The organism is Streptomyces sp. cmx-18-6 (genome assembly GCF_046548915.1).
GTDB lineage: Bacteria > Actinomycetota > Actinomycetes > Streptomycetales > Streptomycetaceae > Streptomyces.
The window spans coordinates 286,192-340,647 of record NZ_JAEBEP010000001.1 but is presented as its reverse complement, the minus strand read 5'-3'; the positions used below and the strand labels follow the sequence as shown (position 1 = coordinate 340,647).

General features: G+C 73.5%; 53 protein-coding genes, 1 other RNA gene and 2 pseudogenes (2 of these 56 cut by a window edge). 29 read left to right on the top strand and 27 right to left on the bottom strand.

Annotated elements, in window-relative coordinates; translation table 11 throughout:
- Window positions 1–103, bottom strand: partial view of an MFS transporter gene (locus ACLJPL_RS01510; protein WP_411078798.1) — the beginning only. It extends 1,466 nt beyond the left edge of the window; only the first 103 of its 1,569 coding nucleotides appear in the window; its start codon is at window positions 101–103; its stop codon lies off the left edge, out of view.
- A 440-nt stretch (window positions 104–543) separates the two neighbouring features.
- On the opposite strand from ACLJPL_RS01510, the gene ACLJPL_RS01505 reads away from it, so the two are divergent.
- The 7 genes from ACLJPL_RS01505 to ACLJPL_RS01475 all read left to right on the top strand — a co-directional run bounded on the left by ACLJPL_RS01505 (window position 544) and on the right by ACLJPL_RS01475 (window position 9,761).
- On the top strand, window positions 544–1,176 hold the full coding sequence (locus tag ACLJPL_RS01505; RefSeq protein ID WP_411079436.1) for a hypothetical protein: 633 nt from the start codon (window positions 544–546) through the stop codon (window positions 1,174–1,176).
- A gap of 133 nt (window positions 1,177–1,309) precedes the next feature.
- A complete protein-coding gene (locus ACLJPL_RS01500; protein ID WP_411078797.1) occupies window positions 1,310–3,574 on the top strand; it encodes an acyl-CoA dehydrogenase in 2,265 nt (754 codons plus the stop codon).
- A 32-nt stretch (window positions 3,575–3,606) separates the two neighbouring features.
- Entirely contained in the window at window positions 3,607–4,797 is a 1,191-nt protein-coding gene (locus ACLJPL_RS01495) for a lipid-transfer protein (protein ID WP_411078796.1), read from the top strand.
- 258 nt (window positions 4,798–5,055) lie between these two features.
- Window positions 5,056–6,594 carry an MFS transporter gene (locus ACLJPL_RS01490; protein ID WP_411078795.1) on the top strand — a complete coding sequence of 513 codons (1,539 nt, stop codon included), beginning with the start codon at window positions 5,056–5,058 and terminating at the stop codon, window positions 6,592–6,594.
- Between the two features lie 182 nt (window positions 6,595–6,776).
- Window positions 6,777–7,634, top strand: coding sequence for a MaoC/PaaZ C-terminal domain-containing protein (locus tag ACLJPL_RS01485; RefSeq protein WP_411078794.1), 858 nt, complete (start codon window positions 6,777–6,779; stop codon window positions 7,632–7,634).
- A 68-nt stretch (window positions 7,635–7,702) separates the two neighbouring features.
- Window positions 7,703–8,779, top strand: a complete 1,077-nt coding sequence (locus ACLJPL_RS01480) for a Zn-dependent alcohol dehydrogenase (protein ID WP_411078793.1) — start codon at window positions 7,703–7,705, stop codon at window positions 8,777–8,779.
- A gap of 34 nt (window positions 8,780–8,813) precedes the next feature.
- Window positions 8,814–9,761: a 3-oxoacyl-ACP reductase gene (locus ACLJPL_RS01475; protein ID WP_411078792.1), complete on the top strand. Its 948-nt coding sequence runs from the start codon at window positions 8,814–8,816 to the stop codon at window positions 9,759–9,761.
- Between the two features lie 129 nt (window positions 9,762–9,890).
- On the opposite strand, the gene ACLJPL_RS01470 is transcribed toward ACLJPL_RS01475, so the two are convergent.
- Window positions 9,891–10,064 (bottom strand): hypothetical protein, encoded by a 174-nt coding sequence (locus ACLJPL_RS01470; protein WP_411078791.1) that lies wholly within the window; start codon window positions 10,062–10,064, stop codon window positions 9,891–9,893.
- Between the two features lie 236 nt (window positions 10,065–10,300).
- The gene (locus tag ACLJPL_RS01465) at window positions 10,301–11,704 is read right to left on the bottom strand and encodes a hypothetical protein (RefSeq protein ID WP_411078790.1); all 1,404 of its coding nucleotides are present in this window, start codon (window positions 11,702–11,704) and stop codon (window positions 10,301–10,303) included.
- Window positions 11,705–11,892: 188 nt separating this feature from the next.
- Between ACLJPL_RS01465 and ACLJPL_RS01460 the strand changes: the two genes are divergently transcribed.
- Genes ACLJPL_RS01460 through ACLJPL_RS01445 form a run of 4 tightly spaced genes read left to right on the top strand, consistent with a single transcriptional unit; the run spans window position 11,893 to window position 15,582 of the window.
- Entirely contained in the window at window positions 11,893–12,729 is an 837-nt protein-coding gene (locus ACLJPL_RS01460; RefSeq protein WP_411078789.1) for a Nif3-like dinuclear metal center hexameric protein, read from the top strand.
- A complete protein-coding gene (locus ACLJPL_RS01455; RefSeq protein WP_411079435.1) occupies window positions 12,726–13,469 on the top strand; it encodes a zinc ribbon domain-containing protein in 744 nt (247 codons plus the stop codon). Before ACLJPL_RS01460 ends, ACLJPL_RS01455 begins: the two co-directional genes overlap by 4 nt.
- A complete protein-coding gene (locus tag ACLJPL_RS01450; RefSeq protein WP_411078788.1) occupies window positions 13,469–14,776 on the top strand; it encodes a bifunctional RNase H/acid phosphatase in 1,308 nt (435 codons plus the stop codon). The genes ACLJPL_RS01455 and ACLJPL_RS01450 overlap by 1 nt, the downstream gene beginning before the upstream one ends.
- 17 nt (window positions 14,777–14,793) lie before the next feature.
- On the top strand, window positions 14,794–15,582 hold the full coding sequence (locus ACLJPL_RS01445) for a sulfite exporter TauE/SafE family protein (protein WP_411078787.1): 789 nt from the start codon (window positions 14,794–14,796) through the stop codon (window positions 15,580–15,582).
- Window positions 15,583–15,592: 10 nt separating this feature from the next.
- On the opposite strand, the gene eda is transcribed toward ACLJPL_RS01445, so the two are convergent.
- Together eda and yaaA are read right to left on the bottom strand one after the other, a co-directional pair.
- On the bottom strand, window positions 15,593–16,246 hold the full coding sequence (eda, locus tag ACLJPL_RS01440) for a bifunctional 4-hydroxy-2-oxoglutarate aldolase/2-dehydro-3-deoxy-phosphogluconate aldolase (protein ID WP_411078786.1): 654 nt from the start codon (window positions 16,244–16,246) through the stop codon (window positions 15,593–15,595).
- Window positions 16,247–16,308: 62 nt separating this feature from the next.
- Window positions 16,309–17,109: a peroxide stress protein YaaA gene (gene yaaA, locus ACLJPL_RS01435; protein ID WP_411078785.1), complete on the bottom strand. Its 801-nt coding sequence runs from the start codon at window positions 17,107–17,109 to the stop codon at window positions 16,309–16,311.
- Between the two features lie 506 nt (window positions 17,110–17,615).
- Here yaaA and ACLJPL_RS01430 point away from each other — a divergent pair.
- Together ACLJPL_RS01430 and ACLJPL_RS01425 are read left to right on the top strand one after the other, a co-directional pair.
- Window positions 17,616–18,044, top strand: a complete 429-nt coding sequence (locus ACLJPL_RS01430) for a hypothetical protein (RefSeq protein ID WP_411078784.1) — start codon at window positions 17,616–17,618, stop codon at window positions 18,042–18,044.
- A 52-nt stretch (window positions 18,045–18,096) separates the two neighbouring features.
- Window positions 18,097–18,456, top strand: coding sequence for a hypothetical protein (locus ACLJPL_RS01425; RefSeq protein WP_411078783.1), 360 nt, complete (start codon window positions 18,097–18,099; stop codon window positions 18,454–18,456).
- Window positions 18,457–18,637: 181 nt separating this feature from the next.
- Here the strand turns inward: ACLJPL_RS01425 and ACLJPL_RS01420 are convergent, their stop codons facing one another.
- Together ACLJPL_RS01420 and ACLJPL_RS01415 are read right to left on the bottom strand one after the other, a co-directional pair.
- Window positions 18,638–19,516: a hypothetical protein gene (locus tag ACLJPL_RS01420; RefSeq protein ID WP_411078782.1), complete on the bottom strand. Its 879-nt coding sequence runs from the start codon at window positions 19,514–19,516 to the stop codon at window positions 18,638–18,640.
- On the bottom strand, window positions 19,513–20,265 hold the full coding sequence (locus tag ACLJPL_RS01415; protein ID WP_411078781.1) for a MerR family transcriptional regulator: 753 nt from the start codon (window positions 20,263–20,265) through the stop codon (window positions 19,513–19,515). The genes ACLJPL_RS01420 and ACLJPL_RS01415 overlap by 4 nt, the downstream gene beginning before the upstream one ends.
- 80 nt (window positions 20,266–20,345) lie before the next feature.
- Here ACLJPL_RS01415 and ACLJPL_RS01410 point away from each other — a divergent pair.
- The 3 genes and pseudogenes from ACLJPL_RS01410 to ACLJPL_RS01400 form a co-directional block, all read left to right on the top strand.
- Window positions 20,346–20,621, top strand: a pseudogene (locus ACLJPL_RS01410) (Uma2 family endonuclease); the annotation flags it as partial.
- Between the two features lie 68 nt (window positions 20,622–20,689).
- Window positions 20,690–21,099: RNase P RNA component class A (gene rnpB, locus ACLJPL_RS01405), an RNA gene on the top strand.
- A 128-nt stretch (window positions 21,100–21,227) separates the two neighbouring features.
- Window positions 21,228–21,452, top strand: coding sequence for a hypothetical protein (locus ACLJPL_RS01400; protein ID WP_411078780.1), 225 nt, complete (start codon window positions 21,228–21,230; stop codon window positions 21,450–21,452).
- Here the strand turns inward: ACLJPL_RS01400 and ACLJPL_RS01395 are convergent.
- From ACLJPL_RS01395 to ACLJPL_RS01385, 3 genes are read right to left on the bottom strand one after another with little or no spacing between them, the layout of a single operon-like run.
- Complete coding sequence (locus tag ACLJPL_RS01395) at window positions 21,439–24,069, bottom strand: FtsX-like permease family protein (protein ID WP_411078779.1); 2,631 nt, start codon at window positions 24,067–24,069, stop codon at window positions 21,439–21,441. The genes ACLJPL_RS01400 and ACLJPL_RS01395 overlap by 14 nt on opposite strands.
- A 41-nt stretch (window positions 24,070–24,110) precedes the next feature.
- Window positions 24,111–24,266 carry a hypothetical protein gene (locus ACLJPL_RS01390; protein ID WP_411078778.1) on the bottom strand — a complete coding sequence of 52 codons (156 nt, stop codon included), beginning with the start codon at window positions 24,264–24,266 and terminating at the stop codon, window positions 24,111–24,113.
- Window positions 24,267–24,316: 50 nt separating this feature from the next.
- Entirely contained in the window at window positions 24,317–25,039 is a 723-nt protein-coding gene (locus tag ACLJPL_RS01385) for an ABC transporter ATP-binding protein (protein WP_411079434.1), read from the bottom strand.
- Window positions 25,040–25,383: 344 nt separating this feature from the next.
- Here ACLJPL_RS01385 and ACLJPL_RS01380 point away from each other — a divergent pair, with 344 nt between their 5' ends.
- Complete coding sequence (locus tag ACLJPL_RS01380; RefSeq protein ID WP_411079433.1) at window positions 25,384–26,628, top strand: histidine kinase; 1,245 nt, start codon at window positions 25,384–25,386, stop codon at window positions 26,626–26,628.
- A complete protein-coding gene (locus ACLJPL_RS01375) occupies window positions 26,616–27,290 on the top strand; it encodes a response regulator (protein WP_411078777.1) in 675 nt (224 codons plus the stop codon). The genes ACLJPL_RS01380 and ACLJPL_RS01375 overlap by 13 nt, the downstream gene beginning before the upstream one ends.
- Before the next feature lie 84 nt (window positions 27,291–27,374).
- Here the strand turns inward: ACLJPL_RS01375 and ACLJPL_RS01370 are convergent, their stop codons facing one another.
- The 3 genes from ACLJPL_RS01370 to ACLJPL_RS01360 form a co-directional block, all read right to left on the bottom strand.
- Window positions 27,375–27,806, bottom strand: a complete 432-nt coding sequence (locus ACLJPL_RS01370) for a hypothetical protein (RefSeq protein WP_411078776.1) — start codon at window positions 27,804–27,806, stop codon at window positions 27,375–27,377.
- 65 nt (window positions 27,807–27,871) lie between these two features.
- The gene (locus ACLJPL_RS01365; RefSeq protein WP_411078775.1) at window positions 27,872–28,081 is read right to left on the bottom strand and encodes a hypothetical protein; all 210 of its coding nucleotides are present in this window, start codon (window positions 28,079–28,081) and stop codon (window positions 27,872–27,874) included.
- Window positions 28,082–28,221: 140 nt separating this feature from the next.
- The gene (locus ACLJPL_RS01360) at window positions 28,222–28,650 is read right to left on the bottom strand and encodes a hypothetical protein (RefSeq protein ID WP_411078774.1); all 429 of its coding nucleotides are present in this window, start codon (window positions 28,648–28,650) and stop codon (window positions 28,222–28,224) included.
- A gap of 295 nt (window positions 28,651–28,945) precedes the next feature.
- Here ACLJPL_RS01360 and ACLJPL_RS01355 point away from each other — a divergent pair, with 295 nt between their 5' ends.
- Entirely contained in the window at window positions 28,946–29,317 is a 372-nt protein-coding gene (locus tag ACLJPL_RS01355) for a hypothetical protein (RefSeq protein ID WP_411079432.1), read from the top strand.
- Window positions 29,318–29,352: 35 nt separating this feature from the next.
- Here the strand turns inward: ACLJPL_RS01355 and ACLJPL_RS01350 are convergent, their stop codons facing one another.
- The 3 genes from ACLJPL_RS01350 to ACLJPL_RS01340 form a co-directional block, all read right to left on the bottom strand.
- Window positions 29,353–30,255, bottom strand: coding sequence for a glycosyltransferase family 2 protein (locus ACLJPL_RS01350; protein ID WP_411078773.1), 903 nt, complete (start codon window positions 30,253–30,255; stop codon window positions 29,353–29,355).
- A gap of 75 nt (window positions 30,256–30,330) precedes the next feature.
- On the bottom strand, window positions 30,331–30,996 hold the full coding sequence (locus ACLJPL_RS01345; RefSeq protein ID WP_411078772.1) for a GNAT family N-acetyltransferase: 666 nt from the start codon (window positions 30,994–30,996) through the stop codon (window positions 30,331–30,333).
- Between the two features lie 93 nt (window positions 30,997–31,089).
- A complete protein-coding gene (locus ACLJPL_RS01340) occupies window positions 31,090–32,478 on the bottom strand; it encodes an MFS transporter (RefSeq protein WP_411078771.1) in 1,389 nt (462 codons plus the stop codon).
- Window positions 32,479–32,674: 196 nt separating this feature from the next.
- Here ACLJPL_RS01340 and ACLJPL_RS01335 point away from each other — a divergent pair, with 196 nt between their 5' ends.
- Together ACLJPL_RS01335 and ACLJPL_RS01330 are read left to right on the top strand one after the other, a co-directional pair.
- Entirely contained in the window at window positions 32,675–33,319 is a 645-nt protein-coding gene (locus ACLJPL_RS01335; RefSeq protein WP_411078770.1) for a TetR/AcrR family transcriptional regulator, read from the top strand.
- 91 nt (window positions 33,320–33,410) lie between these two features.
- Window positions 33,411–34,433 (top strand): hypothetical protein, encoded by a 1,023-nt coding sequence (locus tag ACLJPL_RS01330; RefSeq protein WP_411078769.1) that lies wholly within the window; start codon window positions 33,411–33,413, stop codon window positions 34,431–34,433.
- Between the two features lie 21 nt (window positions 34,434–34,454).
- Here ACLJPL_RS01330 and ACLJPL_RS01325 read toward each other — a convergent pair whose 3' ends face one another.
- The 3 genes from ACLJPL_RS01325 to ACLJPL_RS01315 form a co-directional block, all read right to left on the bottom strand.
- Window positions 34,455–35,309, bottom strand: a complete 855-nt coding sequence (locus ACLJPL_RS01325; protein ID WP_411078768.1) for a PhzF family phenazine biosynthesis protein — start codon at window positions 35,307–35,309, stop codon at window positions 34,455–34,457.
- Window positions 35,310–35,431: 122 nt separating this feature from the next.
- Complete coding sequence (locus ACLJPL_RS01320; RefSeq protein WP_411078767.1) at window positions 35,432–35,911, bottom strand: lamin tail domain-containing protein; 480 nt, start codon at window positions 35,909–35,911, stop codon at window positions 35,432–35,434.
- A 172-nt stretch (window positions 35,912–36,083) separates the two neighbouring features.
- Window positions 36,084–36,839: an SDR family oxidoreductase gene (locus ACLJPL_RS01315; RefSeq protein ID WP_411078766.1), complete on the bottom strand. Its 756-nt coding sequence runs from the start codon at window positions 36,837–36,839 to the stop codon at window positions 36,084–36,086.
- A 153-nt stretch (window positions 36,840–36,992) separates the two neighbouring features.
- Between ACLJPL_RS01315 and ACLJPL_RS01310 the strand changes: the two genes are divergently transcribed.
- Complete coding sequence (locus ACLJPL_RS01310; protein ID WP_411078765.1) at window positions 36,993–38,669, top strand: alkaline phosphatase D family protein; 1,677 nt, start codon at window positions 36,993–36,995, stop codon at window positions 38,667–38,669.
- 6 nt (window positions 38,670–38,675) lie between these two features.
- On the opposite strand, the gene ACLJPL_RS01305 is transcribed toward ACLJPL_RS01310, so the two are convergent.
- A complete protein-coding gene (locus ACLJPL_RS01305) occupies window positions 38,676–39,674 on the bottom strand; it encodes a Gfo/Idh/MocA family protein (RefSeq protein WP_411078764.1) in 999 nt (332 codons plus the stop codon).
- 89 nt (window positions 39,675–39,763) lie between these two features.
- Here ACLJPL_RS01305 and ACLJPL_RS01300 point away from each other — a divergent pair, with 89 nt between their 5' ends.
- Window positions 39,764–41,194, top strand: a complete 1,431-nt coding sequence (locus tag ACLJPL_RS01300; RefSeq protein WP_411078763.1) for a Bcr/CflA family multidrug efflux MFS transporter — start codon at window positions 39,764–39,766, stop codon at window positions 41,192–41,194.
- Between the two features lie 50 nt (window positions 41,195–41,244).
- On the opposite strand, the gene ACLJPL_RS01295 is transcribed toward ACLJPL_RS01300, so the two are convergent.
- A complete protein-coding gene (locus tag ACLJPL_RS01295; RefSeq protein ID WP_411079472.1) occupies window positions 41,245–41,700 on the bottom strand; it encodes a hypothetical protein in 456 nt (151 codons plus the stop codon).
- A gap of 175 nt (window positions 41,701–41,875) precedes the next feature.
- Between ACLJPL_RS01295 and ACLJPL_RS01290 the strand changes: the two genes are divergently transcribed.
- A complete protein-coding gene (locus ACLJPL_RS01290; protein WP_411078762.1) occupies window positions 41,876–42,871 on the top strand; it encodes a small ribosomal subunit Rsm22 family protein in 996 nt (331 codons plus the stop codon).
- Between the two features lie 4 nt (window positions 42,872–42,875).
- Here ACLJPL_RS01290 and ddaH read toward each other — a convergent pair.
- A pseudogene (ddaH, locus tag ACLJPL_RS01285) lies at window positions 42,876–43,712 on the bottom strand (dimethylargininase); the annotation flags it as partial.
- A gap of 300 nt (window positions 43,713–44,012) precedes the next feature.
- Here ddaH and ACLJPL_RS01280 point away from each other — a divergent pair.
- Together ACLJPL_RS01280 and ACLJPL_RS01275 are read left to right on the top strand one after the other, a co-directional pair.
- Window positions 44,013–44,642, top strand: a complete 630-nt coding sequence (locus ACLJPL_RS01280; RefSeq protein WP_411078761.1) for a TetR/AcrR family transcriptional regulator — start codon at window positions 44,013–44,015, stop codon at window positions 44,640–44,642.
- 152 nt (window positions 44,643–44,794) lie between these two features.
- Complete coding sequence (locus tag ACLJPL_RS01275) at window positions 44,795–45,541, top strand: bifunctional DNA primase/polymerase (protein ID WP_411078760.1); 747 nt, start codon at window positions 44,795–44,797, stop codon at window positions 45,539–45,541.
- A gap of 118 nt (window positions 45,542–45,659) precedes the next feature.
- Here ACLJPL_RS01275 and ACLJPL_RS01270 read toward each other — a convergent pair whose 3' ends face one another.
- The 4 genes from ACLJPL_RS01270 to ACLJPL_RS01255 form a co-directional block, all read right to left on the bottom strand.
- Complete coding sequence (locus ACLJPL_RS01270) at window positions 45,660–46,673, bottom strand: hypothetical protein (RefSeq protein ID WP_411078759.1); 1,014 nt, start codon at window positions 46,671–46,673, stop codon at window positions 45,660–45,662.
- Window positions 46,674–46,983: 310 nt separating this feature from the next.
- The gene (locus ACLJPL_RS01265; RefSeq protein ID WP_411078758.1) at window positions 46,984–47,832 is read right to left on the bottom strand and encodes a heme ABC transporter ATP-binding protein; all 849 of its coding nucleotides are present in this window, start codon (window positions 47,830–47,832) and stop codon (window positions 46,984–46,986) included.
- The gene (locus tag ACLJPL_RS01260) at window positions 47,829–48,950 is read right to left on the bottom strand and encodes a FecCD family ABC transporter permease (RefSeq protein WP_411078757.1); all 1,122 of its coding nucleotides are present in this window, start codon (window positions 48,948–48,950) and stop codon (window positions 47,829–47,831) included. The genes ACLJPL_RS01265 and ACLJPL_RS01260 overlap by 4 nt, the downstream gene beginning before the upstream one ends.
- Window positions 48,947–50,032, bottom strand: coding sequence for a hemin ABC transporter substrate-binding protein (locus ACLJPL_RS01255; protein ID WP_411078756.1), 1,086 nt, complete (start codon window positions 50,030–50,032; stop codon window positions 48,947–48,949). The genes ACLJPL_RS01260 and ACLJPL_RS01255 overlap by 4 nt, the downstream gene beginning before the upstream one ends.
- A gap of 217 nt (window positions 50,033–50,249) precedes the next feature.
- Between ACLJPL_RS01255 and ACLJPL_RS01250 the strand changes: the two genes are divergently transcribed.
- The 3 genes from ACLJPL_RS01250 (at window position 50,250) to ACLJPL_RS01240 (ending at window position 54,425) form a co-directional block, all read left to right on the top strand.
- A complete protein-coding gene (locus ACLJPL_RS01250; RefSeq protein ID WP_411078755.1) occupies window positions 50,250–51,734 on the top strand; it encodes an HtaA domain-containing protein in 1,485 nt (494 codons plus the stop codon).
- 82 nt (window positions 51,735–51,816) lie between these two features.
- On the top strand, window positions 51,817–53,589 hold the full coding sequence (locus ACLJPL_RS01245; protein ID WP_411078754.1) for an HtaA domain-containing protein: 1,773 nt from the start codon (window positions 51,817–51,819) through the stop codon (window positions 53,587–53,589).
- A gap of 113 nt (window positions 53,590–53,702) precedes the next feature.
- Window positions 53,703–54,425: a PhzF family phenazine biosynthesis protein gene (locus ACLJPL_RS01240; RefSeq protein WP_411078753.1), complete on the top strand. Its 723-nt coding sequence runs from the start codon at window positions 53,703–53,705 to the stop codon at window positions 54,423–54,425.
- Here ACLJPL_RS01240 and ACLJPL_RS01235 read toward each other — a convergent pair.
- On the bottom strand, window positions 54,415–54,456 hold the 3' portion of the coding sequence (locus ACLJPL_RS01235) for a heme oxygenase (biliverdin-producing) (protein WP_411078752.1). It continues 624 nt past the right edge of the window; 42 of the gene's 666 nt are visible here — the last part of the coding sequence; the start codon falls outside the window, past its right edge; its stop codon occupies window positions 54,415–54,417. The genes ACLJPL_RS01240 and ACLJPL_RS01235 overlap by 11 nt on opposite strands.

The following is a 54,456-nucleotide window of genomic DNA, read 5'->3' as shown; positions in this document are numbered from 1 at the left end:
GGACGGGGACGAGGTGGCCGGTCCGCGTCCGCCGCCTCGGCTGTTTCGGGAGTTCCCCGGCGGGCCGAAGCCCGTTCGTCCGTGTCCTTTTCGTCCGTCGCATACGTGGGGCCTCCGGGCAGCGTCGATCACCCGGGCTCCCCCCAAGTGCGTGCATGGTGAACGCTTCGCGGGCGTGCGGTATTTCCGCCGAACGACGGCAGTGACATCGCGGACAACGCCCGCCGGGTGCGGGCCACCGGGGCGCGGGTGCTGGTCTTCACCGGCGAGCACCGCCCGCGCTCGTGCGCCGCGTGCTCGTGCGCCCCGCGCTCGACGCCGGAGCGCCGGCGTCGGCCCGGCAGGCCGAGGGCGTGGCCGAGATCCGCCGGGCGGGCGAGGTGTCGTTCCGGGCGTGGGCGAGCCGGTTCGCCGACACCGTGGCCGCCGCCTCGCTCGGGACGATGGCGGGACGCCTGGAAGGCGCTCAGCTCCTGGGCGGGTATGGGGGATACGGGCGGGAGTCAGGGGCGGGGATGCGGAACACTGCACCGGGTGATCGTGATGCAGCCCGTCCTGGAGATGTGCACGCCCGGCGATTTCGCCCTCTGGCCCGTCGTCGAGGTCGAGTCGGCCGGCTTCCTGCCCCTCGGCGGAGAGCTCTCCCCCACTGAGGTCGGGACGGCGGTGGCGCGGATCGCCGGCTGCAACGACATCGACCCCGAGGGCGACCGCCCGCCCCGTCCGGCCGACCCGCTGGGCTCGTTCCTCCATGGACTGCTGACCTTCGACGACCTCTTCGCCGCCGGTGGCCTGCGCGTCACCGACACCTCCACAGGCGTCACCTTCCTGCCCGGCTGCTGCGACGGACTGGAGGACTGGCGCGACTGGCACCGGTTCATCGACGCCGGCGGCCGGCTCGGCTTCGGCCACGACCCCGTGTCACCGATGGCGGAGCGCTTCGGCCACACCGTCCGGCTCACTGTCAACGCCGAACGGAGCGACAGTCCGGTGATCGAACTGTCCGTGTCCGAGCTGCGCGACCTGCTCGCCGGCGTCGAGCGCGACCTCGGTGGCTTCCTGGCGTCGGCGGCCGACTGGGCCTCCCGGCACCTGCCCGGCCACTGTGCTGCCGTCACAGCGGCTCTCGCCCGCGTGCTCCGCCTTCCCGCACCGGCCGTACGGCCGGAGGCGTAGGGGGGCGGGCGGCCCGGGTTTCGGTAGTCGATTCGGTCAATGGCCCTATGAGACACGTCGTCTGACCTTCCGTCAGATTGAAACGTGTTCTACTCTTGCGCCGTTCCAACGGCTGCGACCCACGAGGATCCGCATGGGCATCGGCATGGACATCGGCACGGGCAAGGGCGTCGGCGACCGGAGTGCCGGCATCGGGATCACCGAGGAGCACCGCGCGCTGGCGCACTCCGTACGGGGGTGGCTGGCGCGGGCCGTTCCGGCCGGTGAGGCGCGGGAGCTCCTCGACGCGGACGAACCGGCCGCCGCCTCCGGGGTGCGCCCCGCGCACTGGAAGGCGCTCGCCGGGCAGGGGCTGACCGGGATCCATCTGCCCGAGGAGTACGGGGGCGGGGGCGGCGGTCTCCTGGATCTCGCCGTGGTCCTGGAGGAGGCCGCGTACGCCTCGCTGCCCGGTCCCTACCTCGCCACCGCGCTGGTGGGCGCGGTGCTGCGGCGGGCGTCGCCCATCCCCGGGAGCGGCGACCTCCTGCGGGGCATCGCCGCCGGGGACCGTACCGCCGCCGTCGCCCTCGGGCCCGGCACCCTCACCGCCACCCCCGCCGAGGGCGGCCACCGACTCGACGGCGCCGCGCCGCCCGTCCTCTCCGCCGGGGCGGCCGATCTGCTGCTCCTGCCCGCCGCCACGTCCGCCGGGATCCGCTGGTTCCTCGTGGACGCCGGGGCCCAGGGGCTCGCCGTGCGCCCGCACCGCAGCGTCGACCCGACCCGGCCGACCGCCGAGGTGCGGGCCGGGGCCGTCCACGTACCGGCGCACCGGGCCCTGCCCCTCGACCCGGCGCTCGTCGGCGACCTGGCCGCCGTGCTGTTCGCCGCCGACGCCTGCGGGACCGCCGCCCGGAGCCTGGACACGGCCGCCGAACACGCCTCCGTACGCGAACAGTTCGGGCGGCCCATCGGCGCGTTCCAGGCGGTCAAGCACCTCTGCGCCGACATGCTCGTCCGCCTCGAACAGGCCCGCGCCCTGACCTGGGACGCGGCCCGCGCCGCCGACGAGGAGGCCGGGGCGGCGGGCCGGGGGCGCGAAGTGCGCGGGTTCACCGCCGCTCTGGCCGCCGCCACCGCGCCGGAGGCCGCGTACACCTGCGCCAAGGACGCCATCCAGGTGCTCGGCGGCATCGGCTTCACCTGGGAGCACGACGCCCACCTCCGGTTGCGCCGGGCCGTCCTCGCCCGCCAGCTCCTCGGGGCCGCCGGCGTCCACCGGCTCCGCGCCGTCCGCCTCGCCGAGGGCGGGGCCCGCCGCGAACTCGCCCTGGAACTCCCCGCCGAGGCAGCCCGCCACCGCGCCGAGGCCCGCCCCCACCTCGCCGCCGCCCGGGGCCTTTCGCCCCGCGAGGCCCGGCGCGCCCTCGCCGCCGGCGGCTACGCGGCGCCGCACCTGCCCGCCCCGTACGGGCTGGGCGCAAGCCCCGTACAACAGCTCGCGATCCAGCAGGAGTTGAGGGAACAGGGCATCGCGCTCAGCGACCTTTCCATCGCCACCTGGGTGGTGCCGTCCCTCATCGCGTACGGGACCGACGAGCAGCGGCAGCGCTACCTCCCGCCCACCCTGCGCGGCGACCTCCAGTGGTGCCAGCTCTTCTCCGAACCCGACGCCGGATCCGACCTGGCCGCCCTGCGCACCCGTGCCGTACGGACCGAGGAGGGCTGGCGGATCACCGGGCAGAAGGTCTGGACGAGCGCCGCCCGCACCGCCGACCACGGCATCCTGCTGGCCCGCACCGACCCGGACGCGCCCAAGCACCGGGGGCTCACCTACTTCCTGGTCGACATGAAGAGGGCGCGGGGCATCGACATCCGCCCGCTGAAGGAGATCACCGGCGAATCCCTGTTCAACGAGGTGTACTTCGACGACGTCCTCCTTCCCGCCGACGCCGTCGTCGGGGAGGTCGGCGGCGGCTGGCGGGTCGCCCGCAACACTCTGGGCAACGAACGCGTCCACATGGCCGACCGGATGACCTTCGACAGCGGCCTCGAAGCCCTGATCGCCCGCTCGGCCGGGCTCGACGGCATGACCAGGGCGCGGATCGGCGCGCTCGCCGCGGAGGCCCACGCGCTCGCCTGCATCGGGCTGCGCACCACGCTCCAACAGGTCTCCGGTCTCGAACCGGGAGCCGGGGCCTCGGTGCGCAAGCTCGTCCAGACCGACCACCAGCAGAAGGTCGCCGAACTCACCCTCGAACTCCTCGGCCCGGCAGGCGCGGTCGACGAGCCGGCGGCCGGCGGGCGGGCCCTGCACGGCTTCCTGATGTCCCGCTGTCTGACCATCGCGGGCGGCACCACCCAGATCCAGCTCAACGTCGTCGCCGAACGGATCCTCGGCCTGCCCCGGGACTGAGCACATGACAACGAAACGCGAGGAGTCGGAAGATGAAGGCTTACATCGTCGGCGTCGGCATGACGAAGTTCGAGAAGCCCGAGACCCGCGACTGGCAGTACTGGGACATGGTCCGCGAGGCGGGCACCGCCGCGCTCGAGGACGCGGGGGTGCGTTACGACCAGGTCGAGCAGGTCCCCATCGGCTACTGCTTCCAGGCGTCCACCGCCGGACAGCGGGCCGTCTACGAGCTGGGGCTCACCGGCGTCCCCGTCTACAACGTCAACAACAACTGCGCCACCGGCTCCACCGCCCTGATGCTGGCCCGGCAGTTCGTCCAGGGCGGCGGCAGCGACTGCGTCCTCGCCCTCGGCTTCGAGAAGATGGCGCGCGGGTCGCTCGGGGGCGGCACGGACGGCGGCGGCGACTTCGCGGCCTCGCCCGTCGCCCGGCACTACGGGATCATGGCGGCCGCCCACGGTTTCGAGATGTCCCCGCCCACCGCGCAGATCTTCGGCAACGCGGCCCGCGAGCACATGGAGCGGTACGGGACCACGCCCGCGCAGCTCGCGGCGGTCGGGGCCAAGAACCACCGGCACTCGGTGAACAACCCGTACGCCCAGTTCCAGGACCCGTACACGGTGGAGGAGATCCTCGCCGCCCGTACCGTCCACCGCCCCCTCACCAAGCTCCAGTGCTCGCCCACCTCGGACGGGGCGGCGGCGGCCGTCGTCGTCTCCGAGCGGTTCGTCGAGCGGCACGGGCTGGGGGAGCGGGCCGTGGAGATCGCCGCCCAAGCCATGACCACCGACACCGAGGCATCCTTCGCCTCCGGCACCTGTATCGACGCCGTGGGCGCGCCGATGTCGCGGGCCGCCGCCCAGCAGGTCTACGCGGCCTCCGGCCTCGGGCCCGACGACCTCGACGTGATCGAGCTGCACGACTGCTTCTCCATCAACGAGCTCCTCACCTACGAGGCGCTCGGCCTGTGCGGCGAGGGGGAGTCCGGGAAGCTCGTGGAGTCGGGGGCGACGACGTACGGCGGGCGGTGGGTGGTGAACCCGTCCGGCGGGCTGATCTCCAAGGGGCACCCGCTGGGCGCGACCGGGATCGCCCAGGCCGTCGAGCTGACCTGGCAACTGCGCGGCGAGGCGGGCCCGCGCCAGACGCCGGACGCCCGCACCGGCCTCGCCCACAACATCGGGCTGGGCGGGGCGGCGGTGGTGACGCTGCTGCGGCGGTGAGGGGGCGGGACCGGGAGGCAGGGACCGAGGGGGAGGGGCCTGGGGGCGGGACCGAGGGGGAGGAGGCTGGGGGCGGGACCGAGGAGGCGGGACGGGGCCCGGGCCCCGGATCCTGGACCCGGGCCCTGGGCCCCGGGCCCCGGATCCTGGACCCCGGACCCCGGACTTCGGCCCCCGGACCCCGGACTTCGGACGTAGGACCCCGGCCCGGGATCTCCGACCGATACCCGATGTACGGGGCATCCAGTACCTGCGACCATGACCGGCATGGCAGATGTCCCCGCACCCGCGTCCCCCCGTTCCGCCCGCACCTCCCGCTCCCGCATACCCACCGGCGCGTGGGCCGTCGTGCTCGCCGCCTGCACCGGGCAGTTCCTCGTCGTCCTCGACGTCTCCGTCGTCAACGTGGCGCTGCCCTCCATGCGGTCCGACCTGGGGCTGAGCGCCGCCGCGCTCCAGTGGGTCGTCAACGCCTACTCGATCGCGTTCGCCGGGTTCATGCTGCTGGGCGGGCGGGCCGCCGACATCTACGGGCGCAAGCGGATGTTCCTCGTCGGGCTCGGCGTCTTCACCGCCGCCTCCCTCGCGGGCGGCCTCGCCCAGGAGGGCTGGCAGCTTCTCGCGGCCCGCGCCGGACAAGGGCTCGGGGCCGCCGTCCTGGCCCCCGCCACCCTGACCATCCTCACCGCGGCCGTGCCCGAGGGTCCCGCGCGGACGAAGGCGATAGCGACCTGGATGGCGGTCGGCGCGGGCGGCGGCGCGGCCGGCGGGCTCATCGGCGGGGTGCTCACCGACGCCCTCTCCTGGCGCTGGGTCCTCCTCATCAACGTACCCATCGGCGCGCTCGTCCTGGTCGCCGCCGCCCTGTGGATCACCGAGGGCCGGGCCGGCGACCGCCGCCGCATCGACCTGCTGGGCGCGCTCCTGGTCACCGCGGGCCTCGCCTCCGTCGCGTACGGCATCGTCCAGACCGAGGCCGCGGGCTGGGCGGCCCCCGTCACCCTCGTGCCGCTGCTCTCCGGGATGGCGCTGCTGGGGGCGTTCGTCCTGGTCGAGGCGCGGACGGCGGTCCCGCTGGTCCCGCTGCGGGTGTTCGGCGTACGGGCGGTGTCGTCGGCCAACGTGTCGATGTTCCTCATGGGGTCGGCGACCTTCTCCATGTGGTACTTCATGACCGTGTACGCGCAGAACGTGCTGGGCTACACGCCGTTGCAGGCCGGTCTCGCGCTGATGCCGACCTCGGCCGCCGTCATCATCGGCTCCAAGGTCGCGCCCCGGCTGATGGTGCGTACGGGAGCCAAGAGCCTCGCCGTCGCCGGGGTGCTGATCACCGCCGCGGGCTTCGGCTGGCAGTCCACAATGGGCGTCGACGGCTCGTACCTCACCGCGATCTGCCTGCCCGGCATCCTGATGATGGCCGGTGCCGGGCTCGCCTCCACCCCGCTGGCCACCCTCGCCACCTCCGGCGCGGCCCCCGGGGACGCCGGTCTCGTCTCCGGCCTGGTCAACACCTCCCGCACCATGGGCGGCGCGCTCGGCCTCGCGGTGCTCTCCACCGTCGCCGCCGCCCGTACGGCGGGCTCCACCGACGCCGCCGCGGTGACCGCCGGATATGCGACGGCCTTCCTCACGGCGTGCGGGGTGCTGCTGGCCGGGGCGCTGGTGATGCTGGTGTGGCTGCCCAATCACCGGACATCCCGGCCGGTGGCGGGCGGCCGGACTCAGCAGGAGCCGGCGACGAAGGCGGAAGCGACGGCGGAGGCGACCGCTCAAGCGCAGTCGCAGCAGCGCGTCTGACCGCACGCATCTGACATGGCGTCAGCAGTCTTCCCAACTTCCGGGGGCTGCGTTATACATGGGCCATCGGTGAGAACACGTTCTAGAACGGCGTGTCCGGCCGATCCCCGCACGGCCTCGGTGCGGCCGGTGGTGCGGACAGCCGCACCGAGGTCTTCCCACCGTCAAGGAGCGGCTTCGCCATGCCCATTGATGCCCGAGCGGCCCTCGCCGCCGAACCCCGCCGAGCCGAAATAGCCTGGAACCACAAGGACGTTCAGCTCTACCACCTGGGTCTCGGCGCGGGCGTCCCCGCCACCGGCCCCGACGAGCTGCGCTACACCCTGGAGTCCCGGCTCCAGGTGCTGCCGAGCTTCGCCACCGTGGCCGGCGCGGGAACGGCGGCCTTCGGCGGGATGGGCGCACCCGGCATCGACGTGGACCTCGCCGCCGTCCTGCACGGCGGGCAGTCCGTGCGCGTGCACCGGCCGATCCCGGTGACCGGCCGCGCCGTGCAGACCTCGAAGGTCGCGGCGGTGTACGACAAGGGCAAGGCCGCCGTCATCGTCCTGCGTACCGAGGCGAGCGACGACGACGGTCCGCTCTGGACCAACGACGCCCAGATCTTCGTACGCGGGGAAGGCGGCTTCGGCGGCGAACGCGGACCGTCCGACCGCCTCGGCCCGCCCGACCGCGCCCCCGACCGCACGGTGGAGCGCCCGATCCGCGAGGACCAGGCGCTGCTGTACCGCCTGTCGGGGGACTGGAACCCGCTCCACGCGGACCCCGCCTTCGCCAAGCAGGCCGGCTTCGACCGGCCGATCCTGCACGGGCTGTGCACGTACGGCATGACCCTGAAAGCCGTCACCGACACCCTGCTGGACGGCGACGTCTCCCGCGTCGCCGCCTGCCGCACCCGTTTCGCCGGAGTGGTCTTCCCCGGCGAGACCCTGCGTATCCGGATGTGGGAGGCCGGCGACGACCGCGTCCAGGTGACGGTCACCGCCGCCGAACGCGATGACGCACCGGTCCTCGCCGACACGCTCGTCGAACACTCCTGAACACACCTGAGCACTCCTGAACACACCCGAGACCTGACGTAGACGCCGATGTGAGGGGAGCCCCACCCATGCGCGCAGCCGTACTGCACGAGATAGGCCAGGAGAAGCTGGAAGTCCTCGACGACGTCGAGGCGGTGGGGTTCGGCCCGGGGAAGGTGAAGCTGCGCATCCGGGCCACCGGACTCTGCCACTCCGACGTCTCCGCGATGAACGGCGTCCTCCCCCAGCCCGCCCCGTTCATCCCCGGCCACGAGGGCGCGGGCGAGGTCCTCGACGTCGGTGACGGGGTGAGCGGCCTGAGCGCGGGCGACCGGGTCCTCGTCTGCTGGCTGCCCGCCTGCGGGGCCTGTCCGTCGTGCAGGCGCGGCCAGACCCAGCTGTGCCTGGCGGGTTTCATGAACGCCGGCACCCCCAACTTCAAGCGCCCCGGCGGCGACGTCTTCGGCTTCGCGGGCACCGGCACCTTCACCGAGGAGGTCGTCGTCGGCGCGGGCTGCGCGGTGCCGATCCCCGACGACGTACCGTTCGCCATCGCCGCCCTGATCGGCTGCGGGGTCACCACCGGCCTCGGCGCGGCCATCAACACGGCGAAGGTGGAGGCCGGTTCGTCGGTCGCGGTGATCGGCTGCGGCGGCGTCGGCATCTCCACCATCCAGGGCGCGCGCGTCCAGGGGGCCGCCCAGATCGTCGCCGTCGACCCGGTCGCCTCCCGCCGCGAGGCCGCCCTCCGCTTCGGCGCCACCGAGGCCGTCGCCCCGGACGAGCTGGCCGACGCCAAGCAGCGGATCACCGGCGGCGAGGGCTTCGACTACGTCTTCGAGGTCGTCGGCAAGTCCGCCACCGCCCGCACCGCCTACGACAACACCCGGCGCGGCGGCACCCTCTGCGTCGTCGGCGCGGGGGCGATGGACGACCACTTCCAGGTCAATATGTTCGAGCTGTTCTTCGACGAGAAGCGCATCCTGCCCTCGATGTACGGCGGCGGGGACGTGCTCCGCTCCTACGAGCGGGCCATCGCGCTCTGGCGGGCCGGCCGGATCGACCTGGAGTCGATGATCACCCACCGGGTGCGGCTGGAGGAGGTCAACGACGCCCTGGACCAGATGCGGACCGGCGAGTCGCTGCGTACCTGCATCGAGCTCTGAACCCGGCCCCCGAACAACGACGTTGAGGAATGCCATGTCACTTCCCCTCCCGCTGGCCGGGCTGTCCGCGATCGTCACCGGCGCGGGCCGCGGCCTCGGCCGCGCCGAAGCGCTCGAACTGGCCCGGCTCGGTGCGGCCGTCGTCGTCAACGACTACGGGCAGCCGGGCCGCGACGGCTCGGGCGAGGCGTCGGCCGCGCCCGCCGAGGAGGTCGCCGCCGAGATCCGGGCCGCGGGCGGCCGGGCGATCGCCCACCTCGGTGACGTCTCGGACCATGAACAGGCCCGCGAGCTCGTCGAGTCGGCCGTCCTTGCCCACGGCAAGCTCGACATCCTGGTCAACAACGCGGGCATCCTGCGGGACCGCATGATCTTCTCGATGACCGAGGACGAGTGGGACGCGGTGATCCGCGTCCACCTCAAGGGCCACTTCAACACCACCCACTTCGCCGCGGCCCACTGGCGCGCCCGCTCCAAGGAGAGCGGCGGACCGGTGTTCGGGCGGATCGTCAACACCTCCTCGGAGGCGTACCTCGCGGGCTCGGCGGGGCAGCCCAACTACGCGGCGGCCAAGGGCGGCATCGTCGGGCTCACCACGTCCACGGCCCTGGCGCTGGCCAAGTACGGCGTCACCGCCAACGCCATCTGCCCGCGCGCCCGGACCCGGATGACCGAGGACGTGTTCGCGGGGTTCCAGGAGCCGGCGGACGGCGCACTCGACGCGCTGGCCCCCGAGCACGTCTCCCCGCTCGTCGGCTATCTCGCCTCACCGGCCGCCGCCGGGGTCAACGGGCAACTGCTCGTCGTGCACGGGGGCATGGTCGCGATCGTCGAACGGCCCAAGGTGGCCGCCAAGTTCGACGCGGCGAAGGAGACGTTCACCTTCGCCGAGCTGGACGATCTGATCACCCCGTACTACGCGGACCGGCCGCCGAACGAGACCTTCGCCGCCGCCGAAGTGCTGGGCCTGAAGCGGGAGTAGCGGACGGGGGGAACGAACAGATGGGCCCGGTACGGCTGTTCGCCGTACCGGGCCCACTCGCCCAGGGCGTGCCAGGCGTCGCGGACCCGGTCAAGATCCGCCGGACACGCCCTGGCGCTGATCTGCGGCTCAGGCCGCCCTGGACTCCTCCTCGGCGGGCCTGCGGTGGCGGCCGTGCGGCTGCACCGATGTGTTCTCCATCGACGCACCCCCTCGGTGCTTTCCGGAACCGCCGGTCCCGGCCCCTTCCGCGTCGCCCCCCGGCGTACCGGTCGTGGTCGTGTCGGTTCGGGTTTCAGACATGTGGGAAAGTCACCCCGTTGTGATCGCTTACCTGTGTCTCACGTACATATGCGCAGGTCACGCCGCCGCTGCCCGACGCGGCCACCGTGGGCGCCCGCCCGGTACGGCCGCGTGATCCAAGATCCCCAGTTTAGGGCCTCTCGTGTGGATCATGCCGGGCCCGCCGGCCCCGGCACGCTGAGCCGCCCTGATCCGACCTGATCCGACCTGAGCCGCCCTGATCCGAACGAAAGACCCTAGTCGGGTGGGGCCGGTCGACGCAGAGGCGCCTGCCCCAGCGGAACGGGCCTGCACACAGTCGGAGGGGTGATGGCGGCGGACGGTTCCCTTCCGCTCGCATCGCCGTCGGCCCGGTCCGTCGCGGGCTGTGGTTCCTCGTCCGCCGGTGCGTCGAGCAGGGCCACGGCGCAGGGCGTCGCGGCGTTCGCGTACGGCAGGCGCAGCACCCCGTCCCGGGTCCAGTACCCGGCCCCCGCCGACCAGCCCTCCGGGGCCGCGAACTGGTGCAGTCGCCGTCCCTGCGGACGCCAGACGCCGACCCAGGTGCCCGCGGCGCCGTCGATCCGCAGCGCCACCGCACAGCTCTCGGGCATCAGCATCTGGCCGGGCTGCACCGCGAACGGCGTCACCGCCGCGTCCGCCGGACGCAGGCACTCCGGGAAGCGCACCGGCAGACAACTACCGAGGACGCCCCAGCCGAGCCGGTCGTGGCCCGGCGCGTCGGAGCGGAGCAGCAGCAGCCCGCTGTCCGCGTCGGCCAGCACCAGCCGGTCGTTGCTCTCCGGCGTGATCTGGAGGAGCGGCGTCACCTCGCCGTTGCGCTCCAGGTCCACGGCGACCGCCTTCACCGGCCCGCCGCCCACGAGCCGCCGGTCCAGGGCCAGTATCCGGCCCGCCCCGTCCAGCCAGACCCCGCCGGAGCAGTGCCCGGGGATCTCCGCGACCAACTCGGGCCCGAACGCGCCACCGGCCACCAGCCACACCAGGGACGAGTGCTCGCCCGCCGACAGGGCGTACACGCTGCCGCCGTCCGGGGAGGGCGGCAGCAGCGTCATCTCCGGGCACTCGACCGCGCCGAGCGCCAGTTCGCCGGTGCCGGGCCCGGTCGGGTAGAGCAGCGAGAACATCTGGCGGTCCGCGACCCGCCGCCGGATCAGCACCCGTCCGTCCGCGAGCGGGGCCACCTGAGCGTCCGGCTCCTCGGGCTGGTTGAGCGGCAGCGGTACGGCGTAGGGCTCGGGCCCGTCCAGTGTCCAGCGCTCCGGGTACCAGGCCCGCTGCTCGCCCGGGGGGCCGGGGGCCGCCGTCAGCCGGGTGCCGTACGCACCGTCCGCGGTGAGCGTGAAGGCCGCGGGATCGCGAGGGGCGCGGCCCCAGGGTGTGGCGGCCGCCCCGGCGGGCTCGTCCGACGCGGCCGGAACCGCCCCGGGACGCCCCTTTGCCCCGGCGAACTCCACGCGCGCGGCCGGAAGCGCTCCGGCGGGCTCATCCGACGCGGCAGGGGCCGCCCCGGCGAACTCCTCCCGCTCGGCCGGAACCGCGCCGACAGGCCCTTCCGGCTCGCCGGACTCTTCCGGTTCCGGGGGTTCCGCCGTCGTGGCGGCCCCGGCGGTTCCGCCCTCGATGGCACAGGCAGTCATGGACTCGTCACCTCCGGCTACGAAAACTAGTTTTCGCACTTCCAGCCGAACAACATCAGCCACGCCTCTTCACACATAAGGGTGGTGATGCCCGGATTCTCCTGAGCGGGAGGGGGCGAGTGTGCTGGAGGGGACGAGCGAGGGCGGCCCGGGGCGGCGGACCACGCCGGACAGGTAGCCTTTCCCCCGTGCCCCGTCTGTCTGAAGTCATCGCCGCCCTCGACGCCCTCTGGCCCCCCGAGCGGGCCGAGGGATGGGACGCGGTCGGGACCGTCTGCGGCGATCCGGACGCCGAGGTCGACCGGGTGCTGTTCGCCGTCGACCCGGTCCACGAGATCGTCGACGAGGCCCTGAAGCTCGGCGCCCGGCTGATCGTCACCCACCACCCGCTCTATCTGCGCGGGACGACGACGGTCGCCGCCGACACCTTCAAGGGCAAGGTCGTCCACACCCTCATCAAGCACGACATCGCGCTCCACGTCGCGCACACCAACGCCGACACCGCCGACCCCGGGGTCTCCGACGCGCTGGCCGGCGCTCTGGACCTGCGCGTCACCGGACCCCTCGTACCGGACCCCACCGACCCCGAGGGCCGGCGCGGGCTCGGCCGGATCTGCGAGCTGGACCACCCCGAGACCCTGGCCGCCTTCGCCGCCCGGGCCGCCGCCCGGCTCCCCGCCACCGCGCAGGGCATCCGGCTGGCCGGCGACCCGGACGTGCTCGTGCGCACCGTCGCCGTCAGCGGCGGCTCCGGCGACAGCCTCTTCGACGCCGTGCGCGCCGCCGGCGTCGACGCCTTCCTCACCGCCGACCTGCGCCACCACCCGGCGTCCGAGGCCGTGCGGCACTCGCCGCTCGGCCTGGTCGACGCCGCGCACTGGGCCACCGAGCAGCCCTGGTGCGAGCAGGCGGCCGCGCAGCTCGACGCGCTTTCCGACCGCCACGGATGGGACCTGCGGGTCCATGTCTCGAAGCAGGTCACCGACCCCTGGACCACCCACCATTCCTCTGGAGCCCCCAACTGAACGCCGCGCCCGCCGACCAGATCCGACTCCTCGACGTCCAGGCCCTCGACGTACGCCTCGCCCAGCTCTCCCACAAGGGCAACTCGCTGCCGGAGCACGCCGAGATCGAGCAGCTCAGCAGCGACCTCGCCCAGCTGCGCGACCTGCTGGTCGCCTCCACCACCGAGGAGAGCGACACCACCCGCGAGCAGACCAAGGCCGAGCAGGACGTCGACCAGGTGCGCCAGCGCGCCGTGCGCGACCAGCAGCGCCTGGACTCCGGCGCGGTCTCCTCGCCCAAGGACCTGGAAAGCCTCCAGCGCGAACTCACCTCGCTCGCCAAGCGGCAGGGCGACCTGGAGGACGTCGTCCTGGAGATCATGGAGCGCCGTGAGGCCGCCCAGGAGCGCGTCACCGAGCTGACCGAGCGGGTCTCCGCCGTCCAGGCCAAGGTCGACGACGCCACCGCCCGCCGCGACGCCGCCACCGCCGAGCTGGACGCCGAGGCCGCGACGGTGGCCAAGGACCGCCAGGTCGTCGCCGAGGTCATCCCCGCCGACCTGCTGAAGCTGTACGACAAGCTCCGCGCCCAGCAGGGCGGGGTCGGCGCGGCCCGGCTCTTCCAGCGCCGCTGCGAGGGCTGCCGCCTGGAGCTGAACATCACCGAGGTCAACGACGTGAAGGCCGCGTCCCCCGACACGGTGCTGCGCTGCGAGAACTGCCACCGGATCCTGGTCCGCACCTCGGAGTCGGGCCTGTAATGAGCGCTGCCCGCCGGCTGGTGGTGGAGGCCGACGGCGGCTCCCGGGGCAACCCGGGGCCCGCCGGTTACGGCGCGGTCGTCATCGACGCGGCCACCGGCGAGACCTTGGCCGAGGCCGCCGAGTCCATCGGCGTCGCGACCAACAACGTCGCCGAGTACCGGGGCCTGATCGCCGGTCTGTCGGCCGCGAAGGCGCTGTTCCCGGACGCGGGGACCGACCTGGAGGTCCACGTCCGGATGGACTCCAAGCTGGTCGTCGAGCAGATGTCGGGCCGCTGGAAGATCAAGCACCCCGACATGAAGCCGCTGGCGGCCCGCGCCGCCGCGATCCTGCCGCCGTCCTCGGTGACGTACGAGTGGATCCCGCGCGCGCAGAACAAGCACGCGGACCGGCTCGCCAACGAGGCGATGGACGCGGGCCGCGACGGCCGGCAGTGGGAGGCGTCCGCCTCCACGGCCGGACTGGACGCGCCGGCCCGCACCCCGCTGCCCCCCGCCCAGGGCCCGCCCGGCGACGCGGCGGCGGGAGCGGCGAAGGCCCGTGCGGCGCTGGCGGCGGCGCGGGGCGGAGCGGCGGACTCCGGGACGCTGTTCGAGGTCGACGCCTCGGAGGAGCCCGAGCCCACGGACGCCACCGCCGTCGCCTCCCCCCAGGTGGGCTGGGCCGCGGCCTCCGACCTCGGCGCACCCGCGACCTTCGTCCTGCTCCGGCACGGCGAGACGCTGCTCACCCCCGAGAAACGGTTCTCCGGCAGCGGCGGCACCGACCCCGAACTCTCCGCCATCGGCCGCGACCAGGCCACCCGGGCCGCCGCCCACTTCGCCGCCCTCGGCACCGTCCAGGAGATCGTCAGCTCCCCGTTGCGCCGCTGCCGCGAGACCGCCGCAGCCGTCGCGGACCGCCTCGGCCTGGACGTCCGCGTCGAGGACGGCCTGCGCGAGACGGACTTCGGCGCGTGGGAGGGCCTGACCTTCGGTGAGGTCCGGGAGCGTTACGGGGACGACCTGACGGCCTGGCTGGCTTCCCCGGACACCGCGCCGACCGGCGGCGGCGAGAGCTTCGCGGAGGTCGCCGACCGGGTCGCGGCCGCCCGGGACCGCCTGATCACCCGTTACGCGGGCCGCACGGTCCTGGTCGTCACGCACGTGACCCCGATCAAGACCCTGGTCCGGCTGGCGCTCGGGGCCCCGGCGCAGTCGATGTTCCGGATGGAGCTGTCGGCGGCCTCGATCTCGACCGTCGCGTACTACGGGGACGGCAACGCCTCCGTACGCCTGCTCAACGACACCTCGCACCTGCGCTAGCGGGAACGAGGACCGGCATGGACTGGCCGACCGGGCTGCTCGGGTTCGCCGCCGGACTGCTGATCTCGGTGGCGACCGCCCCGGTCGGGGTGTCGGGCGCGGTGTTCCTGCTGCCGGTCCAGGTCAGCGTGCTCGGGGTGCCCAGCCCGGCGGTCACCCCGACCAATCTGCTCTACAACGTGGTCGCCGGGCCCGGGGCTCTGCTGCGGCACCACCGGAGCGGCGGGCTCCGGGGGCCGCTGACCCGGCTGCTGGTCCTGGGCACCGTTCCCGGGGTCGTGGTCGGCGCGGTGATCCGGGTCTTCGCGGTGCCGGGCCCCTCGGTCTTCCGGCTCCTGATCGCGGTGCTGCTGCTCCCGCTGGGCGGCTGGCTCTGCCTCCGTACGCTGCACCGCGCCTCGCGCACCGCCGCCCCCGCGCGCGAACCCTCGCCCCGGGCCATCACCCGCCTCGCCGTGGTCGTCGGTGTCGCCGGGGGCGTCTACGGGATCGGCGGCGGCTCGATCCTCGGCCCGATCCTGGTGGGGCGCGGGATGCCGGTCGCGAAGGTGGCCCCGGCCGCGCTGGCCGCCACCTTCGTGACCTCGGTCGTGGGCGCGGGGACGTACGCCCTGCTCTCCCTGACCACGACCGGCGACATCGCCCCGTACTGGTCGCTCGGCCTGGCCTGCGGTCTCGGCGGCCTGTGCGGGGGATACCTGGGCGCCCGCCTCCAGCCCCGCCTGCCGGAGACGGCCCTGCGGCTGCTGCTGGGGGTGCTGGCGCTGGGCATCGGCGGGCTGTACGCGGTGCAGATCGTGCGCTGAGGACGCGTCTCTACGCCCCGAGCTCCGCCGCCTCCGCCGCCAGACGCGCCACCCGGTCCCAGTCCTTCGCCGCCACCGCGTCGCCCGGGACCATCCAACTGCCGCCCACGCACGCGACGTTCGGCAGGGCGAGGTAGGAGGGGGCGGAGGCGAGCGAGATGCCGCCGGTCGGGCAGAAACGGGCCTGGGGGAGCGGGGCGGAGAGGGCCTTCAGATAGGCGGTGCCGCCCGCCGCCTCGGCCGGGAAGAACTTCATGTCGCTCACCCCGCGCTCCAGCAGGGCCACCACCTCGGAGGTGGTCGAGACGCCGGGCAGGAACGGCACCCCGGAGGCCCGCATCGCCTCCAGCAGCGCGTCCGTCCACCCCGGGCTGACCAGGAACCTGGCCCCCGCGTCGACCGTGTCCCGGACGTGCTGCGGCGAGATGACCGTCCCCGCGCCGACCACCGCGCCCGGCACCTCGGCGGCGACGGCCCGGATCGACTCCAGCGCGGCGGGCGTCCGGAGGGTCACCTCGATCGCCGGGAGCCCGCCCGCCACCAGCGCCCGCGCCAGCGGCACGGCGTCGGCCGCGTCGTGCAGGACGACGACGGGGACGACGGGGGCGAGGTCCAGCACGGAGGTCTCGGAGGGTGCTGCGGGCGGCGGCGAGGAGGAGGTCATGGCCCCATCCTGCCGCGCCGCCAGCGATATCTGCAACGCCCGTTGCGCAGGGTGCAATGTGCCTAGTGGATCTCCGTCACCACCACATCGAGCGACCACGGCCGCCCCCCGCGCGCGGGGGCCTCGGCCTCCACCACGTACCCGAGATCCCGCAACGCGTCCACCAGCCGCTCCGGGTCCTTCGGCCGCGCCCCGGCCGTCAGCAGGTCGCGCACCATCCGCCCCTTGGTCGCCTTGTTGAAGTGGCTGACGACGGACCGCTTCTCCACCCCGTCCACGATCTGCGACTGGAGCACCCGCACACTCGCCGTACGCGCGGCGACCTCGCCCTTCGGCTTCCAGGCCGCCGCGTACGCCGACGAGCGCAGGTCCAGCACGAGCCCGTCGCCGGCCGCCTCGGGCATGACCGACTCCATGGGCGTACGCCAGTACGCGCCGAGCGCGCCGATGCCGGGGAGCTTCACGCCCATCGAGCAGCGGTACGGCGGAATCCGGTCGCCGATCCGGACCGCGCCCCACAGCCCGGAGAAGACCAGCAGCGACTTCGCCGCGAGCCGCCGGGCGTCCGCGTCGAGGGAGGCCAGGTCGAGGGCGTCGTACAGCACACCGGTGTACAGCTCCCCGGCCGGCCGGGTCCCGGCGGTCCGCAGCCCGGCGTTCTTTCCGACCTCGCCCCGGAGTCCGACGCTCAGCCCGAGCACATCGCGGGCCTTCTCCTCGTCCGCCCGGCACAGCTCGACGAGCTCGTCCAGGACCGTCGCCCGGGCCTCGGTGAGACCCGGCAGCGACAGCGACTCGGGCTTCACGGGAGCCCCGCGCCCCGAGGCGGCCTTTCCTTCGGAGGGCGGCAACAGCACGAGCACGGCGGTTCTCCTTCGTACGCACGACGAACGGGACCCGGTCCGCGTGCGGGCTTCCCGGGTCCTCCGGCAAGGGTACGGGGGCGGGCCGGGGCGGCCGGTGGGAGCCTCGACGCCCGCTCGGCGGCGGTCGCCGGGGCATCCGCCGGAAAGCGGCCGGAGGCCAAAAGGCCGACCGCGTGTGCGCCATTGGCGACCGGGCTGCGCCGTGAAAAATAGTCAAGGATTCAAGGGTGTGGCGAATCACGAACGGAATGCCCAATACCGCTTATGGCGGAAATTTGAAATATATTGACCGCCTCACCGTCATCGTGATGTGCTCCCTCTGTGCCGATCGCTCGGGGGTGTATCGGCATACGCATGCGCGCGGAATCTGCGAGAGCGGAATCTGCGGCAGTGGAATCTGTGGCAGTGGAATCCAGAACAATGGAATCCGAAACAGCGAAAACTTCAACAGGGGGATTCTCGTGCGATTTAACGCACCCACAAAAGTGAAGACAGTTGTTCCGATGGCGATGGCCGCCGCGATTCTCGGAGGTTCGGCGGCCCCTTCGATCGCGGCGCCCGCACCCGCGGCGGGCACCGCGTCCGTGGTGGAGCCGGCGAAGAGCTTCGGCACCATCTGCAAGAAGAAGTCGCGCAACCACATCCTCAAGAAGTACTACCGGGGGCCCGCCGCCTACACGCTGCGATGCGGGACCGCCAAGTGGGGCTGGAAGCACATCAAGGCGCGTCACGGCTGGAACGCCACGATGGACAAGAAGATCAACGCCGCCATCTGGTCGGGGCGGGCGAACGGGCGGGGCGGGTTCTCCACGTACACCGCGAGCTGCCCCTCGAAGGAGAAGTTCCGTACCATCATCGGTACACCCGCCGCTCGTAACGATCTCCTCACCGCGTACAAGGTGAACTCCGGCTCGTACGTTCCGGCCTGCTGAGGCTCGACCGGGCCGGCCGTCCCGTCGGTGAGGCGATGAAGAGGAGCAGGACATGTCGGCGCGAACGCCAGCCGAAGACGCCTTGGCCGCGTCGTTCGTCTCGGGACTGCCGGGAGACGAGACGGCGTACCACGTTTCCCGTCTGGACATCGACCACGCCCCGGACGGGACCGTGACGCTGGTGTACCGGCTCGGCGTCAAGCGCGAGGGGCGGCCCCGTGAGCAGTGGGAGTTCACGCTGCCCTGGAGCGACAAAGCGTTCCGCGACGTGTTCACGTCCCCCTCCCCGTCTCCCGAGAAACTCGATCAGCTGGTGGCTTTGGTCCGTGCGCTGATGGAGGAGTGGTGGGACACCAAGGGGGGTAATCGGAAATCGGCGAAAATGGGCCGACGTCTCCCGGACGGCCCGTAGAGAAGCTCGCCGGACCGCATGACACGAAAGACCTTGCGCGAGAATCGGCGCAAGGTCTTTCGTGCGTGGACCGGTACCGGGGAAAATGTCATACGCGCGGCCGCGCAACCGCTCGTACGACGGGAGGCGGGTCGGTTCGTCGTCGCGGAGGATGCGTCCCGGCCAGGCGCACTGTGAACGCTCACCCGGCCTCCCGGGCCCCCTCCCGCGTGAGCGCGGCGACGGCCGCCCGGGGGTCGTCGGCGTGGAAGCGGAGCGTCCGGGCCCGCCCGCGCCGGCCCAGCGGCCGCACGAACTCCACCGGTTCCGTCAGCTCCACCGTCACCGTCGTCCCGCTGCCCACCACCACATCGAGCACCCCGTCCTCATCGACCCGCACCAGCCCGCCGTCCGGATAGCGCCGCTCGACCCGGGCGGCGGCGACGGCGGAGGCGGGCACCCGCAGATCGAACAGCGCGCCGTAACGCAGCCGCAGCGAACCGTCCGCCTCCACGACGTGCGGCCGGGTCACGCAGGCCGCGTGCAGTGCGAGGATCAGCACCACCCCGTACACGTCCACCACGAGCAGGATCGCGTGGACCAGCGGCCACGGGATCACCAGGGCCAGCACGACCGTCTCGAGGACGGAGACGAAGAGGAACGCGTACATCATCCCGGTCTGGGGCCCGGTGTACGGGACGGCCAGGGCCCCCTCCGGGATGCGGTGGCGGCGGCGTACGACCCACAGCCCGAGACTGTGCAGCGCCCGGAACTCGTGCACCACCAGCCGCCGCACGACGACCGGCGCCAGAGCGCGCAGCGCCGAACGCCCGGCTTCCCGCCGCCCGGCCCCCGCCCGCCGCCGGGCCGCGTACAGCCGCCACCACACCGAAGCCTCCAGCGCGAGCACGCCCACCACCAGGGCCTCGGTCACCAGCAGGACCGCGCCCGGTATCCGCACCCCGCCCGCCAGACAGACGAGCAGCGCCAGCTCGGCGGGCAGCACCGCCCACACCGCACCCCGCGCGACGCGCAGGCCCACCGTCTTCTCCACCGCCCCGCCCCCCGTCCCCGTCCTCACGACGTCCTCCCCGGCGTCCCGTGCCTCCGTGCGGCCAGCGCCTCCATCACCAGCCGCACCACCTCGCGCTGCGCGGGCGGATAGTCGTCGAGCAGCGCCCGCCCGAATCCCGTCACCGCCATCCCTCCCCCGGGGATCACCGCGAGGACCTCATCCGGTACGGCGGCGGCGAGGTCGGCGGCCAACGGCGCGATACGCGGGTCGTCCGCCCCGGCCTCCGCCAGCCCGTCCAGCCGCTCGTACAACGCCGCGACGCCCGGGTCCTCGGCCAACGGCCGCAGCGCCGCGTACACCGCGCTCCCCCCGCCGCCCGCCGCGTCCAGCAACGCCAGGTGCTCGCGGTCCTTGGCGGCGGCGGGGGACTCGGTGGCGGGCGCGCCCTCCAGGAGCGCGGCCAGGGCGGGCGGGAGCGGCCCGTCCGAGGCGGGCGGCGACGCCAACAGCGCGCCCAGCACCCGCCGCCGCTCCCGGATCTCCTGCTCCTGCCGGGCCAGGTCCGCGTCCAGCTCGCCCAGCACCTCCGCCAACTCCCGCCCCGCGTCGTCCGCGAGCACGTCCCGCACCTCGTCCAGGGAGAGCCCGAGCTCGGTCAGCCGCCGGATGCGGGCCAGCAGGACGGCATCGCGGACGGTGTACGCGCGATAGCCGTTGGCCCGCCGGGCGGGCTCGGGCAGGAGGCCGACGTGGTGGTAGTGCCGGACGGCCCGGGAGGTGACTCCGACGAGCGCGGCGATCTCTCCGATACGCATGCGGCCAGTAGAAACTCTGACGCTGCGGCAAGGTCAAGCGCCGCTCTCCTCCCCGGGCGGCGCCGTCCTGCCATCGGAGGAGGAACTCCGCCCCCTGGATGCCCTGCGAAGGCGTCGCCCTCGTGGTGCAGGCGACCTCCACCGGGCCGCAGGCCGACCGCGAGGCCGAGCCCCTCTGCTGCGCACGCGGCCCCGTCCCGCTCCACCTGCCCGTCGACCGGGACGAGAGCCCCGTGACGCTGTTCAGCGACCCGGGGGGCGACGACTACCGCCGGCACCCCACCATCCCGTACGGAAAGCCGCTGCCGATCCCCGAGCCCCTCGCCTTCGACCTGGAGACCGCGGACTTCGGCTGAGGGGCTGGGCCGGTGGGGACTCCGGTCGGGCTGTCCGTACGGCCCGGTAGAATGACCGGCACGGCAGACGAGCCGCGCGGACGGCCGCGTGGGGATCCTTCGGGATCCTCCCGAGGAACGTCCGGGCTCCACAGGGCAGGGTGGTGGCTAACGGCCACCCGGGGTGACCCGCGGGACAGTGCCACAGAAAACAGACCGCCCGGGGCTTCGGTCCCGGGTAAGGGTGAAACGGTGGTGTAAGAGACCACCAGCGCCTGAGGTGACTCAGGCGGCTAGGTAAACCCCACCCGGAGCAAGGTCAAGAGGGGTCGTCCCCGAAACGGGACGGCCCTGCGTGAACATTCGAGGGCTGCTCGCCCGAGTTCACGGGTAGACCGCACGAGGCCGGCAGCAATGCCGGTCCTAGATGGATGGCCGTCTCCCCGGCCGCCGCGAGGCGACCGGGAGACAGAACCCGGCGTACAGCGCGACTCGTCTGCCGGCAGGCCAAGGGCCTTTGACCAGGTGTCCCATCCGGTCAAAGGCCCTTTCTCGCGTTGCGCGACGCATGGGCCGGGGACCGGGAAAGCGCCCTCGCCCGGGCCGCGCTCCTGATGGGATGGGGCCATGGAGAACGTGGAGGGCGATGCCCGGGGCGCCTGGTGGTCGCGGCCGTTGGTGGTGTTCCTGCTCGGTTCGTTGCTGCTGTCCGTGTTGTCGCACGCGTTCCAGGGCGGCTTCCGGGCGGTGCTCATGGCTGTCGGGGCCGCCCTCGAAGTGACCGGAGTGGTCTGGGGCGTGGTGCGGTGGGTCGCGTGGCGGCGGCAGCCCCGGACCGTCACCGGCCGTTGAGGCCGGCGGGGTGCTTCCCGCGCAGCGCTGGTCCGGCCGGGACCAGGCAGCCCGCGCAGGTGGTCACCACCATCGTCAGGGCGATCAGTCCCGCATGGAGGGGCGGGAGGTGGGGCGGGGTTCCGGCCAGGGCGAAGCTGAACGCCGCCAGGGGGATCGCCGCGGCCAGGCCGCCCACGAGCAGGCCGGTCAGGACGATCAGCGCGGCCTCCGTCATCAGCATGCGGCGTATCTGTCCGCGGCCGGCGCCGACCAGCCGGAGCAGCGCCAGCTCCTGACGGCGGCCCACCATGATGAGCGTGAGGGTGTTCAGTACGGAGACGACCGTGAAGACTCCGATGACGCCCACGGCCACCACCGTGATCACCTGGCCCGCACCCCGGTCCTCGGACTCCAGGTGTACGGCGTCGGGGCCCCGCGACACCGACGCGCCCAGCACGGACCCGTCGAGCGCCCGCTCCACCGCCGCCCGCACGTCGCCCGCCCCCGGCTGCTGTGCGACCAGGATGCGGCGGTGCAGCGGGGCGGCCAGGTGCGGGGCCAGCTCGGCGGTCGAGAACAGCAAGTCGCCGAGGGCCGACGACCGCCGGTAGAGCGCGGCCACCTCGACCTGAACCGTCGCCCCGTCCCCGTACCGCACGGTGACCTCGTCCCCGACGCCGACGCCGAGGGAGCGCGCCCGGCCCTCTCCGATGGCGACCGTGCCAGGGCCCAGTTTCGCCAGGCTGCCGGAGGAGACGTCCGGGTCGAGCGTGGCCGGCAGCGCGGCCGGGTCCACTCCGATGACGGGGAGCCGGTCCAGCCGGGGTTCGCCCGTCTCCCGGTGGGCCAGCACCACGGTGCTGTGCATGACTCCGGTGGCGGCGCTGACACCGGGCGCCCCGCGGACTTCGGCCACCGCGTCCCCCGGGATTCCCGGCCCGTCCGTCGTGACCTCCAACGACGCGCCCATGGCCGCCGCTGCCTGCCTGCCGCCCTCCCGGTCCAGCGTCGCGCCCGCCGAGAGCTGCACCCCCACGAACGCCACGACCAGCACGATCGGGGTGATGGCGGCGCCCAGACGCCGGGAGCCGGCCCGGGACGCCGCGACCGCGAGATGGCCGCCGGGGCCCAGCCTCCGGGCCGGCGCGCCGAGCGCCCGCAGGGCCGCACGGGCGATCCACGGGCCCAGCAGCGCGCAGGCGATCACCAGGGCCATGGCCGCCGTACTGGCGGCCATCGCGGCGAGTTCGCCGTGCTGAAGCACCGCGGTGCCCGCGGAGCCGACCCCCGCGAACAGCAGGACGACACCGGCGACGCCCCGGCCCCGGCCGGCCCTCCCGGGCTCGGTGGCCGCCTCTCCCATCGCCTGCGCGGGGCGCACCTTCGCGATCCGCCCGCAGGCGATGGCCGCCGACACCCGCGCGACCACCAGCGTCAGTACGGCGGTGACCACAGGGGTCGCCATCAGCCAGGGGTCCGTCGGCAGTTCGAGGCCGATGGGCACGGCGCCGCGTGCGCGCAGCAGGTGGATCAGCAGGAGGAACACGGGCGCCGCGCCGATCGCGCCGAGCACGGCGGCGGGCGCCGCGACGCCCCGCACCTCCCGGCCCACGGTCCGCCGCAACTGGCGCGGCGTCGCCCCGACCGCCCGCAGCAGAGCCAGCTCCCGCGCCCGCTGGTGCACCGCCTGGGCCACCGTGCTCGCGACGACGAGCAGGGCGATCATCAGGACCGTCGCGCACACCGTCGCGAGGAGCAGGAGGAGCGCCGTCCTGCTGGGCGCGGCCTCCACGAACTCCGGATCGCCCCGCCCGTTCCCCGTCAGGACGCGCAGCGCCGCGGAGTCCTCCCCGTACCGGCTCCCGGCGGACGCGTCCACGGCCGGCGTCGCGCCGTCGAGCGCCTTGCGCAGAGCGGGATACAACTCCCGTACGGTCGCGCCCGGTTCGGCCAGCACGCCGATCGCGTCGGTCGTCTCCGGGTGCCCGGCGAGCCGGCGGGCGTGCGCGTCGGTGAAGAACACGGCGCTCTGGTGGGCCAGGCCGGCGGTGTCGCCCCGGCCCAGAGGGGCGACGATGCCGGAGACCTCGTACGCGAAGGGCTTCCCGTACGCCTGAAGCTGTACGCGGCCGCCGACGCGGGCCCCCGCCCGCGCCGCCAGGTCGCCGTCCAGGACGACCTGGCGGTCGGTGGCCGGGGCGCGCCCGTCGCGCAGGGTGAAGGGCGCGAGGGAGGCCACCTGCCACCCGTGGCCGTGGACGGGCGTCCTGCCGGAGTAGGCGGAGCGGCCCGGCACCGCCCTGCCGTCCGCGTCCGCGACGCTGAGGGGGACGTTGTCGTCGGCGACCGCCGACCGCACGCCCGCGACGGCCGCGATCCTGGGGACCGCCGAGCGCGGCACGCGCACCCGCTCGGTGAGAGCGGCACGGACGGTCGTCGGCGGATCTCCCCACGGCTTGGCGGTGTACCGCGTGCTCTGGTCGCCCGCGACGACCGCGGCCGTCGCCGCGTAACGCTCGACGTGCGCGTGGGCGGCGAAGGCCGACAGCGTGGCGAGGGCGAAACCGCCGAGAAGCAGCGAGGTGAGGACGAGCGCCGCGAACACGGCGGCCCACGCCTTGCGGTGCCTGCGCATCGACCGCCGGGCCAGAAAACGGGCGGTGCGTCGACCGGCGATCACTCCACCGGCGGGGCGACGCACTCCACGGGCGGTGCCACGTCCCCCACCGGCGAGGCGACGCACTCCACCGGCGGGGCGACGCACTCCACCGGCGGGGCCACGTCCCCCACCGGCGGGGCCACGTCCCCCACCGGCGGGGCGACGCCCTCCACCCGGGTCGGCCCCCCGGCGGCCGGCTGCTGCGGTGCCCGTCATCGGCCGCTCACCGCTCCCCGAGGCGTGCCATCGTCCGCGCGACGGCCTCCGGTTCGGGCCGGTGGAGGGCGTCGACGACGCGCCCCGCCTCGATGAACACCGCCGCGTCCGTCCACGAGGCGGCGACCGGGTCGTGCGTGACCATCACGACCGTGTGGCCCTGCCGGTCCACCGCGTCGCGCAGGAGCGTGAGGACATCGCGGGCGGTGACCGGGTCGAGCGCCCCGGTAGGCTCGTCCGCGAAGATCACCGCGGGGTCGGTGACCAGGGCGCGGGCGATCGCCACGCGCTGCTGCTGACCGCCGGACAGCCGCAGCGGCGAGTCGTCGGCCCGCTCCGCGAGCCCCACCGCCGACAGCACGCGCAGGGCCCGCTCCCGTACGGCGGGGGAGTCGGGGCGTTCGCCGCTCAGCAGCAGCGGCAGCGCCGTGTTCTCCAGAACGGTGAGCGAGGGTACGAGGTTGAGCGCCTGGAACACGAAACCGATCCGGTCCCTGCGCAGCCGGGTCAGCGCCGCCTCACCGAGCCGGGACAGATCGGTCCCGCCGATCCGCACCACGCCCGAGGTCGGCCGGTCGAGCCCGGCCGCGCACTGGAGGAACGTGGTCTTGCCGGACCCGGAGCGCCCCATGACGGCCAGGAAGGCGCCTCGGTCCACCGTGAGACTGACGTCGTCCAGCGCGTTCAGCTGTCTGCCGCCGCGCCGGTAGCGGCGGGTGACCGACTCCATGATCAGCGCGGGTACGGCGGCGGGATCGCCGGTGTCCGCCCCGGACGCCGTCCGCGACGCCGCCGGTGTCACCGGTCGCGCGCCTGCCGCCGTCGCCGGACCGCGTGCTGCCGACCGAAGCCTCACCATGTTCATGCCCTCCGGGCTGTGCGACCGGTCAGCCGGTCCGTCCTGGGCCGCCCGCCCGGGGCCCGGGCAGGCCGTGTTCGCGCCTGTGGACGACGCTAGGGACGCGGGGGGCGGCGGGCGATGGTGCGTGAACCCGCGCCCGGGTTCAGCCGGCGCCACCCTTTACTGGCGTGACGGGTGCACCGCGCGCAAAGACCGTCCTCCGTATGCTCGACATGCTCGACGGTGAGTCGCCCGGGGGGAGCCTCATGAACCAGCTCGCGTCACAGATCCGCCGGTCCTGGCTCGCCTCTCTCCACCTCTATTCGGGCCTGCTGGTGGCCTGGCTGTGCTTTCTGGGGATCTTCGCCGTGGCGGCCGGGCTGTTCTTCACCCTGTCCCTGATCGGTGCCCCCGCCTGGCCGGAGATCGTTCGCCTGCTGCGCAGACTCGCCGGATACGAGCGGGTGCGGGCCGGCGCCCGACTCCGCGCCCCCGTCCCGGAGCAGTACCTGCCGCTCGACGGCCCACCGGCCGACCGGGTGCGGCTGGCGCTGACCGACCCGGGGACCTGGAGGGACGCCCGGTGGCTGCCGGTCGCGGTCCTGACCATCGTCGTCCTCTCCGTGCTGACCCTGCCCCTGTGGCTGATCGGACTGCTCGTCGACGGGCCGCGCCTGGGCATCGGCGGCGCTCTCGACCGCCGCCGCCGGGACCGGTACGGCACCACGACCCGGGAGCGTTCGCCCCTGGTGCTCCACGGACTGGAGAAGCTGGCGGACCTTCAGGCCGCCTGGACCGCCGCCCTGCTGCGCCCCTCGTCGTCAGCCCGGCTGGGCGAGCGGATCACCGAGCTTTCCGAGAGCCGGGCCGGAGCGGTGGAGGCGCACAGCGCCGAACTGCGCCGCATCGAAAGGGACCTGCACGACGGCGTCCAGGCGCAACTGGTCGCGCTCTCCCTGCGGATCGGGCTGGCCAAGCAGCGGCTGCGCTCCGATCCCGACGCCGCGCTCGCCCGGCTCGACGAGGCGCAGTCCGGCCTGGAGAGCGCCCTCGCGGAGCTGCGCCACGTCGTGCGCACCGTCCACCCGCCGGTTCTGACGGACCGGGGGCTCGCGGGCGCCGTACGGGCGCTGGCGGCGTCCTCGGGGATTCCCGTCGACATGAGCCTCGGCCCGGTGGAGAACGGCCACCGGCTGCCCGCCGCGGCCGAGGCGGCGGCGTACTTCGTGGTGGCGGAGGCGCTGACCAACATCCGCAAGCACAGCGCCGCCGGGCGGGCGTCGGTACGCTTCACCCGCGGCAAGGGGCTGCTGACGGTGTTGGTGGCCGACGACGGCCGGGGCGGGGCCGACGAGAGCGGCGGCAGTGGTCTGCTGGGCATCCGCAGGCGCGTCGCCGCGCTGGACGGAACAACGCGCCTGCACAGCCCTGCCGGTGGGCCGACCGAACTGAGAGTGGAGCTGCCGTGCGGATCGTGATCGCGGAGGACAACACCCTGCTGCGCGAGGGGATGGTCCTGCTGCTGACGAGCAACGACCATGAAGTGGTGGCCACTTGTGCCGCGGGCCCCGAGATCCTGCCGGCGCTGCGCGAACACCGCCCGGACGTCGCCGTGCTCGACGTACGCCTGCCGCCGTCCTTCCGCGACGAGGGCCTGCGCGCCGCCCTCGCGGCCCGCGACGAGTTCCCCGGCCTGCCCATTCTGGTGCTCTCCCAGTATGTGGAACAGACGTACGCCGCCGAGTTGTTGGCGGGTGGCGCGCGGGGCGTCGGCTATCTGCTCAAGGACCGGGTCGGGCGGGTCGAACAGTTCCTGGAGGCGCTGGAGCGCATCACCTCCGGCGGCACGGCACTGGATCCGGAGGTGGTGACCGAGATCCTGAGCCGGAAGGCGGCGGAGCGACCCCTGCGAGGGCTGACGCCGCGTGAGTACGAGGTGCTGGGGATGATGGCCCAGGGGCTCGCCAACGGCGCCATCGCCGAGCGCATGGTGATCACCGAGCGGGCCGTGAGCAAGCACATCCGCGGCGTCTTCGACAAGTTGGGGCTGCCGCCCGAGGGTGGCGACGTGCACCGCAGGGTCCTGGCCGTGCTCGCCTTTCTCGACGGCGGCAGGGCCTCGACGGTCTCCGGCCCCTGAGGCGGCGGTCTCCGGCCCCTGGACACCCTCCGCCCCCTCGGCGCTCTCAACGCCCCCAACGCCCCCGCCCGATGAGCGAACGTGTCAGAGGTAGTCCTTGAGGGACGTGCACGTGCCGCGCAAGGTCTCCAGGCGCTCGTTCTGAGCGGAGACGTACGCGGACACCGAACCCGGACCGCGGTCCTTCGGCGAGGTGTCACGCAACTCCTTCGCCGCGTCCCGCGCGGCGTCGGCCAGCTTGCCGTCCTCGGTCCTGCCGGCCAGTTCGTCGAGCTTGTCGGCACGGTCCTCGACGTCCCTCACGGCCGCGTCCGCGTCCTTGGCGTCCGGGTCGAAGAGCGCCAGGTCCAGGATCTCCAGACACGTATCGCCCCGGTCCAGCACCTTCTGCGGAGTGTTCTCGCAGGCGGTGAGCCCGATGACGGCGGGCACGACGAGCGCGACCGCCACCGCCGCCCTCACGATCCCCTGCCGCCTTCCTCCCGCGAGGCCCTTCAGCTCCTCGTTCGCCTTCATCTTCCCGCTCTCCTCGAAGTGGCCTTCTTCGGCGGCGTACCGGCTGATCCGGCTGACGCGCCGCGTCAGTCGCCGGCGCCGGCGGCCCGCGACCAGCGCACCACGGCCCAGAGCACGGCGATGACGTCGAGGGAGAAGCCCACGATCATCACCGTCGTCCGGGTGGAGCCGGTGACCGTGTGGGAGACCACCGAGGTCAGCATGGCTCCCACGAAGAAGACGAACAGGGGCGGGACGATCCACCCGCTTCCGATCTTTCGCTTCGTCCCTGCCATGGAGTCCTCCAGTCGGTACGGATCCGCCGCGCGGTCTCGGCCCGCGCTGTCCCGGTCCATGCTCCCCGGGGCGACGGCCCGGGGCAGTACACCCCGTACCCGAACGGTGGTGGAGCCTGCACCCCCTGCCGGACGCGCGCCTACTTCTCCCCGGCGGGAGGCCCGGAGGGCGGACCGGGGGGCGGCTCGGCGGCCGGGTCCGTGGGCCAGTGCTCCGTCAGTTCCTCCGCGTACACCTGCGAGAGCGGCTGCGGGCCCACGTACTGCTGGCAGTCGCACTGCCCCGCCTCGTAGCGCAGCGGCTTCTTGTCCTCGTCCCAGGCGGTCGGCACCTCGACCCGCTCGTGGCAGCGGCCCCGCTTGTCGTGCTTGGCGAGGTGGTGGGTGCAGCCGCACACCGGCTCCGGCGACTTGTGCGCGGCTTCGAGCGCGAGCCGCTCCTGCTTCGCGGCCTCCAGCAGTTCCAGCCTGCGTTCGTGCCGGTTGCGCAGGGCGGTGCGGACGGTGTCGGCGGCCCACGCGAAGCCACCGGTCCAGAACAGGATGAGAACCCACCAGAACCAGCTCATCGCGACCTTCCTCCCCCCGCGGCCCGGAACCGTCTCTCCCGCCGGGGCACACCTTCGTAGTAGATCAGCAATCATGGATGGGCCTCAAGGCCGTCACCCGCCCGGCCGCCCCGGAATACCCCCGGCACGTCGGCTCCTTCGTGTGATCTGCTGCCCGTGATCATCGTGCCGGGGCCGTGCGGGCCGGGACGTACCGGGCCTGGGGCAGGGAGTGACGCGGGTGGCGGAGAACGCGTACGGGGGCGGTCGTGCAGCACCGGAAGAGGCGGCGCCGGAAGGCGTAGCGCCGGATGCGGTGCCGGACGAGGCATCGGACGCGGTACGGGGACGGGGCGCGGTACGCCACCGGCTACAGGTACGGGTGCGGCGGGCGACGGCCCAGGACGCGGAGGCCGTCACCCGCGTCTTCCTGGCCTCCCGCGCCGCCGCCATGCCGTATCTGCCCCGGGTCCACAGCGACGAGGACACCCTCGCCTGGATCACCCATGTCGTGCTGCCCACGAGCACCGCGGAGATCGCGGGCAGGCCGCTGAGCCTGTACGTGTTCCGGCGCAACGCCGCCGCCCGCGCCTTCTACGAGCGGCACGGGTTCACCGCCGTCGCGTTCGACGACGGCGGCCGCAACGAGGAGGGCGAGCCGGACGTCCTCTACCGCTGGACCCCCTGATACCGCTGAACCCCCTGAACCCCAGGGCCTGCGGGTCAGATCACCGGCGGCCGGCCCAGCCGTGTCATCCGCCACACCGTGGACCAGCGCATCGGCCGCCGGTCGCCGCAGGGGGTGCGGACGCCCTCGGTGAAGCCGCCGGCCCAGGCGCGCAGGCCCTTCGGGTCGCGGGTGCGGGCCAGCGTCAGCAGGGTCCAGGTGCCGAGGTAGGCGGGGACCAGGGGGAGGGGCAGGTTGCGGCGGGCGAGCCAGACGCGGTTGCGGGCCGTCATCCGGTAGTACACCGCGTGCCGGGCCGGGGAGGTCTTCGGGTGCTGGAGCAGGAGCTCCGGCTCGTACAGCACCTTCCAGCCGGCGTCCAGCGCCCGCCAGGCGAGGTCCGTCTCCTCGTGGGTGAAGAAGAACTCCGCGGGCCACAGGCCGGTCTCCGCCAGCATCTTCATGGAGAACGCGTGGCCGCCGCCGAGGAACGCGGTCACCGGGCCGCCCCGCATCGGGTCGCCCGCCCGCAGCCGGGGGACGTGCCGGCGCTGCGTCTCGCCGTGCTCGTCGGCGATCCGGAAGCCCACGATGCCGAGCCGGTCGTCGGCGGCGAAGTGGTCCTGGACCCGGCGGAAGACGTCCTTCTCGACCAGGAGCCCGTCGTCGTCCAGCTCGATCACCACGTCCACGTCGCCGATCTCGGCGAGCCTGCGCAGCCCCTCGTTGCGGCCGCCCGGGCAGCCGAGGTTCTCCGGCAGCTCTATGGTGGTCACCCCGCCCTCCAGGTCCTCCAGGCCGGGGGTGGAGGCGTAGTCCGGGAGCGCCGTTCCGTTGCCGATGATCACGAGTCGGGTGGGCCGGGCGTCCTGCATGGCGACCGACGCGAGCAGCGCCTCGACCGCCTGCGGGCGGTCTCCCATGGTCACGATGGATACGCCGATGCGTGGTGCGGACAAGTTCGGTACTCCTGGGCTCGGCCGCCGGTCGGATGCTGGTCGGCAGCGGTGCCCGCGATCGTAACGCCTCGGTGTTCAGTCCGCCGTTACCGCCCGGCCATCCACGGGCTCGTCGCCGTTCAGGAGCGCGTACACGGCCATGTCCCGCCGCCGGTCGCCCACCAGCCGCCAGCCCCGCAGCAGCCCCTCCCGCCGGAAGCCCACGTCCTCGGCGATCCGGGCCGACGCGGTGTTCCACGGTTCGATGAAGAGCTGGAGGCGGGGGACGCCGAGGTCGCGCAGGGCCCAGCCCGTCACCGTACGCAGGGCGGCCCGGGCGACCCCCTGGCCACGCCCGGAGGCGGCCATCCAGTACCCGATCGAGGCCCGGCCCTCCGGCAGGTCCCGCAGTCCGAGCCCGATGGCCCCGACCGGGCGGCGGTCCCGGGAGCGGACGATCGCGAACGGGTACTCCGCACCGGTCGCCGCCTCGTCCCACTGCCTGCGGACGAACGCCTCGGCGGCCCCGTCCGAGTAGCGGGACGGGACCGTCGTGATGAGCGGGATGTACGGGTCCCGCGCGGCCTCGCGGAGGAGGGGCAGGTCGCTCATCTCCCAGGGGCGCAGGACGAAGTCCGGGCCCGCGGACATGCTCGGAACGGTCAGCGGGTCGGGGCCGGGTTCCGCCTCATCGCCGGTGTGGGCGCCGGTGTCGGTGTCGGGTGTGGACTGCGGTCGGGGATCAGGCTCGGGATCAGCCATGTCCGTATCCTCCCGTGATCGGCCCGATTCCGCCCATCGGCGGGGAGGGTGCGTCGCCCGAACTCCTCCCCGCCGCAGCCGCAGGGGGACGGCTCACCCCTCCTTCGGCGTCCGCTCCCCTCCGGCCAGGAAGCGGCCGGTGAGCAGCGCGCCCGCCAGGACCAGCGCGGAGTTGACCAGGATGGCGGTGGAGACGCCGGACAGCACCGCGTCCGGGCCCGTCAGGCCCGCCATCCTCGCGGTGACGATCGCGCTCATCACCGGAATGCCGAGGGTGATGCCGACCTGCTGGGTCATCGTCGCCAGCCCGGTGGCCCGTCCCTGCTCCTCGTCCGGCAGTCCCGAGGTCGCGGTGACCATGAAGCCGACGATCATCAGCATGTTGCCCACCCCGCCGACGAAGGTGGCCGCCAGCAGAAGCCAGATCCAGGCCCCTGAGCTGCCCAGCGCCACCAGGGAGAGGGTGGCGGCGGCCTGGACCGTGCCGCCCAGCACGATGGCGCGCCGGTTGCCGAACCGGCTCACCGCCCGTCCGCCGAGCACCCCGCCGACGACGGTGCCCAGGCCGAGGACGCCGAAGGCGAGGCCGGTGGCGAGCGCGGAGTAGCCGAGGACTTCCTGGAGGTAGAGGGTGAGCAGGAAGACGAGCGAGGTCTCGGTGACGAAGGCGATCAGCCCGGCCGTGTTGCCCCAGACGACGCTGCGCCGCTTCAGGATGTGCACCGGGACGAGCGGGGCGGCCGCCCGCCGCTCGATGCCGACGAAGGCGATCAGGAGGACGGCTCCGGCGGCCAGGGCGGCCAGCGTGGTGGGCCGGGTCCAGCCGGTCTCGCCGGCCTGGGTGAGCCCGAGGACGAGCAGCAGCAGCCCGCCGGTGACGGTGACCGCGCCGGGTACGTCCAGCTTCGGCCGCCGCTCCGGCCGGGAGTCGGTGATCACGGACGGCGCGAGGATCACGACCAGGGCCGCGACCGGTACGTTGACGAAGAAGGCCCAGCGCCAGGAGAGCAGGTCCGTCAGGAGGCCGCCGAGGATCGCTCCGGCGGTGAACCCGGCCGACATCAGGGCCCCGTTGAGCCCCAGCGCCCGGTCGCGCAGCGGCCCCTCCTTGAACGCGGTGGTCAGCAGCGCGAGCCCGGCCGGGGTGACGGCCGCGGTCGCCAGGCCCTGGAGCACCCGTGCGGTGAGCAGGACCTCGGGCGAGGTGGCGAGGCCGCCGAGCGCAGAGGAGAGGCCGAGGACGGCCATGCCGCCCAGGAACAGGTTCTTGCGGCCGACGAGGTCGGCGACGCGGCCGAAGAGGAGGGTGAACCCGGCGGCGGCGAGCGCGAAGGACGTGGCGATCCACTGGAGGTTGTGGAGGGAGAAGCCGAGCCCCTGCCCGACGACCGGCAGGGCCACGTTCAGGATCGAGAAATCCACCGCGATCATGAACTGGGACCCGAGCAGCAGCGCCAGCACGAGCTTCTGGCGGCTCGTCATGCGAAGAGCGGAAGCCGCGGGGGCGGTGGGGGTCGCTGGGGTGGTGGCCGCCGGGGGAGTGGAGGGTGGGGCGTTGCGGGGTGCGGACATGGCAGGGATGCCTTCCTGGGCACGGATGCACTAACGGTTCTGTGGTTCCGTTAAGGTGAAGTCACCGTAGCAGGGGCAGGGCGATTAATGGAACTGGAGACCCGTTATGAAGGCTGAGGGTTCTGAGGGCGTCGGCGGCCCGGACGCCGACTGCGGCGAGCCGGGCACCGTGCGACCCGGCGGCCGTACCGCGCGGGTGCGGGAGGCGGTGCTGCGCGCGGCCGGCGACGCGCTGGCCGAGGACGGCTTCGACCGGCTCGACCTGGCCGACGTCGCCCGTCGCGCCGAGGTCGGCAAGACGACCGTGTACCGGCGCTGGTCCACCACCGCCGGACTGGTGGCCGACCTGCTCACGGACATGGCGGAGCAGTCGCTGCCGCGCACGGACACCGGATCGCTGGCCGAGGACCTGCGGGCCAACGCCCGCCTCGTCGTCCGGACGCTGACCGATCCCCGGCAGGGGGCCCTCTTCGCCGCCGTCATCGCCGCCGCGACCTGCGACCCGAGGACCGCCGAGGCCCTGCACCGCTTCTACGCGGTGCGCATCGGGGAGTGGTCCGGCTGCGTCGAGGCGGCCATCGCGCGGGGTGAGCTGCCCGAGGGCACGGACCCGGGCGAGGTGATTACGGCCGTGTCGGCGCCCCTGTACTACCGGCTGCTCGCCAGCGGCGGCCCGCTCGACGAGGCCGCCGCCGACCGCGCGGCCGACGCAGCGGTCGCCGCGGCGCGGGCGGGGGTGTTCGTACGGTGAGGGGTGCGGTGTTCGTGCGGTGGGGGGTGCGCGGGGCCCTCGGGGCGGACCGGCTTCGCCGCGCCCCGTACCGCGTCGATAAAGTGCTGGAATGATATTCGGTAAGGCCGGTTTCGGGGGAGCGGTCGCGGACTTCGAGACCGCGGTGGCGGCTCGGGACGCCAAACGCTCCGGCAAGGCGTTCGTCCGGTTGCAGGAGACCTTCGGGCAGGCCAAGGAGGCGGAGCTGCTCGACGCCGGGCCCCGGCTCGCCGCCGTACTGGAGCACGCGCCGCCCGGCCCCCGCGCCGTCGTCGCCGTCCTCGTCGGGGCCTGCGTCGAGCGCGGCGCGGACGCCGAGCGCTGCGCTCCCGGCGTACTGGCCGGGCTGCGGACGGCACTTGAGGCGGCCGTCGCGTTCGCCGAGGCGTGGGAGGCGACCGGCGGCGGCGCGTTCCCCGCCCCGGACGGCGGCGAGCCCGGCGACGAGGCCGTCGAGCGGGCCGGCTTCGAGGCGACCGTGGGCTGGTGGACGCTGCGCCAGTGGGAGATGGCGGCGGTCGCGATGCTGAACCACCCGGCGGTACGCGGCCGAGCCGGCGACCGGGGCGCTCTGCTGCACCTGCTCACCACCGTGGAGCGGGCGTCCGGCGCGGAGTTCACGTACCTGGCCCACGCGCTCCGGGTGCTGGACGACGAACCCCTGGTCGTCCTCCACCGGACGAGCGGCACCGGCTACGCCCTGCGGCTGTCCGGCATCGGCGACAACTTCCAGCTGCACACCCTGCTCGCCGACGCGCTCATAGGCGGCGGCCATGTGGCGGGCCACGCGCCCTCGCCGCAGGAGGTGGCCGTCTGCCGGGACACGCCGGGCCAGGTGGACACCGTGGGCTCCTTCGACCTGACGGCACCGGACGGCGGCAGCATCGGGAACGAGGGCTCCCCCTCCGGCATCCCCGTCGTCGACGGCGTACGCCTGCTGGTACTGGACGAGCCGTCCTACCGGCGGTCCTGGCCCGCGGGCCGCTTCCTCCCGGGCATGCGCGGCGACGTCATCCTGGAACGCGCCCTCGAACCGGAGGAGACGCGGCGCTGGTTCGCCCAGGTCTCCCCGGCCAGGGAGCTCACCGCCTGACCTCCCCGCTGCGGCGGGGCCTCAGCCGATCCGGGCCCCGGTGCCGCTGACCCGGACGCGGGCCTCCCCGGCGCGCAGCTCGACCGTGAGCGTGCCCGGGCGGCCCATGTCCGCGCCCTGGTGCAGCGTCAGCACGGCCGCCTCCGGGACGAGCCCCAGCTCGCGTGCGTACGCGCCGAACGCGGCCGCCGCGGCCCCGGTCGCCGGGTCCTCGACCACCCCGCCCACCGGGAACGGATCCCGGACGTGGAAGACCTCCGGTCCCTCGCGCCGGACCAGTTGCAGGGTCGTGAGGTCGAGCCGGTGCATCAGCGCTTCCAGCCGGGCGAAGTCGTACGCGAGATCCGCCAGCCGCTCACGGGTCGCGGCGGCCAGCACCAGGTGCCGGGCCCCCGCGTAGGCGATGCGGGGCGGCAGGGCGGGGTCGAGATCGGCGGCCGCCCAGTCCAGGGCCGCCAGCGCCTCCGCGAGGTCCGCCGCGTCGATCCCCGTGACGTGCGGGACCACGCTGGTCAGGGTGGCCCGGAGCTCGCCGCCCTCCCGGACGACGGTGACCGGCACGTGACCTGCGGCCGTCGCGAACTCCAGCGCGCCCGGCCCGTCCCGCTCGGCCAGCGCGATGGCCGTGGCGACCGTGGCATGACCGCAGAAGGGCACCTCGGCCTTCGGGCTGAAATAGCGGATCGTGTACGCGCCCTCGCCGGTCCGCTCCGTGAGGAACGCCGACTCGCTGTAGCCCACCTCCGCCGCGACGGCGAGCATCCGCTCCTCGTCGAGACCCGAAGCGTCCAGGACGACCCCCGCGGGATTGCCGCCCTCGGGGTCGGAGGAGAAGGCGGTGTAGCGCAGGACCTCGGGCTCGTTGTCACGTGTCATGCGGCACCCTAACCCCTCCGCCGCGCCCGCCGTCCAGGCCCCTCCATCTCATCGCCTTCTCCCGCCGCGTACGGCTGCCGCGCCCCCCGGGATCGCGGCAGCCCCATCAGCGCGGCGGCCGGTCAGTGGCAGTTCTTGACGCCCTTGTTCGCCACGGTCGACCTGCCCCAGGAGCAGGAGTCCTGGAGCTTCCCGTTCGGCTTGATCAGCCGGGCCTTGTCGCCGGTGTTGTTCCAGACGTACGAGCCCCGGTTCCAGTGCACGGCGCCCGAGGTGTTCGAGCCCTTGCCGGTGCGCAGCTTGACGGTCTTGCCCGCGCCGACGGTGTAGGCGCCGAAGGTGTAGGTGAAGCCGGTGTTGTCCTTCACCTTGTAGCCCTTGAGCTGCACCTTTTTCTTGCCGCTGTTGTGGATGTTCACCCACTCGGCGTTCAGGGACTTCTTCGACCGGTCGTCCTTGCCGGGACCGTCGTACTGGACGAGGCCGAAGTGCAGCCCGCCCTGGTGGGCGGCCGCCGAGGCCGGAGCCGCCGTGGCGAGGAGGGAGCCGGCCAGTGCGGTGGCGGCGGCCAGGGCGATCGGCGCAGCGGTGCGTATGCGCATGCGGTGTTCCTTCTGTGTCGTTCTGGTGAAGGCGTAACGAGATGCGATCATACGGTCAGTACGCGCTTGCTCGACGCAGAGTGCGGGAATGCGCAGGATCGGTCATCCAGCGCCACGTTCGGACAGGAACGGTCACCCCTGCCGACCCGCCCACCCGGCACCGCGGGATCCCTCAACCCCGGCCCACGTACGGCATGTTCGTCGCCATCACCGTCAGGAACGGGATGTTCGCCTCCAGCGGCAGCTCCGCCATGTGCGCCACCGTCCGCGCCACATCGGCGGCGGCCATCACCGGCTCCACCGCCAGTTCGCCGTTGGCCTGGAGGATGCCGGTCCGCATCCGCTCGGTCATCTCGGTCGCCGCGTTGCCGATGTCGATCTGACCGCAGGCGATCCGGTGCGGACGCCCGTCCAGCGCCAGCGACTTCGTCAGCCCGGTGATCGCGTGCTTGGTCGCGGTGTACGCGATCGAGTGCGGGCGTGGCGCATGGGCCGAGATCGAGCCGTTGTTGATGATCCGGCCGCCCTGCGGGTCCTGCTCCTTCATCAGCCGGTACGCCGCCCGCGCGCACAGGAACGCCCCCGTCAGGTTCACGTCCACCACCGCCCGCCAGTCCTCGACGGCCAGGTCCTCCACCGGCACCCCGGCCGGCCCGAACGTGCCCGCGTTGTTGAAGAGAAGGTCCAGCCGGCCGAACCGCTCCCGTACGGCGGCGAAGAGCGCGTCCACCTCCTCGGCGTCGGTCACGTCCGTGGTCACGCACAGCGCGTCCGGGGCCCCGGCCGCCGCGGCCGTCTCCGCCAGCGGCTCCGCCCGCCGCCCCGCGAGCGCGAGCGACCACCCCGCATGCGCGAGGGCGAGCCCGACGGCCCGCCCGATTCCCGAACCAGCACCCGTGACGACGGCGACTCGTTGATCAGTGTTCATGGCCCGGCAGCGTACGGGAGAGGTCGGTGCACAGGGCACGCGGTGCTCATCGACCCGCCATGCGGATGTTGTGCACGCGACAACGGCGCGTCGCGGGCCGGCGATGCCCTGGATTCCGACAGCATCCGGCAGCATCCGGCAAGCGAGGGGCATATGACAGCCGTACAGACGTCCATGGCGCCCGGTCAGGGTGTCCGATCAGCCGAACCCACCACCATCACCACGGCCGCCCGGTTATCCGGTCCCGGCCTGGACCGCCGCCGTCTGCTCACCGGGGCGGGAGCCGCCGCAGCGCTCGCCTTCACGATGAACCTGCCCGCCGCCGGCACGGCGAGCGCCGCCGAGCTCGACGCCCGCCGGATCACCGAGAACCCCTTCACCCTCGGCGTGGCCTCCGGCGACCCGCTCCCGGGCTCGGTGCTCCTGTGGACCCGGCTCGCCCCCCGCCCGTACGAGCCCGCCGGCGGCCTCCCCGCCGGCCGCGTCCAGGTGAGCTGGGAGCTGGCCCACGACGAGGGCTTCCGCCGCATCGCCCGGCGCGGATCGGTCACCGCCCACGCGGAGTTCGCCCACAGCGTGCGCGCCGACGTCCAGGGCCTCGACTCCGGACGCGTCTACTACTACCGCTTCCGCACGGGCAGCTGGACCAGCCCGACCGGCCGCACCCGCACCGCGCCCGCCGCGGGAACCCGCAACAGCTCCCTCACCCTGGCCGCCGTCTCCTGCCAGGCGTACCACGACGGGTACTTCACCGCCCACCGCCACCTCGCCGCCGAGGACGTCGACGTGGTCTTCCACCTCGGGGACTACCTCTACGAGTACGCCGTCACGGCCACCGGCGGGGCCCGCAACTACACCGACCGCCGCCTCCCCGCCCACTACAACCGCGAGACCATGACCCTGGAGGACTACCGGCTGCGCTACGCCCTCTACAAGTCCGACCCGGACCTGCGCGCCGCCCACGCCGCCCACCCCTTCGTCGTCACCTGGGACGACCACGAGACCGAGAACAACTACGCGGGCGACATCCCCGAGAACGACGTCACCCCGGAGGAGTTCCTGCTGCGCCGGGCCTCCGCGTACCGCGCGTACTGGGAGAACCAGCCCCTGCGCACCCCGCAGCGCCCCACCGGCCCCGACATGCGGCTCCACCGCCGGCTCACCTTCGGCCGGCTCGCCCAGTTCGACATCCTCGACACCCGCCAGTACCGCAGCGACCAGGCGTACGGGGACGGCTGGCGCACCCCGGGACCGGAGTCCGAGGACCCCGCGCGCACCATGACCGGGGCCGCCCAGGAACGCTGGCTGATCGACGGCTGGCGCGCCTCGGACGCCACCTGGAACGTCGTCCCGCAGCAGGTCACCTTCGCCCAGCGGCGCGATGTGCCCACCGCCGCCTACAAGCTGTCCATGGACGCCTGGGACGGCTACCCGGCCTCCCGGCAGCGGGTGCTGGCCGGGGCCGAGTCCGCCGGGGTGGACAACCTGATGGTCCTCACCGGCGACGTCCACGTCTCCTACGCCTTCGACCTGAAGAAGGACTTCGACGACCCGTCGTCGCGGACCGTGGGCACGGAGATCGTCACCACCTCCATCGCCAGCGGCAAGGACGGCGCGGAGCGGCCCGCCAACTGGGAGAACCAGACCCGCGCCAACCCGCACATGAAGCACTACAACGGGCGGCGCGGCTACGCGCTGGTCACCCTCACGGAGAAGACGGCCCGCGCCGACTTCCGTACGGTGTCGGCGGTCACCACCCCCGGAGCACCGGTCTCCACCGCCGCCTCCCTCGTCACGGAGGCGGGGAACCCGGGGCTCAAACCCGCGTAGAACAGCTCAGCGGTCCGCCGGGTAGCGGACGCCGATACGGTCCCGTACCGCGTCGAGCGTCCGCATCACCGCCAGCGAACCCTCCAGCGGCACCAGCGGGGACTCCATCTCGCCCGCCCGCACCGCGCGCATCACCTCGACGGCCTCGTACTGCATGCCGGACAGGCCCTGCGGCCCCGGCCCCGAAGTGACCGTCTCCGGCTCCCTGCCCGGCCGGTGCAGCACGAAGTGGTCCGGGTGGAAGAAGTCGCGCGGGAGGTCGATCCGCCCGGCCGTGCCGATGACGGTGGCCGCCGTGGGGTGGTGGCCGACGATCGAGCAGGAGAGCAGCGCCGTCGCGCCCGACTCCCAGCCCAGCAGCATCCCCGTGTTCAGGTCGACGCCCTCGGGGGAGAGCAGCGCGTCGGCCCGCACCCGGTCCGGCTCGCCCAGCAGCAGGTGGGCGAAGGAGACCGGATAGACCCCGAGGTCCAGCAGCGCCCCGCCGCCGAGGTCCGGGTCGCGCAGCCGGTGGCCGGGGGCGAAGTCGCCCGCGAAGCCGAAGTCCGCCTGCACGGTGCGGATCTCGCCGATCGCCCCGTCCCGCACCAGCTCCGTCAGCCGGCGGACCACCGGGTTGAGGTAGGTCCACATCGCCTCCATCAGGAACAGGCCCCGGTCCCGGGCGAGCGCCACCAGCTCCTTCGCCTCCCGGCTGTTGAGCGTGAACGCCTTCTCGCACAGCACGTGCTTTCCGGCCCCCAGCGCGAGCGAGGCCGCCGCGTGGTGCGCCGAGTGCGGGGTGGCCACGTACACCACGTCCACCGTGTCGTCCGCGACCAGCTCCGCCCAGCTCCCGTAGGCACGCGCGATCCCGTGGCGCTCGGCGAAGGCCCGCGCCGAGGACTCCGTACGCGAGGCGACCGCCACCACCTCCGCGTCGGGAAGCGCCCGGACGTCCGCCGTGAAGGTCGCGGCTATGCCGCCCGTCGCCAGAACACCCCAGCGCACCGCCGTGCCGCTCATGCCCGCCTCCACCGCCGACCGGAAAAAGGTATCGACCACTCCGGCCGAGCTGAGAGCATAGATGCGGATTCAACGATGTGGAGACGAGAATGCCGGACAGCGGCGGCAGCCGGGCCCAGCGAGAACACATACCGACCTCCGGGAACCGTCCCGGAACCGAAGCCGACAGCGGCCCGCTCACCCCGCCCGTCCCGCACGGGGACGCCGGAGCCCTGGCCGTCGACCCGGCCGCCCCGCAGGTCACCGCCCCCGCCGGACTTCCGGCGGCCCCGGAGGCGGGCGGCCTCACCGCCCCCGCCGCGAAGGCGGCCCGGCGCACCGGGTTCCTGGTCACCATGGTCCTCGGCGGGCTCACCGCGCTGCCGCCGCTCTCCATGGACATGTACCTCCCGGCGCTCCCCGCCGTCACCGACTCCCTCAGCGCCCCCGCCGCCACCGTCCAGCTCACGCTGACCGCGTGCCTGGCCGGAATGGCCCTCGGCCAGCTCGTCGTCGGACCGATGAGCGACCGCTGGGGCCGCCGCAGGCCGCTGCTGCTGGGCATGGTCGTGTACGTCATCGCCACCGCGATCTGCGCGCTCGCCCCCACCGCCGAACTCCTCATCGGCTTCCGCCTCCTCCAGGGGCTCGCGGGGGCGGCGGGCATCGTGATCGCCCGGGCGGTGGTGCGCGACCTCTACGACGGCGTGGAGATGGCCCGGTTCTTCTCCACCCTGATGCTGATCTCCGGCGTCGCCCCGATCATCGCCCCGCTCATCGGCGGGCAGGTGATGCGCTTCACCGACTGGCGCGGCATCTTCGTCGTGCTGACCGGCGTCGGCATCGTGCTCACCCTCGTCGTCTGGCGGTGGCTGCACGAGACCCTGCCGCCCGGCGACCGCCACACCGGCGGCGTCGGCGAGGCGCTGCGCACCATGCGGGGGCTGCTCGCGGACCGGGTCTTCACCGGCTACATGGTCGCGGGCGGGCTCGCCTTCGCCGTCCTGTTCGCGTACATCTCGGCCTCCCCGTTCGTCGTGCAGGAGATCTACGGGGCCTCCCCGCAGACCTTCAGCCTGCTCTTCGGCCTCAACTCCATCGGCCTGATCGTCGTCGGGCAGATCAACGGCAAGCTGCTGGTGGGCCGGATCAGCCTGGACAAGGTGCTCGGCTTCGGCCTCGCCGTCATCGTGCTCGCCGCCGTGGCGCTGCTGCTCATGACCACCGGCGTGTTCGGGGAGGTCGGCCTCGTGCCCGTGGCGGCCGGACTGTTCGTGCTGATGTCGGCGATGGGCCTCGCGATGCCCAACACCAACGCCCAGGCCCTGATGCGCACCAAGCACGCGGCGGGCTCCGCCTCCGCGCTGCTCGGCACGTCCTCGTTCCTGATCGGCGCGATCGCCTCCCCGCTGGTCGGCATCGCGGGCGAGGACACGGCCGTCCCGATGGCGGTCGTGCAGGTGGTGTGCGCGGTGGCGGCGGTGGGCTGCTTCCTGGGCCTGTGCCGCCCGTGGCAGCGGGCGGGGCAGGACACCCTGTAGGCCCGCCCGACACCCCCTGAACCCCGGGCTCCCGGGACGGCCGCGCGAGATCAGTCGGTGCGCGGGCAGCCGATCAGACGGGCCCGCTCCTGCCGGTCCGTCCAGCGCAACACCCCGACCCCCGACGTCTCCACCTCCGGCAGCCGCGCGTTGCGCGACAACGGGGCGGCGGTCCAGGTCGCGAAGTCCACCGCGACCGGCCGCCCGCCCCCGGAGACCGCGACGTCGGGGGAGACGCCGACGATCTCCCGGCCCCGGTCCGTCGTGTCCTGCGGCGGAACGGTCAGCCGGGTCACCGGGCCGCCGCCCTGCGTCCCCCGCTCCGCCGCAGGACCGGGGGCCGCGCCCTCGCCCGCACCGCCCTCGCTCATGCCGCGCGCACCACTGGTGCCGCCCGTCGTGCCGCCCGCGCCGTCCGGGTCGCCGCCGCAGGCCGCCAGGAGGAGGAGCAGGGCCGGCAGGACCAGCCCGCCGACCAGGGCCGACCGCACGATCCGCCGTCTCATGGCTCCCCCGCCGGGCCGGCCGCTCCGTGTCTCCCAGCCGATCCCGCCCAGCCGATCCCGCCCGGCCGCTCCGTGTCTCCCGGCCGATCCCGCCCGATTCCGCCCGGCCGCGCCGGATCCCGCACGCATCGCCGCCGAAGTGAGTACGTGCGGCGGGTACGCCTACAATTCGGCGGTGAACGTCACCCTCCCCACCGACCGGACCCTGCGCACGGCCCTGGCCGGGCTGCTCGACGGGCTGCCCCCGAAGCAGGCCACGCAGGCCGTCGACCGGCTGATCGCCAGCTATCGCGGGCAGACCCCGACCGACGCCCCGATCCTGCGGGACCGCTCCGACGTCGTCGCGTACGCCGCGTACCGGATGCCCGCCACCTTCGAAGCCGTACGGTCCGCCCTCGACGCCCTCGTCGAGGCAGCCCCCGACTGGGCGCCCGCCACCCACACCGACGTCGGCGGCGGCACGGGAGCGGCGAGCTGGGCGGTGGCCGGGGCCTGGGAGGGCCCGGCGACGACCGTCCTGGACTGGGCCGAGCCCGCCCTCGCGCTGGGCCGCGAACTGGCCGAGGCGTCCGGGGTGCCGGGACTGCGCGAGGCCCGCTGGGAACGGGCCCGGATCGGTGCGGCGCTGGAGCTGGCGCCGGCGGACCTTGTCACCGTCAGCTACGTACTCAAGGAGCTGCCCGCGTCGGCCAGGACCGAGCTGGTCGACGCGGCGGCGGCGGCCGGGCAGGCCGTGGTGATCGTGGAGCCGGGCACCCCGGACGGATACGCGCGGATCATCGAGGCCCGCGACCGGCTGATCGCCGCCGGGCTGCGGATCGCGGCCCCCTGCCCGCACAGCGCCGCCTGCCCGATCGAACCGGGCGCGGACTGGTGCCACTTCTCGGCCCGGGTCAGCCGCTCCTCACTGCACCGGCAGGTCAAGGGCGGCTCGCTCAGCCACGAGGACGAGAAGTTCAGTTACGTCGTCGGCACCCGCTTCCCCGCCGCCCCCGCGCCCGCCCGGGTCACCCGCAGGCCGCAGCTCCGCAAGGGCCAGGTCCTGCTGGAGCTCTGCACCCGCGACGAGGGCCTGGCCCGCTCCACGGTCACCAAGCGCCACGGCGAGCTGTACCGGGCGGCCCGGGACGTCGCCTGGGGCGATCCCTGGCCGCCGGAGGGCGCCGCCTGAGGGATCAGGCCCGCAGCTCCTGGGTGCAGCACTTCACGCTGCCGCCGCCCTTGAGCAGCTCGCCCAGGTCCATCGGGATGGGCTCGAAGCCCCGGTCCCGCAGCGGGTCGAGGAGCCCCGTCGCCGCCTGGGGCAGCAGCACATGGCGGCCGTCGCTCACCGAGTTCAGCCCGAACGCCGCCGCGTCCGCCTCCCGGGCGAGCAGCGCGTCCGGGAAGAGCCGGCGCAGCACGGACCGGCTGCCGGGGGAGAAGGCGTCCGGGTAGTACATGATCTCGTCGGCCTCCGCGTCCAGCACGCACAGCGCGGTGTCCAGGTGGTAGTAGCGCGGGTCCACCAGTTCGAGCCCGATGACCGGCACCCCGAAGAACTCCTGCGCCTCGTCGTGCGAGAGCGGACTGGAGCGGAAGCCGCGCCCGGCCAGCAGATAGGAGGCGGTGACCGCGAAGTCCCCCTCGCCCTCGTTGACGTGATCCGGCTCCCGGACCTCGGTGAAACCGTGCTCCCGGAACCAGTCCCGGTGCGCCTCGGCCTCCTCGAACCGCTCCCGGTAGGCGAACAGGGCTCCCAGCACCCGCCCGTCGATCACGGTCGCGCCGTTGGCCGCGAAGACCATGTCCGGCAGGTCCGGGCGGGGGGTGAGCAGCTCGACGGTGTGGCCGAGACCGCGGTAGCGGTCGCGCAGGTCCTCCCACTGGGTCTGGGCCAGCGGCAGGTCGACGGGCTTGGACGGGTCCATCCACGGGTTGATGGAGTAGGTGACCCGGAAGTGCGTCGGAGCGCACATCAGGTAGCGACGGGGGGTGGCGTCACGGTTCAACTGAGGCTCCTCGCGAACGGCGGCCGCGGCCGCGGAACGGTGGGATGCGCACGGTCTGTGCGTGAGCCCATGGTGCGCCGTGCGGACGCGATCCGCAGCGGACCGATCGGGTGGTTCATCAGAACGTCCGGTTACGGTCACCGCCCGCCCCCTCCGTCACGTCCTCCACCGCGCCCGTCCCCCTCCCCCTCCCTCTCTCTCCACCACGTCCTCCACCGCCCCCGTCCCCACTCCCTCCGCCGCCCCGTCCATCAACCCGTCCACCGCCCGGAATCCGGGCAAGACGATACGTATCGATTCGCCGGGCATAGGATCTGCCGCATGGCACCCCACAAGGCTCCCGACTCCAGCCGTCGCAGCGACCGCTCCCGCCGGGCCATCTACGACGCCGCCCTCGCCCTCGTCGGGGAGGCCGGATATCCCCGTACGACGATCGAGGGCATCGCCGCCCGCGCCGGGGTCGGCAAGCAGACGATCTACCGCTGGTGGCCCTCGAAGGCCGCCGTCCTGATGGAAGCCTTCCTGGACATGGCGGCGCGCGCCGCCGAGGAGGCGGGACCGGGGGCGGGCGGCGGTGAGCAGGGCATCCCGGACACCGGGGACCTGGCCGCCGACCTCAAGCTCGTCCTGCGCGCCACCGTCGACGAGCTGAACGACCCGCTGATGGAGGCCCCCACCCGGGCGCTGACCGCCGAGGGGATCGTCGACGCGCGACTGGGCGCCGAATTCGTCGAAAAACTGCTCGATCCGCAGCTCGCGTTGTATGTCACACGGCTGCGGGCCGCCCAGGAGGCCGGGCACCTGCGCGCCGACGCCGATCCGCGGATCGCCCTGGAGCTGCTCATCGCCCCGTTGACCCACCGCTGGCTGCTCAGGACCCTTCCCCTGACCCACGCGTACGCCGACGCGATCGTCGATCTCACCCTCGGCGGGCTGACTCCCCGGCCTTGATCCTCATCCGCTATGTGGTGACATCGGGCGTGATGGTGCTCACTCGGTGCGGTGGTACGCGGCCCCGCTGGTGAACTCTGGCCACCCGAGCCGCCGGATGGTGCGACGATGGATGGGCAACGCTGAGGTGAAATGCTGAGGTGAGGGGATAGATGGGCGCCGATTCCGGCCGCTTGCGCGGCACAGAGAGCAGGATCTCCCAGTGGCTGCGGCGACGCCCCAAAGCACCGGGGGCCGAAGCCGAGGGGACGGCCAGAGTGGCGCTGCTCCTGGCGGTCGCCGACGCGGGCATGCCCATCGCCCCCGCCGCCCACCCCCTCGGATACCGATGTTCGTGCGAGCGCATCGGCTGTCCCACCCCCGCCCGGCACCCCATCTCCTTCGCCTGGCAGACGCAGTCGACCACCGACCGCGGCCAGATCGAGCGCTGGGCCCGCAGCCAGCCGCTGGCCAACTTCATCACCGCGACCGGCATGATCCACGACGTGCTGGACGTCCCGCTCACCGCCGGCCGCAGCGCCCTGGAGCGCCTTCTCGCGGCGGGCATCGACGTCGGCCCGGTCGCCCAGTCCGGCGAGGACCGGATGCTCTTCTTCACCGCCACCCGCGGCACCCCCGAGGACGAGGACGAGTGGTGGCCCTGTGAGCTGGACTGCCACCCCGAGACCATGGACGCCCACCCGGGCCTGCGCTGGCACTGCCGCGGCAGTTACGTACTCCTGCCGCCCGCCAGGCTCCCCGGCGAGCTCGACGTCCACTGGGTGCGCGGCCCCGAGCATGAGCTCCCCGACCCGCTGACGCTGTTGGAGACGCTCACCGACGCCTGCGCGCGGTACGCGGGCAGTGCCGAGCAGAGCGAGCTGGACCACGACTCGATCGCCTGGCCGCTCAGCCGCTGAGCCGTCGAGCCGTCGAGCCGTCGAGCCGTGAAGTGGCGGGGCGGGGGCGGGGCGTTCTCGAGCGCCCCTTACTCGCCCTTCGCCCTGCTCGCTCTCTTCGCCCTGCTCACCCTGCGCCTCACTCGCCCTTCGCCGCGACCAGACCCGGCAGCCGGTTCAGCACCCGCACCCTGCCGCCGGCCCCGGAGCCCTCCCCGCGCTCGGGGACCTGGACGAGCTGGCTGGAGACCCGCTCCTTGGTGAGGCTGTTCGTGACCTCGCCGGTCATCAGCGCCTTGACGTCCGCGTTGACCTCCGGCTTCAGGCCCTTCGCCGCGACCTGCCGCTCGAAGTGCTTGCTGCTGAAGAAGACCAGCGCCCCGCCGCCCTCCGTGCGCAGGCCCAGCGGCCCGAACGCGCCGCCGGCCAGCGGCTGGTCGACGTACTGGTAGGAGAACCCGGCCCGCCGGGTCGTGCGCCGCGTCTCGCGCCACCCCGAGGTCGCCGTGCCGGGGGTGAAGACGTCCGGGGCGCCCTTTTGCAGGTACTCGGTGTACGAGGTGCTCAAGTCGGCCGGAGCCACGGCCAGTTCACCGTCACGCGGCTCCACCGGAGTGGCGAGCCCGTCCTCGTCGAGGGTGAACTCCGGGACCTGGGAAGGCGGGACGACTGCGAGGTAGGACGCCTTCCACAGCGCGTCGGGGCCACTCCGTACGAACGCCACCAGCCAGCGGGTGTCCAGCTTCCCGCCGTCCTCGTCCCGGTTGGAGTCGGTGTTCGCCAGGAACCAGCGCGGCCAGCCCGCCTTCTTCGGGATGACGTAGGTCGTGTCCGTCAACTCCAGGGGCTGGTGGGCCTTGTTGCCGTCGGGGTTGTACGTCCGCCGCGCCTTCAGCCCCGCCTGGTTGATCGCCCCGAGCGAGCCCGTCACCCGGTCCGCGTCCAGCGCCGGATCGTACGCCTTGTCGGCCGCGTTGTAGGCGTCGGTGAAGTCCTTGAGGGCCTGGGCGGCCTCCGACTCCGACGCCCCCGGCAGCACTTCCCGCTCGCCGTGCACCGTCACGCAACCGCTCGCCGTCAGACACAGCACCGCCGCCGTCGCGATCCCCGCCGCCAGCCGACCCGGATTCCTGGGGCCCTTCGTTCGGATCATGCCGGGCCCGCGGGGTCCGGTGCGCACTTTCCCGAGCTCTCGGCTTCGCTCGAGCAGGGAGGGGCCCCCTCCCGCGTTGTCGTCAATCACCGTGGCCCCGCCATGCCTCAGTCCTCCGCCTTGCAGCCGCACGCACCGGACCCCGCTCCCTGATCCGGCCTGATCCAAACGAAAGACCCTGGTCATCCGTTGCTCTGCGCCTTCTGCATCCGTCGCCCGCACTGACCGTCGAAACCCTACCGGGGCCGCGTACGGCGTGCGGGCGCGGAGGTGGATACCGCACCCACAACGTGACCTGGGAGCCCGGGACTCAGGACTGGGCGGGGTGGCGTACGGGGACGACCATCGGCGTCCCCGTACGCGGATGCGGGAACACCTCCACCGGCTGCCGGTACACCTCGCCGAGCAGTTCGCCGCTGAAGACCTCCTGCGGCGGGCCCACCACCGCGACCCGCCCCTCGTGCAGGACGGCGGCCCGGTCCGCGTACGCCGCCGCGAGACCCAGATCGTGCAGCACCACCACCACGGCGTCCCCGGCGGCGGCCCGCTCCCGGCAGATCCGCAGCACCAGCTCCTGGTGGCGCAGGTCCAGGGCGGCGGTCGGCTCGTCGAGCAGCATCAGCGGGGCCCGCTGCGCCAGCACCCGGGCGAGCGCCACCCGGGCCCGCTCACCGCCCGACAGCGCGGAGAACGGGCGGCCGGCGAACCGGGTCACCTCGGTGGCCGCCATCGCCGCCGCCACCGCCGTATCGTCCTCGTCCTCCAGCGCCGTACCGGCCCACGGGGCGCGCCCCATCCGTACGACGTCCTCCACCGGGAACGGGAACGACAGCACGGCGGCCTGCGGCAACACCGAGCGACGCAGGGCCAGTTCGGGGGCGGACCAGGCTCCGGCCGGGCGGCCGCCGATCCGCACCTCGCCGCTCCCGGCGGCCAGATCGGCGGCGAGCGCGGCCAGCAGCGTCGACTTGCCGGCCCCGTTCGGCCCGACGAGCGCCACCACCTCGCCGGCGTGGGCGGTCAGGTCGACGGAGTCCAGCACCTGCCGCTGCCCCAGCCGGATCGAGAGCCCGGCGGCCTCGACGGCGGGGGAGCCGGGGGTGAGAGGCGAGGGCAGCTCCCGGGTGCGCACCGCGAACAGGTCTCTCAGCGTCCTCATGCCCAACCACCTTGCTTACGACGGGTCCTGCGCAGCAGCCAGAAGAAGAACGGGCTGCCGAAGAGCGCGGTCAGCACCCCGAGCGGCAGCTCGGCGGGGGCGGCCACGGTCCGGGCCGCGAGGTCGCCCGCGACCAGCACCAGCCCGCCGCCCAGCGCGCTGCCCGGGATGAGGAAACGGTGGCCCGGGCCGTTCGCCATCCGCAGCAGGTGCGGAACGAGCAGGCCGACGAAGGCGATGATCCCGGCGACGGCGACCGCGGCGGCCGTCAGCAGCGCCACGACGAGGACCAGGATGATGCGCAGGCGTTCGACGTCCACGCCCAGATGGCGGGCGGGCCGCTCGCCCAGAGCCAGCAGGTCCAGCTTGCGGGAGGAGAACGGGGCGATGAGCAGCCCGGCCAGCGCGCACGGCAGCACCGCGAGCACCTTGGGCCAGGTCGCCTGGGAGAGCGAACCGAGCTGCCAGAAGGTGATCTGGGTGATCTGCGCGTTGTCCGCGAAGAAGATGAACAGCCCGATCAGCGCGCCCGCGAAGGCGTTGACGGCGATACCGGTGAGGATCAGCGTCACCACCTCGGTCCGGCCGCCGGAGCGCGAGAGCGTGTAGACGAGCAGCACGGTGGCCAGACCCGAGACGAACGCGCAGACGGTGATGGTCCAGTTGCCGAAGAAGCTCAGCCCCAGCGCGATCGAGGCGACCGCGCCGACCGCCGCGCCCGCCGAGATCCCGATCACGGCGGGCTCGGCCAGCGGGTTGCCGAACACGCCCTGCATGAGCGCGCCCGCGCAGCCGAGGGAAGCGCCGACGAGCAGCGCGAGGACGACCCGGGGGAGCCGGACGTTCCACAGCACACTCTCCCCGACCCGGTCCAGCGGCTGACCGCCGAGCCCGACGCGGTGCTGGACGGAGGCCAGGACGTCACCGATCGGGATGGAGTACGCGCCGATCGCGGCGGAGAGCAGACAGCCGGCGAGCAGGGCCACGGAGAGCCCCACGGCGAGCACGAAGGCTTTGCTGCGCGGGGACTTGGGGGCGACCTCGCTGTGGTCGGCCGCGCCGCCGGGAGCCTCCTTGGCGAGTGGGTCCCCGGTGCGTTCCTCGTACGAGGTGGTCACTGGCCCTTGCCGCCCTTCGGGTACAGCTGCTCGACGATCTCGGCGAGCACCCGGTCGGTGCGCGGGCCGTAGTTCAGCAGCACGCCGTCGTCGATCGTGACGACCCGGCGGTCCATCCCGGCCGGGGTCTCCGCGATGCCGGGGATCTTCACCAGGCCGTCCATGCCGCCCACCGAGTCGAGCCCCTTGCTCATCAACAGGATCGCGTCGGGCGCCGCCTTGGCCAGCGCCTCGCTGGTGATCGCGGTGAAGTCCTTCTTCAGCCCGGACGTCTTGCCGGCGTCGACCGCGCCCGCCGCCTCCAGCAGCGAACTCGCCCCGGACTCCGCGCCGCCCAGCAGATACACGGAGGCCGACCCCCGCAGATAGAGGAAGGCCACCCGGGGCTTCTCGCCGTCCGCGTGGTCCGGGATGGTCTTCTGCACGGCCGCGATCCGGGATTCGGTGCGGGTCTTCAGCTCGCTCCCGGCGGCCGGCACGCCCAGCGCCTCGGCGACGGTGTCGATCCGGCGGCCGACGTCGGCCAGTTCCTTGGCGGGCTCGACGACGACCAGCGGGATGCCCGCGTCGCGGATCTGGTCGATGGCCTCGCTGGGACCGGTCGTGGTGTCCGCGAGGACGACGGTCGGCTTCAGCGAGAGCACGCTCTCCGCCGAGACGTCGTGGGCGCGGGTCACCACCGGGAGCTTCTCGGCCTGTTCGAAGGTGGCGGTGATGTCCCGGGCGACGACCTGCTCGCCGAAGCCGAGGGTGAAGACGATCTCGCTCAGCGACCCGGTGAGCGGCACGATCCGGTCGGTGGAGTCGACCGTGACCTTCTTGCCGTCCGCCGAATCGATCGTCACCGGCAGCTTCGGCGCGGGCGCGGCGGCCAGCGGCTCGACCCGGTCCGCGTCGGCCGAGCCCTTGGCGGCGGCCTTCGGCGCGGAACCGTCGCCTCCGCCGCAGCCCGTCAGGACGAGGGCGAAGGCCATCGCGGCAGTGAGGGCGGCGCCCGCTCGGCGGCCGCGGACCGGGCGACGGCCGAAAGCCGGCCGTCCGCTGTCCGGGCCCTGAGAGGCGAAGTCCTGCGAGATGCGCACGGGGCACCGTCCTGTCGTTCTGCGGAGTGCGATGGGGTGGTTCGGCGGGTGGTTCTGTTGCTTCGGGTGGTTCGGTGGGCGGTTTCGGCGGGTGGTTCGAGTGCTTCAGGTGTGACGGATGTGTCGTTCGCGTGGAGGCGGCGGAGGGGTTCCGGCACGGGCTGGGAATACCTTAGGTTAGCCTTACCTGCGCATCTAGCCCTCGGAGGGGTCCCTCATGCTGTCGTCCAGATCGGCCCGCGCGCTCGCCGTCGCGCTCCTCGCGGTACTGGTGGGAGCCCTGCTCCCCGCCGCCACCGCGCAAGCGGCCAGCCGCACGGTGCAGGGCGGACGACTGGACTGGGGCATCAAGTCCTCCTTCCAGAGTTACGTCACCGGCCCCATCGCCCAGGGCAGTTGGAGCCTGACCGGCGGCGCCGCCACGGTCGGCGGCAGCCAGTTCCGCTTCCACTCCGCGAACGGTTCCTACGACCCGGCGACCGGCGCCTTCAGCTCCGGCTTCTCCGGCGGGGTGCACTTCACCGGCCACGAGAAGGCCGACGGAAGCAACGAGCTCGACCTCACCATCAGCCGCCCCACCATCAGGATCAACGGCGGCAGCGGCACGCTCTACGCGGACATGGTGAGCAAGGAACGCGGAACCGGCAAGGTCTCCAACCGCTCCCAGGTGCCGCTGGCCACCCTCGGACTCGGCGGGATCGACATGAAGGGCGGTTCCACCCCCATCGCCCTCAGCAACGTCCCCACGACGCTGACCGCACAGGGCGCGTCCGCCTTCGCCGGCTACTACACCGCCGGCACCCCGCTCGACCCGATCAGCCTCTCCGTGGACACCCAGGGCGCCCCGGCCGAACCGAAGCCGGCCCCGTCCGAGAAGAAGGACGAGGGCGCGAAGAAGGACGCCGAGAAGGACAAGGAAAAGGACAAGGCCGACAAGAAGGCCGAGAAGGAGAAGGCGGGTCGCTTCGAGGACGCCGCCGTCGACTGGGGCGTCCGCCGCACCTTCCGCGAGTACGTCACCGGCTCCATCGGCCAGGGCGAGTGGACGCTGGCGGACGGCGCGCAGGACGGCGGGGCCCTGTTCCGCTTCCCGCAGGGCAAGGGCACGTACGACGCGAAGAAGCAGACCCTGGAAGCCGGTTTCAGCGGCAGCATCCGCTTCACCGGCGCACACGACCTCGACCTGAAGTTCGCCGCCGTCTCGGTGGCCGTGACCAAGGGCGAGGGCACCCTCTCGGCCGACGTCACCAGCGAGGGAACCACCCGTAAGGACGTCCCCCTGGTCACCTTCGAGGCCAAGGACTTCGTGCCCGAGAACGGCGTCGCCGTCCTCACGGAGGCCCCCGCCACCCTCACCGAGGACGGGGCCAAGGCGTTCGCCTCCATGTACAAGGCGGGCACCGCGATGGACCCGGTCTCGCTCGCGGTGGCCGTGGACGAGAAGGCCGAGCTGCCCGCGCTCCCCGACCTCGGCAGCGAGCCGACAGCCGCCGCCGACCCCACGGGGAAGCCCTCGGCCGAGCCCTCCGCCGAACCGGTCGCCGCCGCCTCGGACTCCGGCCCGGGGGCCGGCACGTACGCCGCGATCGGCGGCGGTGTGCTGCTGCTCGCCGCGGCCGGGGCGTTCTTCGCCCTCCGCCGCCGAGGGACCGGCGCCACCGCCTCCGGGGGCCCCGACGCCCCCGCTCCTCCGACCTCCTGACGCCCCGTGAGCGCCTTAACGTTCCCCGCCCCCTCCCCCCACGCCTCTCTCCCGCCCCCGTTGCTCTAGGAGACCCCTCGACATGGCAGCAACCCGTCGCCCCATAGCCCTCGCCGCAGCCGTCGCCACGGCCGCAGCCCTGGGCGCGACCTTCGCCCTACCGGCCGTCGCGGCCGACTCCCCGGCGGCGCCGCCCGCGGCTGATTCGCCGGCCGCGCCGCCGGCGGCCGACTCTCCGGTGGCGCCGCCCGCGGCCGATACGCAGGGTGCGCGGCCCGTGGCCGACTCCCCGGTGGCGCCGCCCGTCGCCGACTCCCAGGAGCCGCCCGCGGCCGCTCCGCCGATCGAGCTCGTGGACGGCAAACTGGAGTGGGGCGTCCTGAAGCGCTTCCGCGACTACGTCGTCGGCAGCTTCGCGCAGGGCACGGTCTCCACCGCGGACGGCGCCCAGCAGGCCGCCGGCAACGGGGTGTTCACCTTCAGCGGTGGCACGGGCACGTACGACGTCGAGACGCACGCCTCCAAGGCCGCTTTCAAGGGCAGCGTGCGATTCGAGGCCCACCACGGGCTCCTGGACATCCGGCTGAGCGACGTCAAGGTCGGTACGGGCCGTCAGGCCGGGACGATCACCGCCGACTTCACCAGCAAGAAGCTGGACGGCACCGTCGTCACCAAGGACGACGCCGTCATCGCCGACCTCGACATGAGGGCCGTCAAGCAGAGCACGGGCAAGGACGGCGCGATGATCTTCGCCGCCATCCCCGCCAAGCTGACCGCCGCCGGCGTGGACGCCTTCGGGGGCAACTACCCGGCGGGGACCCCGCTCGACCCGGTGACGCTCTCGGTCAAGCCGGCCAAGCCCATCGACCCGCCCATCGACCCGCCCGTCGACCCGCCGGTCGATCCGCCGGTGGACCCCCCGGTCAAGCCTCCCGTGAAGCCCCCGGTCAAGCCGCCGGTGAAGCCGCCCGTCAAGCCCGCCCCCGCCAAGCCCGTCAGCGGCCCGGTCGTCGACGGCGCCCTGGACTGGGGCGTCAAGGAGAAGTTCCGCTCGTACGTCGTCGGGCCGCTCGCCCACGGCAAGATCGAGACGAGCGACGGCGCGACCTCCCACGCGGACGGCTACCGCTTCAACAAGGCCACCGGCCGACTCGACGCGGACAAGAACACCCTCACCGCCGCGTTCAAGGGCAAGGTGCGCTTCCTGGGCCACGAGACGAACGGCGCGTATCAGCTCGACCTCTCCCTCAGCAACCTGAAGGTCGACATCAAGGGCTCCACCGGCAAGCTCATCGCCGACGTCCTGACCACGGAGCGCCCGGCCAAGGGGAAGCCGAAGGGCGGGTTCAAGGAGTTCACCGCCCTGACCTTCGCCGACCTGAAGGTGCCCGCCGGCGCGCTCGCCGCCAAGGACGGCATCGTGAACCTCAAGGGCATCCCGGCGACCCTCACCGAGGGCGGCTCCGAGGCGTTCAGCCGCAGCTACCTGAAGGGCGAGAAGCTCGACGCCCTGAACGTCGCGGTCTCGCTCGACGAGGACGCGCAGCTCCCGGCCCCGGGCGGCTCGACCGGCGGCTCCGGCTCGACCGGCGGCTCGGGCTCCACGGGCGGCTCCACCACGGGCGGGTCCACCACGGGCGGCGGCACGGTCGGCGGTGGCGGCACGGTGGGCGGCGGTACGGTCGGCGGTTCCACCGGCGGTTCCACCGGCGGTACGGTCGGCGGCTCCGGCGCCCTGGCCGCCACCGGCTCCAACGTTCCGACCGGCGCCCTGATCGGGGCCTCCGGCGTGATCGTGGCGGCCGGCGCCGGTGTCGTGATCGCGGCGCGCCGTCGCCGTAACGTCACCGCCTGACCGACCCGCACCATCAGCACGACCCGCACGACCCGCACCATGTGAACCACTCGTAGGGCCGTACCCGCCGGTACGGCCCTACGGCTGTTCCCGGGCGGTGCTTGAATGCCCACGTGAACCACTACGACGTACCCCGTGGCATCGACGTCCTGCGGGTGTTCTGCGGACCGGACGGCCGCCACGGCAACGCGCTCGGGGTCGTACGGGACGGGCGCGGCCACCCCGATGACGCGTCCCGGCAGCGGCTGGCCCGGCGACTCGGCTTCAGCGAGACCGTGTTCGTCGACGACCCGGAGCGCGGCCGGGTGGACATCCACACCCCCGGGCAGCGGTTGCCGTTCGCGGGGCGTCCACTGGTCGGCGCGGCCTGGCTGCTGGACCTGGAGATCCTGGAACTGGCCCTGGGGGACGTGTTCGCCCGCCAGGACGGGGAGTTCACCTGGATCACCGCCCGCCCCGAGTGGGCCCCGCCGCGCACGCTCCAGCAGTACGCGACGGCCGCCGAGGTGGCGGCCCTGCCGGGACCGCCGCCGGGGGAGGGCGGGCGCTACGCCTGGGCCTGGGAGGACGAGGCCGCCGGGCGGGTGCGGGCGCGGGACTTCCCGGGGCGCGGGGAGGGCGTCGTCGAGGACGAGGCGACGGGGGAGGCGGCCATGCTCCTGAGCGCGCGGCTCGGCCGGGCCCTGAACATCAGACAAGGACGCGGCTCCCAGATCCTCACGGCGCCCGCGCCGGACGGCACGGTGGAGGTGGGGGGCCGCGTCCTGATGGCCGCCCGGGACCGGGCCCCGGGCGGCACGAGCATGACGACGACAGCGACAGGGGCTACGCGCTGAGCGGGAACACCTCGCCCAGCTCCCGGAAGAC

Coding starts and splice junctions, on each gene's coding strand:
- ACLJPL_RS01365 (WP_411078775.1), bottom strand. CDS start 28,081: ATGGCAGGGACGAAGCGAAAGATCGGAAGCGGGTGGATCGTCCCGCCC.
- ACLJPL_RS01250 (WP_411078755.1), top strand. CDS start 50,250: ATGCTGTCGTCCAGATCGGCCCGCGCGCTCGCCGTCGCGCTCCTCGCG.
- ACLJPL_RS01470 (WP_411078791.1), bottom strand. CDS start 10,064: ATGTCTGAAACCCGAACCGACACGACCACGACCGGTACGCCGGGGGGC.
- ACLJPL_RS01245 (WP_411078754.1), top strand. CDS start 51,817: ATGGCAGCAACCCGTCGCCCCATAGCCCTCGCCGCAGCCGTCGCCACG.
- ACLJPL_RS01280 (WP_411078761.1), top strand. CDS start 44,013: ATGGCACCCCACAAGGCTCCCGACTCCAGCCGTCGCAGCGACCGCTCC.
- ACLJPL_RS01480 (WP_411078793.1), top strand. CDS start 7,703: ATGCGCGCAGCCGTACTGCACGAGATAGGCCAGGAGAAGCTGGAAGTC.
- ACLJPL_RS01335 (WP_411078770.1), top strand. CDS start 32,675: ATGAAGGCTGAGGGTTCTGAGGGCGTCGGCGGCCCGGACGCCGACTGC.
- ACLJPL_RS01315 (WP_411078766.1), bottom strand. CDS start 36,839: ATGAACACTGATCAACGAGTCGCCGTCGTCACGGGTGCTGGTTCGGGA.
- ACLJPL_RS01295 (WP_411079472.1), bottom strand. CDS start 41,700: ATGAGACGGCGGATCGTGCGGTCGGCCCTGGTCGGCGGGCTGGTCCTG.
- ACLJPL_RS01475 (WP_411078792.1), top strand. CDS start 8,814: ATGTCACTTCCCCTCCCGCTGGCCGGGCTGTCCGCGATCGTCACCGGC.
- ACLJPL_RS01465 (WP_411078790.1), bottom strand. CDS start 11,704: ATGACTGCCTGTGCCATCGAGGGCGGAACCGCCGGGGCCGCCACGACG.
- ACLJPL_RS01385 (WP_411079434.1), bottom strand. CDS start 25,039: ATGGAGTCGGTCACCCGCCGCTACCGGCGCGGCGGCAGACAGCTGAAC.
- ACLJPL_RS01500 (WP_411078797.1), top strand. CDS start 1,310: ATGGGCATCGGCATGGACATCGGCACGGGCAAGGGCGTCGGCGACCGG.
- ACLJPL_RS01395 (WP_411078779.1), bottom strand. CDS start 24,069: ATGCGCAGGCACCGCAAGGCGTGGGCCGCCGTGTTCGCGGCGCTCGTC.
- ACLJPL_RS01450 (WP_411078788.1), top strand. CDS start 13,469: ATGAGCGCTGCCCGCCGGCTGGTGGTGGAGGCCGACGGCGGCTCCCGG.
- ACLJPL_RS01275 (WP_411078760.1), top strand. CDS start 44,795: ATGGGCGCCGATTCCGGCCGCTTGCGCGGCACAGAGAGCAGGATCTCC.
- ACLJPL_RS01345 (WP_411078772.1), bottom strand. CDS start 30,996: ATGGCTGATCCCGAGCCTGATCCCCGACCGCAGTCCACACCCGACACC.
- ACLJPL_RS01300 (WP_411078763.1), top strand. CDS start 39,764: ATGCCGGACAGCGGCGGCAGCCGGGCCCAGCGAGAACACATACCGACC.
- ACLJPL_RS01505 (WP_411079436.1), top strand. CDS start 544: ATGCAGCCCGTCCTGGAGATGTGCACGCCCGGCGATTTCGCCCTCTGG.
- eda (WP_411078786.1), bottom strand. CDS start 16,246: ATGACCTCCTCCTCGCCGCCGCCCGCAGCACCCTCCGAGACCTCCGTG.
- ACLJPL_RS01425 (WP_411078783.1), top strand. CDS start 18,097: ATGTCGGCGCGAACGCCAGCCGAAGACGCCTTGGCCGCGTCGTTCGTC.
- ACLJPL_RS01485 (WP_411078794.1), top strand. CDS start 6,777: ATGCCCATTGATGCCCGAGCGGCCCTCGCCGCCGAACCCCGCCGAGCC.
- ACLJPL_RS01495 (WP_411078796.1), top strand. CDS start 3,607: ATGAAGGCTTACATCGTCGGCGTCGGCATGACGAAGTTCGAGAAGCCC.
- ACLJPL_RS01270 (WP_411078759.1), bottom strand. CDS start 46,673: ATGATCCGAACGAAGGGCCCCAGGAATCCGGGTCGGCTGGCGGCGGGG.
- ACLJPL_RS01320 (WP_411078767.1), bottom strand. CDS start 35,911: ATGCGCATACGCACCGCTGCGCCGATCGCCCTGGCCGCCGCCACCGCA.
- ACLJPL_RS01445 (WP_411078787.1), top strand. CDS start 14,794: ATGGACTGGCCGACCGGGCTGCTCGGGTTCGCCGCCGGACTGCTGATC.
- ACLJPL_RS01265 (WP_411078758.1), bottom strand. CDS start 47,832: ATGAGGACGCTGAGAGACCTGTTCGCGGTGCGCACCCGGGAGCTGCCC.
- ACLJPL_RS01325 (WP_411078768.1), bottom strand. CDS start 35,309: ATGACACGTGACAACGAGCCCGAGGTCCTGCGCTACACCGCCTTCTCC.
- ACLJPL_RS01305 (WP_411078764.1), bottom strand. CDS start 39,674: ATGAGCGGCACGGCGGTGCGCTGGGGTGTTCTGGCGACGGGCGGCATA.
- ACLJPL_RS01310 (WP_411078765.1), top strand. CDS start 36,993: ATGACAGCCGTACAGACGTCCATGGCGCCCGGTCAGGGTGTCCGATCA.
- ACLJPL_RS01415 (WP_411078781.1), bottom strand. CDS start 20,265: ATGCGTATCGGAGAGATCGCCGCGCTCGTCGGAGTCACCTCCCGGGCC.
- ACLJPL_RS01370 (WP_411078776.1), bottom strand. CDS start 27,806: ATGAAGGCGAACGAGGAGCTGAAGGGCCTCGCGGGAGGAAGGCGGCAG.
- ACLJPL_RS01490 (WP_411078795.1), top strand. CDS start 5,056: ATGACCGGCATGGCAGATGTCCCCGCACCCGCGTCCCCCCGTTCCGCC.
- ACLJPL_RS01360 (WP_411078774.1), bottom strand. CDS start 28,650: ATGAGCTGGTTCTGGTGGGTTCTCATCCTGTTCTGGACCGGTGGCTTC.
- ACLJPL_RS01330 (WP_411078769.1), top strand. CDS start 33,411: ATGATATTCGGTAAGGCCGGTTTCGGGGGAGCGGTCGCGGACTTCGAG.
- ACLJPL_RS01380 (WP_411079433.1), top strand. CDS start 25,384: ATGCTCGACGGTGAGTCGCCCGGGGGGAGCCTCATGAACCAGCTCGCG.
- ACLJPL_RS01340 (WP_411078771.1), bottom strand. CDS start 32,478: ATGACGAGCCGCCAGAAGCTCGTGCTGGCGCTGCTGCTCGGGTCCCAG.
- ACLJPL_RS01430 (WP_411078784.1), top strand. CDS start 17,616: ATGGCGATGGCCGCCGCGATTCTCGGAGGTTCGGCGGCCCCTTCGATC.
- ACLJPL_RS01400 (WP_411078780.1), top strand. CDS start 21,228: ATGGAGAACGTGGAGGGCGATGCCCGGGGCGCCTGGTGGTCGCGGCCG.